At 63.2% G+C, this 51,898-nt stretch carries 46 protein-coding genes; 22 read left to right on the top strand and 24 right to left on the bottom strand.

Going from position 1 to position 51,898, the window contains the following annotated elements; translation table 11 throughout:
* The coding region (locus tag H618_RS23030; protein ID WP_211232371.1) for a hypothetical protein at positions 1 to 249 on the top strand (249 nt) is incomplete at its 5' end.
* Between the two features lie 37 nt (positions 250 to 286).
* Here the strand turns inward: H618_RS23030 and H618_RS21905 are convergent.
* The 12 genes from H618_RS21905 to tssB all read right to left on the bottom strand — a co-directional run bounded on the left by H618_RS21905 (position 287) and on the right by tssB (position 12,873).
* Positions 287 to 2,587, bottom strand: coding sequence for a T6SS effector BTH_I2691 family protein (locus tag H618_RS21905; protein ID WP_342663846.1), 2,301 nt, complete (start codon positions 2,585 to 2,587; stop codon positions 287 to 289).
* 12 nt (positions 2,588 to 2,599) lie between these two features.
* The gene (locus tag H618_RS23340) at positions 2,600 to 3,277 is read right to left on the bottom strand and encodes a toxin VasX (protein ID WP_342663845.1); all 678 of its coding nucleotides are present in this window, start codon (positions 3,275 to 3,277) and stop codon (positions 2,600 to 2,602) included.
* A 212-nt stretch (positions 3,278 to 3,489) separates the two neighbouring features.
* On the bottom strand, positions 3,490 to 4,014 hold the full coding sequence (locus H618_RS0118650; protein ID WP_028696508.1) for an Hcp family type VI secretion system effector: 525 nt from the start codon (positions 4,012 to 4,014) through the stop codon (positions 3,490 to 3,492).
* A 131-nt stretch (positions 4,015 to 4,145) separates the two neighbouring features.
* A complete protein-coding gene (gene icmH / locus H618_RS21900) occupies positions 4,146 to 4,982 on the bottom strand; it encodes a type IVB secretion system protein IcmH/DotU (protein WP_081673813.1) in 837 nt (278 codons plus the stop codon).
* A gap of 1 nt (position 4,983) precedes the next feature.
* Entirely contained in the window at positions 4,984 to 6,321 is a 1,338-nt protein-coding gene (gene tssK / locus H618_RS0118640; protein ID WP_028696506.1) for a type VI secretion system baseplate subunit TssK, read from the bottom strand.
* A gap of 42 nt (positions 6,322 to 6,363) precedes the next feature.
* Positions 6,364 to 7,152: a type VI secretion system lipoprotein TssJ gene (tssJ, locus tag H618_RS0118635; RefSeq protein ID WP_033727790.1), complete on the bottom strand. Its 789-nt coding sequence runs from the start codon at positions 7,150 to 7,152 to the stop codon at positions 6,364 to 6,366.
* Complete coding sequence (locus H618_RS0118630) at positions 7,149 to 7,709, bottom strand: FHA domain-containing protein (protein ID WP_028696504.1); 561 nt, start codon at positions 7,707 to 7,709, stop codon at positions 7,149 to 7,151. The genes tssJ and H618_RS0118630 overlap by 4 nt, the downstream gene beginning before the upstream one ends.
* The gene (tssG, locus tag H618_RS0118625; RefSeq protein ID WP_028696503.1) at positions 7,706 to 8,722 is read right to left on the bottom strand and encodes a type VI secretion system baseplate subunit TssG; all 1,017 of its coding nucleotides are present in this window, start codon (positions 8,720 to 8,722) and stop codon (positions 7,706 to 7,708) included. The genes H618_RS0118630 and tssG overlap by 4 nt, the downstream gene beginning before the upstream one ends.
* Complete coding sequence (gene tssF, locus H618_RS0118620; RefSeq protein WP_028696502.1) at positions 8,686 to 10,452, bottom strand: type VI secretion system baseplate subunit TssF; 1,767 nt, start codon at positions 10,450 to 10,452, stop codon at positions 8,686 to 8,688. The genes tssG and tssF overlap by 37 nt, the downstream gene beginning before the upstream one ends.
* A 3-nt stretch (positions 10,453 to 10,455) precedes the next feature.
* Complete coding sequence (gene tssE / locus H618_RS0118615) at positions 10,456 to 10,866, bottom strand: type VI secretion system baseplate subunit TssE (protein WP_028696501.1); 411 nt, start codon at positions 10,864 to 10,866, stop codon at positions 10,456 to 10,458.
* Positions 10,863 to 12,353, bottom strand: coding sequence for a type VI secretion system contractile sheath large subunit (gene tssC / locus H618_RS0118610; protein WP_028696500.1), 1,491 nt, complete (start codon positions 12,351 to 12,353; stop codon positions 10,863 to 10,865). The genes tssE and tssC overlap by 4 nt, the downstream gene beginning before the upstream one ends.
* Entirely contained in the window at positions 12,346 to 12,873 is a 528-nt protein-coding gene (gene tssB, locus H618_RS0118605; RefSeq protein WP_028696499.1) for a type VI secretion system contractile sheath small subunit, read from the bottom strand. The genes tssC and tssB overlap by 8 nt, the downstream gene beginning before the upstream one ends.
* A gap of 305 nt (positions 12,874 to 13,178) precedes the next feature.
* On the opposite strand from tssB, the gene vasI reads away from it, so the two are divergent.
* The 3 genes from vasI to tssM are packed head-to-tail and all read left to right on the top strand — an operon-like array spanning position 13,179 to position 18,858.
* Complete coding sequence (vasI, locus tag H618_RS21895) at positions 13,179 to 13,805, top strand: type VI secretion system-associated protein VasI (RefSeq protein ID WP_342663844.1); 627 nt, start codon at positions 13,179 to 13,181, stop codon at positions 13,803 to 13,805.
* Positions 13,793 to 15,253: a type VI secretion system protein TssA gene (gene tssA / locus H618_RS0118595; protein ID WP_028696497.1), complete on the top strand. Its 1,461-nt coding sequence runs from the start codon at positions 13,793 to 13,795 to the stop codon at positions 15,251 to 15,253. Before vasI ends, tssA begins: the two co-directional genes overlap by 13 nt.
* A complete protein-coding gene (gene tssM / locus H618_RS0118590) occupies positions 15,250 to 18,858 on the top strand; it encodes a type VI secretion system membrane subunit TssM (RefSeq protein WP_028696496.1) in 3,609 nt (1,202 codons plus the stop codon). The genes tssA and tssM overlap by 4 nt, the downstream gene beginning before the upstream one ends.
* 168 nt (positions 18,859 to 19,026) lie before the next feature.
* Here tssM and H618_RS23295 read toward each other — a convergent pair whose 3' ends face one another.
* Positions 19,027 to 19,161 (bottom strand): hypothetical protein, encoded by a 135-nt coding sequence (locus H618_RS23295; protein WP_281169485.1) that lies wholly within the window; start codon positions 19,159 to 19,161, stop codon positions 19,027 to 19,029.
* On the opposite strand from H618_RS23295, the gene H618_RS0118585 reads away from it, so the two are divergent.
* Entirely contained in the window at positions 19,160 to 20,062 is a 903-nt protein-coding gene (locus H618_RS0118585; RefSeq protein ID WP_050577355.1) for a DMT family transporter, read from the top strand. The two genes, H618_RS23295 and H618_RS0118585, sit on opposite strands and share 2 nt — an antisense overlap.
* Before the next feature lie 18 nt (positions 20,063 to 20,080).
* On the opposite strand, the gene H618_RS0118580 is transcribed toward H618_RS0118585, so the two are convergent.
* Positions 20,081 to 21,121 (bottom strand): GlxA family transcriptional regulator, encoded by a 1,041-nt coding sequence (locus tag H618_RS0118580; RefSeq protein ID WP_028696494.1) that lies wholly within the window; start codon positions 21,119 to 21,121, stop codon positions 20,081 to 20,083.
* Positions 21,122 to 21,626: 505 nt separating this feature from the next.
* Here H618_RS0118580 and H618_RS0118575 point away from each other — a divergent pair.
* The 4 genes from H618_RS0118575 (at position 21,627) to H618_RS0118560 (ending at position 26,933) form a co-directional block, all read left to right on the top strand.
* Positions 21,627 to 22,946, top strand: a complete 1,320-nt coding sequence (locus tag H618_RS0118575) for an NAD(P)/FAD-dependent oxidoreductase (RefSeq protein ID WP_028696493.1) — start codon at positions 21,627 to 21,629, stop codon at positions 22,944 to 22,946.
* A 193-nt stretch (positions 22,947 to 23,139) separates the two neighbouring features.
* Positions 23,140 to 24,468, top strand: a complete 1,329-nt coding sequence (locus H618_RS0118570; protein ID WP_028696492.1) for an MFS transporter — start codon at positions 23,140 to 23,142, stop codon at positions 24,466 to 24,468.
* Between the two features lie 68 nt (positions 24,469 to 24,536).
* Positions 24,537 to 25,430 (top strand): dihydrodipicolinate synthase family protein, encoded by an 894-nt coding sequence (locus tag H618_RS0118565; protein ID WP_028696491.1) that lies wholly within the window; start codon positions 24,537 to 24,539, stop codon positions 25,428 to 25,430.
* Positions 25,431 to 25,442: 12 nt separating this feature from the next.
* Positions 25,443 to 26,933 (top strand): aldehyde dehydrogenase, encoded by a 1,491-nt coding sequence (locus H618_RS0118560; RefSeq protein ID WP_028696490.1) that lies wholly within the window; start codon positions 25,443 to 25,445, stop codon positions 26,931 to 26,933.
* A 133-nt stretch (positions 26,934 to 27,066) separates the two neighbouring features.
* Here the strand turns inward: H618_RS0118560 and H618_RS0118555 are convergent, their stop codons facing one another.
* The 3 genes from H618_RS0118555 to choX all read right to left on the bottom strand — a co-directional run bounded on the left by H618_RS0118555 (position 27,067) and on the right by choX (position 30,293).
* Positions 27,067 to 28,449 (bottom strand): FAD-binding oxidoreductase, encoded by a 1,383-nt coding sequence (locus H618_RS0118555; protein WP_033727788.1) that lies wholly within the window; start codon positions 28,447 to 28,449, stop codon positions 27,067 to 27,069.
* Entirely contained in the window at positions 28,446 to 29,231 is a 786-nt protein-coding gene (locus H618_RS21890) for an HpcH/HpaI aldolase family protein (RefSeq protein ID WP_050577354.1), read from the bottom strand. The genes H618_RS0118555 and H618_RS21890 overlap by 4 nt, the downstream gene beginning before the upstream one ends.
* 111 nt (positions 29,232 to 29,342) lie before the next feature.
* Positions 29,343 to 30,293: a choline ABC transporter substrate-binding protein gene (gene choX, locus H618_RS0118545; protein ID WP_050577353.1), complete on the bottom strand. Its 951-nt coding sequence runs from the start codon at positions 30,291 to 30,293 to the stop codon at positions 29,343 to 29,345.
* A gap of 196 nt (positions 30,294 to 30,489) precedes the next feature.
* Between choX and H618_RS0118540 the strand changes: the two genes are divergently transcribed.
* Positions 30,490 to 31,452, top strand: coding sequence for a GlxA family transcriptional regulator (locus H618_RS0118540; RefSeq protein WP_028696487.1), 963 nt, complete (start codon positions 30,490 to 30,492; stop codon positions 31,450 to 31,452).
* A 21-nt stretch (positions 31,453 to 31,473) separates the two neighbouring features.
* Here the strand turns inward: H618_RS0118540 and H618_RS0118535 are convergent, their stop codons facing one another.
* The gene (locus H618_RS0118535; RefSeq protein WP_028696486.1) at positions 31,474 to 32,208 is read right to left on the bottom strand and encodes a GntR family transcriptional regulator; all 735 of its coding nucleotides are present in this window, start codon (positions 32,206 to 32,208) and stop codon (positions 31,474 to 31,476) included.
* 518 nt (positions 32,209 to 32,726) lie between these two features.
* On the opposite strand from H618_RS0118535, the gene H618_RS0118530 reads away from it, so the two are divergent.
* The 6 genes from H618_RS0118530 to H618_RS0118505 all read left to right on the top strand — a co-directional run bounded on the left by H618_RS0118530 (position 32,727) and on the right by H618_RS0118505 (position 39,805).
* Positions 32,727 to 33,578: a glycine betaine ABC transporter substrate-binding protein gene (locus H618_RS0118530; RefSeq protein WP_028696485.1), complete on the top strand. Its 852-nt coding sequence runs from the start codon at positions 32,727 to 32,729 to the stop codon at positions 33,576 to 33,578.
* Between the two features lie 112 nt (positions 33,579 to 33,690).
* Complete coding sequence (locus H618_RS0118525) at positions 33,691 to 34,803, top strand: quaternary amine ABC transporter ATP-binding protein (protein WP_028696484.1); 1,113 nt, start codon at positions 33,691 to 33,693, stop codon at positions 34,801 to 34,803.
* A complete protein-coding gene (locus tag H618_RS0118520; protein WP_028696483.1) occupies positions 34,800 to 35,660 on the top strand; it encodes an ABC transporter permease in 861 nt (286 codons plus the stop codon). The genes H618_RS0118525 and H618_RS0118520 overlap by 4 nt, the downstream gene beginning before the upstream one ends.
* Positions 35,647 to 36,495 (top strand): ABC transporter permease, encoded by an 849-nt coding sequence (locus H618_RS0118515; protein WP_028696482.1) that lies wholly within the window; start codon positions 35,647 to 35,649, stop codon positions 36,493 to 36,495. Before H618_RS0118520 ends, H618_RS0118515 begins: the two co-directional genes overlap by 14 nt.
* 10 nt (positions 36,496 to 36,505) lie before the next feature.
* Positions 36,506 to 37,504, top strand: a complete 999-nt coding sequence (locus H618_RS0118510; RefSeq protein WP_028696481.1) for a 4-hydroxyproline epimerase — start codon at positions 36,506 to 36,508, stop codon at positions 37,502 to 37,504.
* Between the two features lie 150 nt (positions 37,505 to 37,654).
* A complete protein-coding gene (locus H618_RS0118505) occupies positions 37,655 to 39,805 on the top strand; it encodes a TonB-dependent siderophore receptor (RefSeq protein ID WP_050577352.1) in 2,151 nt (716 codons plus the stop codon).
* Here H618_RS0118505 and H618_RS0118500 read toward each other — a convergent pair.
* Positions 39,799 to 40,671, bottom strand: coding sequence for a LysR family transcriptional regulator (locus H618_RS0118500; protein ID WP_028696509.1), 873 nt, complete (start codon positions 40,669 to 40,671; stop codon positions 39,799 to 39,801). The genes H618_RS0118505 and H618_RS0118500 overlap by 7 nt on opposite strands.
* Before the next feature lie 128 nt (positions 40,672 to 40,799).
* On the opposite strand from H618_RS0118500, the gene H618_RS0118490 reads away from it, so the two are divergent.
* The 6 genes from H618_RS0118490 (at position 40,800) to H618_RS0118465 (ending at position 46,971) form a co-directional block, all read left to right on the top strand.
* Positions 40,800 to 41,921, top strand: a complete 1,122-nt coding sequence (locus H618_RS0118490; RefSeq protein WP_028696479.1) for a muconate cycloisomerase family protein — start codon at positions 40,800 to 40,802, stop codon at positions 41,919 to 41,921.
* Positions 41,922 to 41,945: 24 nt separating this feature from the next.
* Positions 41,946 to 42,236, top strand: a complete 291-nt coding sequence (gene catC, locus H618_RS0118485; protein WP_028696478.1) for a muconolactone Delta-isomerase — start codon at positions 41,946 to 41,948, stop codon at positions 42,234 to 42,236.
* Between the two features lie 53 nt (positions 42,237 to 42,289).
* Positions 42,290 to 43,225: a catechol 1,2-dioxygenase gene (gene catA / locus H618_RS0118480; RefSeq protein WP_028696477.1), complete on the top strand. Its 936-nt coding sequence runs from the start codon at positions 42,290 to 42,292 to the stop codon at positions 43,223 to 43,225.
* 260 nt (positions 43,226 to 43,485) lie between these two features.
* The gene (locus tag H618_RS0118475; RefSeq protein ID WP_028696476.1) at positions 43,486 to 44,838 is read left to right on the top strand and encodes a spinster family MFS transporter; all 1,353 of its coding nucleotides are present in this window, start codon (positions 43,486 to 43,488) and stop codon (positions 44,836 to 44,838) included.
* 52 nt (positions 44,839 to 44,890) lie between these two features.
* The gene (locus H618_RS0118470; protein ID WP_028696475.1) at positions 44,891 to 45,997 is read left to right on the top strand and encodes an NAD/NADP-dependent octopine/nopaline dehydrogenase family protein; all 1,107 of its coding nucleotides are present in this window, start codon (positions 44,891 to 44,893) and stop codon (positions 45,995 to 45,997) included.
* The gene (locus H618_RS0118465) at positions 45,994 to 46,971 is read left to right on the top strand and encodes a 3-hydroxybutyryl-CoA dehydrogenase (protein WP_028696474.1); all 978 of its coding nucleotides are present in this window, start codon (positions 45,994 to 45,996) and stop codon (positions 46,969 to 46,971) included. Before H618_RS0118470 ends, H618_RS0118465 begins: the two co-directional genes overlap by 4 nt.
* Before the next feature lie 123 nt (positions 46,972 to 47,094).
* Here H618_RS0118465 and H618_RS0118460 read toward each other — a convergent pair whose 3' ends face one another.
* The 5 genes from H618_RS0118460 to H618_RS0118440 form a co-directional block, all read right to left on the bottom strand.
* Entirely contained in the window at positions 47,095 to 47,721 is a 627-nt protein-coding gene (locus H618_RS0118460; RefSeq protein ID WP_028696473.1) for an NIPSNAP family protein, read from the bottom strand.
* Between the two features lie 182 nt (positions 47,722 to 47,903).
* Positions 47,904 to 49,214 (bottom strand): MFS transporter, encoded by a 1,311-nt coding sequence (locus H618_RS0118455; RefSeq protein WP_028696472.1) that lies wholly within the window; start codon positions 49,212 to 49,214, stop codon positions 47,904 to 47,906.
* A gap of 18 nt (positions 49,215 to 49,232) precedes the next feature.
* A complete protein-coding gene (locus tag H618_RS0118450; RefSeq protein ID WP_028696471.1) occupies positions 49,233 to 50,477 on the bottom strand; it encodes an OprD family porin in 1,245 nt (414 codons plus the stop codon).
* 109 nt (positions 50,478 to 50,586) lie between these two features.
* Positions 50,587 to 51,546 carry a PDR/VanB family oxidoreductase gene (locus H618_RS0118445; RefSeq protein ID WP_028696470.1) on the bottom strand — a complete coding sequence of 320 codons (960 nt, stop codon included), beginning with the start codon at positions 51,544 to 51,546 and terminating at the stop codon, positions 50,587 to 50,589.
* A gap of 10 nt (positions 51,547 to 51,556) precedes the next feature.
* On the bottom strand, positions 51,557 to 51,898 hold a 342-nt coding region (locus H618_RS0118440), incomplete at its 5' end, for an aromatic-ring-hydroxylating dioxygenase subunit beta (protein ID WP_028696469.1).

Genomic DNA, 51,898 nt, shown 5'->3' with positions numbered 1-51,898 from the left:
TACATTAAAAACGGAAGGAAGATGAACGGCCCCAAAGTCATTCCAACTATTAGGAATAAATCAAATCGTTGTGGGGTCCAGTTTTCGACTGCAAAGATGAAAGGGTATAGTCCTGTCATTGTACTCATGATCATTGCGCAATATAGTTTTGCCATGAAAACTGAGTCAGTAACCCAAGGGTTGTGGAGGCTCAAGTTGAGGTGGGTTATGCTCGATGCCTGCCCATTTATCGCTGGTGTCTTTGTGTAGCTAGAATCTGATTTGAACATCCATACGGTTGACATATCTATCGCTCAAGACGGAAGTTTGATGTGATTTCGGTTTCAACGGCATAGCCATGATTTATTTGGTATTTAATGCCGAGGGAAGCGTATCGATAGTTTGATGCAATGCCTTTGAAGTTGAGTATCAGCCCTGCTGCTACCATATGCGTTGCAGGGGCAGTGGACGACATATCCAGTTCGTAACGCTCAAGCGGACTTGTCGATTCCACTGACCATTGACTGATACCCAGGGCAAAGGCAGGCAGTAGTACGGTAAGCTCAACTTCTGCATTGGATTTTGCGGTGCCGTAGGGCGTTATGGATTCCAAGATTGTATATGACCGATCGTTATCATCATGCCATTTGGTATCCATTGGCACTGCGCCAAGATGCCGAGCCTCGTCTGCAGACAGCAGCCTTGGCCTGTAGCTTTCGATATGCCAGGCCTTGGTCTCGGATTGCAGCGATGAAAAGCGTGGCAGTTTTCGGCTGCTGTTCAGGACAATGCCTGAACGAGACTCGCCATCATTTATCCGGTTGCCGAATATGCTTCGAGCTGCCCATAGTTCAATGGGTGTATGCAGGTACTCATTCGCTTTTGAATGCAAATACATACCACCCAAGATCACTGCCATGCCCACTGCTACCAATGCCGCAGCTGCCAATCCTGCGAATGGGACGAATACTGTAGGCCCTGCAATAGCGAGCGCGGCTTCTAGAGTGAGGACAGATCCAGCGGCTGTGGTCAAACCACCCGCTAATGTGTATCGGGCTGCGCTAGATGCGCCATTATCATGCTGACGTTTAATCTTCAATCCATCAGCGATGAGGCCAGATACAATTGCCGGGTATCCTGCTATCCGGGCAAACAGGTTGCTCCCCAAAAACTTAACAATTCCATTACCAAACGCCATGCCCGGCGCTGCCGGTCTAAACTTCAACACCACTAGTTTATGCGCAGCACGCGCACTCACAAGCGCTGCTGCTGTAGCACCGATCACCCCAAAGATCGATGCAGCAAAGCCCGCGCCTGTCTCCAGCGAACGATCGTTCTGCAAGTTTTTGTATGCAACGTTCAAAGAAATTAAGTTGAACCACAGCATTCCTGCATTCAGCGCACTACCCGCGACTGAGGTCAGCAGCGCAATGAACTTGGGCTTCACCCGTGTCGTCGTGGTAGTTTCCACGGCGACCTTTCTGCTCCCCGTTACCCGCACCTGTTTCAGCTCTTCAACCTCGGCCATACCCTTTTTCAGGAATTCCTCAACTTCCTGACTGAAGGCATCGGCTTTGATTGCCTGATCGGTGATGCGATAGCGCGCAGCCAGCAGCCCCATGATTTTTTCGGAGTTGGCTTCGGCAGCAGCGGCCAGCACCCGATTTTTCAACCCCTGGCTTTTGTCCCAGCGCGTCTTGCCCTTGAGGCGCTTGGAGATCACGGTATTGACTGCTTGTGCGGTGAGATCGGTGACTCCGGCATGGGCGGGGAAACGTCCGGCCAGGCTTGCGATCAGGCTGTCGGTCGCGCCCAGCAGGCTTCCCACGGCATCGGCCTTGTCCTTGAACGGGTTGAAGGGTGCGACGGCGGTGTACAGCGGGCTGTCGTGCTGGTCGAGCCACTGTTCCAGGCGCTTGAAGCGGCTGTCCTGCTCTTCGGTGCCGATGGCGGGTTGGCTCATGGGCAGGATCATCAGCGACAAGGTGATTTCCAGGCCCAGGGCCGAGCGCTGGTTGTCGCGGTCATAGCTGGCCAGCGCTGCTGCCAGGCTGTACGGGTTGTCGATGTAGCGTGGCTCGGCGGTGGTCAGCCACAGGTCGTGGTCACGACTGGCTTCCAGGGCCCGTGTGCGCAGGGCCGCTAACTGCGCCTCCAGTGCGTCGCGCTCATCGAGATAGGCCAGATATTTGGCCGTGTCGATGCGCAGCCCGAGGCGTGCGCCATCGGGTGAGCAGTCTTCATCGGTAAGGGCGCGGTAGCGTGCTGCGGCGGGGGAGTGCATGGGGTTGTCGTGGGTCGGTTTGAGTCTGCGGCTTGCCAGTTGCGGGGGTTGTGATTTGGGTGGGTAGAGGCTCTCCAGGGTTTTGTTGAGTAGCAGGGCGATGAGGTTTCGGTGGTGGAAGTCCTGGCTCTTTTGGCTGATGCGCTCCACATCTTGCCGATAGCACATCGGCACCTGCTCGTTCTCGGCGCTGCGCGCAGGCACGGTGTGTTCCAGCTGCTCGTTGGGTATCAGGTCGCGCAGTTGATGCTGGAAGGCTGATGCTGAGAGGCTCAGGTCCATTGCCATGCCTTCGGCATCGGTTAGTACCACTACGGCCGGCACCTTCGGGCGGGTCTAGGGGTAGGCCTTGGCCATGCCCATGAGGTTGCCGATGTGCAACGTATCGGCTGGCGCATGGCTGCTCCAGCTCAGCGGCATACGTTGATCGGCAGGTTTGAAGTCTTCCACCCAGCGCTGCAGGGTAGTGACTGGCAGCACGTGAGGCTGGCTGGAGTGATCCGGTTTGCCGTCGATCAGCTCGGCGATGTTCAACTGGCGCATGTGTCGTTTGCGCAGTGTCAGCGATTCGCTGATGCGGGCGGTGACTGCATTGGTCCACAGGTGTGGGCTGTAGCCGATCCACACCTCGCTGGCGATGTCCTTGTCGGTGTCGGCCCAGACCCAGCCCATGGCACGGCCGGGCAGGTAGCTGCTGCGCTGGTCGTAGTTTTCCAGGCCGCGGTAGCGCAATTCCTTGTAGTTGCCCTCACCGTCGTACTCGTGGACGAGCAGCTTGTTGCCTTCTGTGCCCTTCATGAAGACGTAGATGTAGCCATGGCGAAGGGCACGCAGGGTGTAGGCAGAATGCTTCAGGGATGGAAACTGTCGTTCGAGGGCAAAACCGGCCTCGGCGTAACGCACTGCGGGGGCATCGCCGCTGCGTGGAACGATGGCGTAGCGCACCGGAAGAATCGGCACGCGCACGCTGCAGGCGCGTTTGGAGGTTGCGCTGCTTACGCGGGCGTCAGTCATGTGCGAACCTTCCGTGGTGTGTGCACCGCACCGGGGTGCCCCGGCAGGCATGGGTGTTAGTCAATCCGCATCGACTGGGTACGGCCCGTACTGGCTGAAGTCCGAAGCTGTCGGGAAAATCAGATGGGGCTGGCATGAGCGCTCCTCATCGCCGGCTGAGGGTCAGGACAGACCGGACAGCTATGAATCTGCCCGGTCTGCACCTCGCTAGATCAGGCCGCAACCTCTTTGGGTTTGCGCCAGTCGTCGGCAGCTGCCGTACTCGCGACAATGTGCTCCCAATCGATGCGACGGTAGGCCAACGACACCCTGACGAATTGAGTGAAGTTCGCGTTGGCAGGGTTCTGAACGTGTGGTAGTTCCAGATCTATGCCAACGATCACGGCGTCAGTGAGCCTGGTTGTGAAGAAATGCTCCTGAATGCCCTCGATCGAGGTCCGGTACCAACTGAGCTCGACGTCATTGAGAACCTCCCCATGTGTAAGCGCGCTGTAGAGCAGGGGTACTGCCTTGTTCAACGTGCACGTGAAGGTCAGCGACTCGTGTACGCGTTGGCCGGCCGGCTGACCGCTCTGCGGGTCCGTTGGAACGGTGATCCGGTGTTTGATCTCCTGCACCAGAATCTGGTCCTCGTGCCCTTCCTGGTAGGAGTTGCCCACCGAGTCTGCGGTGAAGGCACCTTGGGTGATGTTGCCTTGGGTAGTGCCGTTGATCCTGATGTAAGCGGGTGTTGGCATGGCAGTTTCTCCTGCGTCCATGTGGATAAGCACGCGCACCGGAGGTGGCGTGGCCATCGGGAGCGATGGGCTTGTCAACGAGGCGATGGCCTCGCTAATCGGTTGAAGTCAGTCGTGGGGTGCTCGTCGCTTCACTGCAGCAAGATGCCGTTGAGCGAGCCCAGCACCTCGGTGGTGATCTGGTGCAAGCGGTGGCTGTAGCTGCCGTAGGCCAGTGCCATGACCAATGCGCAGATAACCAACGGGCTCCACCAGGGCCATCGTCGGTGCATGCGAAAGTTGCGCGGGGCAACGTTGGCATAGGGCGCACAGACCTCTTGTGGGGGCGGGCCACGACGTTCGCGAATGATCCCGTGCAGTTGGTGGATCAGGCTGTTCAGGGTTTCTTCACCCTTCGGGGCGATGGCGTACTTGCCCTTCAGGCCCAGACACAAAGCGAAGTAGGTGAACTCCAGTACGTCCTGGAAGCGCTCAGGCTCGTGCATCAGTCGGCCGAGCACGGTGAAGACCTTCTCCCCGCCCCAGGTCTCGTCGTGGAAGAGGCTCAGTAGAGGCTCCTGGCTCCAGCAACTGCTTCTGCCCCAGGGGCGCTCCATCACGGCCTCGTCGATGTGCAGGCACAGAACGTATGAGTACGCCACCAGTTGAGCAGGGTCGTAACCTTGCTGGCGCATCTCTTCGCGGATGTTGTTGATCTGCCCGATCACCTGCTGGTGTACGGCGCTGATGTTCGGCAGAGAGTCGAGGGTGCGCAGGCGCATCACCAGCCCCAGCAGGGGTAATGCGGCATCCAGCATCTTGTTGGCGTGGGTGCCTCTTAGCTGGAACTGCGGGTCGGCGGGGTAGCCGTCATCGACAGATTCGCGGGGCGATTTCTGGTCTGAACCGGTAAGGTCTATCGTGCCCCACTGAGTTTCCGTGGCTTGAGCTGTGTCTGAGGGTATCTGCGCACCGTTGCAGGCTTCCATTTCATTCACTCCTGATGGCCCAGAACTGCAGCTCAAGCCCCGGGAACTCCCCGGCGATGTGGATACCGAAGCCATTGGCCGACTTCATGCATGCCCACGACGGATCACGCCGGTTCAGTTCGAAGTAGCTGAAGCCCGCGTGGAAGGGCAGGTCGCGTGGGGCGACCGGCAGGGGCACCAGAGCGATGCCCGGCAGTTGCAGTGGCACCAGTTCGTTCAGCGATTCCAGGGAGGTGATCTTGGCTTTCTGCACGAACATCTGGCGCAAGGTGTGCGCAGGCAAGTGCGCGCGTACGGCGAGGATGAACTCCGCTTCGTCGATCAGCCGCCGGTCTTCCAGCGTGCTGGTCAGCACCCCATATTCCAGCGCCTGCAAGGGCAGCGATACGGCACGCGGTTGCAGAACCGTGCTCAGCGCTCTGCGCAGTGTGTCTTGGAGAGGTTTGAACGACTCGTGCAGGGCTGTGTGCAGATAGGCAGGGTATTCCTGCGGCAATCGGGTTTCATCGGTGAATGTCACAAGCTCACCGCAGGCCTGGCTCATGCACAGGTAGAGCTGTTCTGGATGGATCTGGGCTTGCCTGGACAGATGCAGGAAACAAGGCCACCAGCGATTCATGGCTTGCAACAGGTTGAAGTCGCGGATATCGGCGATGCCTGACTGTCCGCTAGCCCCGATGCGTGCGGCGAGGTTGCGCGCCCGCTCGCGCAGGGTGTTGGTGATTTCTTCAAGAAAACGCTGCAATGCCGGCACTGCCCGCACCGACACGCTGGCAGGATAGAACGCTTCGTCCAATCGTAGGCTGCCGTCGGGACGACGTTCGAGGATGCGTGTCAGCACCAGATGGGTGTAGGCGCTGCTGTCCTGGGCGGTGCGTTTGAGTTGCAGGTTGGGCACGGCCAGGTCGATCTTTACAAGGTCACCGTCGGCGCTGTGGGTGTCCTTGATTTCTTGCGCCTGAGCGCGATACCGGAAATTGGCCGCGTTGTCGGGCCAGCTCACTTCACGGCCGCCCTCGGTGCGCAGTGGCAGGCACAGGTAAACCGCGCTGTCCTTTGAACCGTCGTCGTGGATTTCCAGCGGTGGCGGAGGGGGCAGGTCAGCGGGAATGTCGAACACCGTTCCATCGGGCATGATGCCTCGCGCGCGAGTGATGGCAATCTTGCCGAGGCTCAGGTATTCGTCGTTCAACTGCAGTTCACTGAATCCATAGAAAGCGGCATTGAGGCTGGCGAGGCGTTGATGAAGTGCGGCCTCGCCAGACCTGAATGCATGCTGGAAGTGCTGCGGTTTGACGAACAGGCCTTCGGGCCAGAGAACAGGGTTACGAGAGCTCATGAGCGTTCCATGTCAGGGTGAGTAACGAGAGCAGCGGCACCATCAGTCTTCTTCCTTGAGCACGACTTGGGTGTCGTTGAGCAGCACCGAAAGCACGATCTGCCGACCGCGCGGCGGGATACGCAGCACCTGCTGCCAGGTGGCGTCGTCCTGATTGCGGTAATCGGCGATCACTGCGACGTAGCGTGTCTCGGCGTCGATCGCGACGAATGGGATGAACTTGAACTGGCCGGGGTGCAGCAGGTAGTCGTCATCGCGTACGTAGGTGCTGCGCAGCGTCTTGGCAGGGTCCTGGTCCAGTAGCTGATACAGGCTGTTGCGCAGCAGGGAGTCGTCGCGCAGTTGCAGGATCTTGATGGCGATCGGCGTGGCGACAGGTTGTGTGGCCACCTGGGGCGTATCCGGCAGGCTCAGCAGCACCTCGGGGTCGCCATAGCTGCCAGGCGTGCTTTCGTGCAGAGGTGAATGCGCCGGAGCATCCTCCTCAGGCAGGGGCACGGGGGACATTGCAGGGAACTGCTCCTGAAGGTACTCGAGCAGCTCCCCGACTTTCTCCGTCAGTGCGTAAGGGTCGCCGGCGGTGAGGCTGACGGCATAGGGGCTGGGCTCCAGGGCGTCGTTCGGTTCGGTCCACGACGCTGCGCTGTTCGGGTTGCCATTGAGGGTGGGGCTGGCATTGATACTGAAGGCGATTTGCGTGGGATGGTCCCCGGGCGGCCCTATGGGCAAGGAGGGGTTCATCGCCACCTGGCCCATTCTGCTCAGCGACGTGCAGGCCGAGAGAATCAGCGTCAGCGCAAACAGTGTGAGGATGGAGGCCTGCCGGTTCATGGATGCTCTCCGTCAAGCAGGCGCTCAAGGGCATCCACTGGCCAGACCTCTTGACCCTTGAGCCCATGCATAGCAGCGAGCGGGTCGCTGTCGGGGCCGGGCTCTAAGAATGCACGGAGGTCGCTGACCAGGCAGGCATGCTCTTGTGCCGGCTGGACGTGTTCAGGCCATCCGCCGATCAGCGTGTCGATGCCTCGCAGGTTAGGGTCGAACACATCGTCCAGTGCGAGCGCGGCGTTCGGCGAGCGCTGCACGCGGATTCGGTAGGCGCCGATGCGCAGTTGGTCACCCTCCGCCAAACGCATGGCCGACCAGCCATTCAGGGGGAGGGTGCTGTCGTTCAGATAGGTACGCTGGCAGCAGTCGATCACGCAGAAGCCGCCCTCGATCCAGCGAATTTCACAGTGCACAGGTGCAATGGTGTGTTCGCGATCGTCCAGCAGCCAGGTGGTGCCTGCGCTGCCGATGGTGCCGCCGATACGGCCGAAAGAGTGGCGGGCGATGGCAGTGGGCAGCAATTGATCGAGGTTGACGATGCTCAGGATCAAGTGGCTCATGAGCGCCCCCTGAATCGCACCACAGGGCGGACCGTGCCGTGCCTGTCGTCGACAAAGCTGGTCCAGCCTAGATAGGCGCTCTGGTTGCGGTGCAGGCAGAACGGCGACAGGGCGTTGTGCTTGAGGTGCAACTCCAGATCGTAGGCCAGCCCATCGCGTAGCAGAAAGTCGATCAGCGCCCGCAGGCGACCGAAATTGATACCGCTGGGCAGCAGCTCCCGCAGTTGGGTCTGGTCGAGTTCGCTGATGACGATGATGAATTTGCTGCTGCGAGTACGTGTGCGGCTGCCGATCGAGAAACTACGCCCAAGGGCACCGTTGGCCTGCCCCAGGCTTACCCGCTGCCGAGTGGCGATGGGCACCGCACGGGTTTCGAATTCGCGAATCCGCACCTGCTGCAAGTCGAAGCAATGGGCAATGATGCCGGCTACCGTGCCGGGTGCTCGGCTGCGGCTGGCGATCACACCGGCAAAGCTGAGCAGTCGACTCCAGGGCAGTTCGGTGGCGCCGCGCAGCTGTTGGTCGTTGAGTCCGAGCAGGGCAAAGATGTACTGGGAAAACCTGTCGCGGGCACCAGACTGGAAGCGGATGTAGTAGCGGTATTTACGCCAGATGCGGTGCAACAGGCTGAGCAGATAGTGGTTGAAAAAATCGAAGAAGGCCGGCCGCACGCCCAGGCCTTGGGCATGTTCATGGGCCACCTGCTCCAGATAGTAGGTGGGCAAGGGCGAATCGGTGCCGTGCAGGCCCATGAAGGTGGTGCACACGCGATAACGCTGGTGCTCACCGGGCATCGGTGCTGCCGTGTAGACATCGGTGACCGGGAAGCTCAGCCGCGGATCGCTGGCCAGGCGCACGCGCAGGCGTGTGGCGTGGTCTGGCCAGCGCGGCTCGAGGTCGTCACCGTGCAGCCCATGCAGTCGTTCCAACAACTGAAAGAAGTTGTACTGATGCGCATCGGCGAGCAGCTTGTCGGCTAGATCAGCGGTTGCTTGCCGGTCTGGAGAGGCCATGTGTAGTGCTCGTTGTTGGTGGTGTTGATCACTTCCAGTTGATGGAAGGAATTGATGCTGGCGTACAGGGCGAAGAAGTGCGCGAGCACACAGCTGAACAGGTACAGGTCGCCTTCGCAGAGGAAGGCGGATTGATCCAGCTTCAGTTGGCTGTGCAGTCCGCGAATCGGTTGCCCATTGATCAGCCAATCCAGCGGCGCTGTGTGCACGTCCTGAATACCGTCGAGGCGTTTGCGCGTGGTGCGCGCCTGTTGGATATCGTGCAGGGCGGCGAAGTCGTAGGTGCGGATGACCGCTTTGAGCGGCTCGGCTGCGAGCAGTGAGAGGTAGTTCAGCGACATGTTGGAGACCAGCGCCCACTGCAGTTGCCCGTCAAGCACCGGTCGGTAGGGGCGAGTGGGCGCGCACAGATTGGTGTAGGTCGCCAGAGGCGGTGTGGCTTCGGTGAGCTCGCTGATATCACCGATGCCCAACGCCAGGGGCAGGTCGCGGTTGCTGCAGGTGAGGTCGATGGAGGCTGTTTCCAGCTCACCGATATAGGTGTTGGCATCGCCCCGCACGAAGGCCATGCGGTGCGTGACACCCTCCTCGTTCAGCGATGCTTCGAGCATGTGTCGGTAGTAAAGGGCGGTGCGTCCCTGCACATGTTCGATCTCGTGGGCGAACGATTCGAAGGCGCGGAAGGTGCGCAGGTGTTCGCCGGTCTCGCCGTTGCCGGTGGTGCGAGTGCTGATGACCTGATCCACGCTGAAAATTTCGTAGGCCTTGCGCTGCGCGCCTTTGGGCTTGAGCTCCATCTGCGCTGCGCGCCCGGAGAGGTCGATGGGCTCGGCGCTGTGGGCGAACAGATTGACTGCCGGGGTGCAGAACAGGCTGAAATCGGCATTGCCGATTCGCAGGGTATCCGGCAACTGGCGACTGAAATGAAACTCGATGTCGAACTGGCTGGCGTGTGCGCTCGGCCAGACCTTGTCGAGTCCGGTCAGGGTGAAGAAGTGGAAGCGCTGCGGGAAAATGAAGTACTCCTGCAGAATCCTGTAGCCATCGAACACGTTCCGCGGGTAGGGCAGCAAGGCCTCATCAGGGGTGAAACCGGGGAAGGCAATGCTGCTGGCGGGCAGCCTGCGTACCTCGCCATCGATAGTGATGCTGACGTGTCTGAGGTATTGAGAAATCCACAGGTACAGTGTTCGGGCGGTACGGGTGTCGCCGCTCAGATGAAATTCCAGTGACGAGCATCCGAGGGTGTCCAGGGGTCGTTGGATCACGCTCGTCAGGGCGATGCCAACCATCGAGCTATCGAGCGTCTGGGTTGCGGTCACCGTGCTGATTTCGAACGGGTACAGATTCACCGGTGTACAGGTTCGGAACTCGCACGCCACGCCATCGACGGGCCTGGAGAACAGCCGCGAACCTTTGGCGATCTGCTGCGTTTGGCTAAGCGATTGCTGGCGTGGTGTGAAGCGGATGATCGTGGCGCTCGGCAGTGGCCGCAGGTAGTTGGGCCACAGCAGTTGCAACATCGGATGGGTCAGTTCCGGAAGGTCGTCTTCCAGTTTCAGCCGCAGCTTGGCGGTGAGAAAGGCGAAGGCCTCCATCAGCCGCTCCACGTCAGGGTCGCTGCCCTTGCTTCCGAGAAACCGTGCAAGCTGCGGGTTGTCTCGGGCGAAGTCATCGCCCAGTTCATGCAAATAGCGCAGCTCTTCGGCGAATCTTTCCTTGAGCGACATCCCTCACCTCACTCGGGTATGACGGCTATGGCCGTTGACCAGCAGATCCAGGTCGAGCTGCTCGGCTTGGTCGTTGACCTGAACCTGGCAGTCCAGCCTGAAATGCAGCTCCTGGGGCGCATGGCAATCGGGCACAGCCTTGAGCGCATTTACCTGAATGCGTGGCTCGAAGCGCTGGATCGTGCGGCGAATGTCGGCGCTGATCTGCTGCAGCAATTCGCCGCTGCTGCCGTCATGCCCGTTGAAGTCCTGCAGTCCCAGATCAGGGCTGCTCTGCGAGCACCCCTGGCGGGCATTGAGCAACGTTTCGAGATGGCGTTTGATAATGGCGAACTTGTGGCTGGCGTTTTCCTGCCGTGAGGCTTTCCGGCAGGCTGACTGATCTGCAGTCAGGCGATCGAACAATCCACTCATTGCGCGTCTAACCGCCCGACGAGAGAGATCTCGAAGTTGGCCCCCATGTACTTGAAGTGGGGACGAACGGTGAGCGACACCTGGTACCAACCTGGGTCACCGGCGACATCCGCTACCTCGACCCTGGCGGCGCGCAGTGGTCGTCGGCTGCGCACGTCGGCAGAGGGGTTTTCCTGGTCTGCAACGTACTGCTTGATCCATTTGTTGAGCTCTGACTCAAGATCGCGACGCTCCTTCCAGCTGCCGATCTGCTCGCGCTGGAGCACCTTGATGTAGTGGGCCAGGCGGTTGACGATGAAGAGGTAGGGCAGCTGTGTGCCGAGCTTGTAGTTGGTCTGCGCCTGAAAACCCTCAGGGGTCTTGGGAAAGTTTTTCGGCTTCTGTACCGAGTTGGCAGAGAAGAATGCGGCGTTGTCACTGTCCTTGCGCATGGTCAGCGCGATGAAGCCTTCTTCGGCCAGCTCGAATTCCTTGCGATCGGAAATCAACACCTCGGTGGGGATCTTGGCCTGCAACTGCCCCAGGGATTCATACAAATGCACCGGCAGGTCTTCGACGGCGCCGCCTGATTGCGGGCCGATGATGTTCGGGCACCAGCGATAGCGGGCAAAGCTGTCGTTGATGCAACTGGTCAGCAGGAAGGCCGAATTGCCCCACAGGTAGTTGTCGTGACGACCCGCGATGTCTTCCTGATAGTTGAAGCTGGTGACGGGCTGCTCCTGAGGGTGATAGGCCGAGCGCAGCATGAAACGCGGCCCGGTCAATGCCACGTGGCGTGCATCCTCGCTCTCACGGAAAGCGCGCCACTTGGCATGACGCGGCCCGGCGAAGATGTCTTTGATCTCCTTGAGGTTGGGCAGCTCTTCGAAGCTGCTCAGGTTGAAGAACTCGGGAGACGAGGCCGTCAGAAACGGCGCGTGGGACATGGCGCCTACCGACGCCATGTAGTTCAGCAGTTTGATGTCAGGCGACGAGGGGCCGAAGTCATAATTGCCCAGCATGGCGGCGACGGGTTCGCCACCGAACTGGCCATAGCCTGCGCTGTAAACATGCTTGTACATTCCGCTGCAGGTAATATCCGCAGCATTGTCGAAGTCGTCGAGAAGGTCCTCTTTGCTGACGTGCAGAAGTTCAAGCTTGATGTTTTCTCGAAAATCCGTGCGATCGACCAGAAGTTTGAGGCTGCGCCAGGAGCTCTCAAGGCGCTGAAACTCAGAATGATGCAAGATCGCATCCATTTGCTTGCCCAGCACGCGATCCACTTCGGCGATCATCTGATCGACACGATGTTTGTTTATCAGTTGATCTGGATCATCACTTTTGAGGATTTCCGAAATAAATGCCAGGACGCCCTGCCTGGCGACCTGGTATCCCTCTTGCGCCGGCACCAGTTTGGTTTCTGCCATGATTCGTTCGAGCAGGCTGGCATTGCCAATTGTGTCGATAGTGGTATCAACAGCCACGGGAATGGTGTTCTGTTCAGGCATGGGACTCTCCGTTGTCTTGATCTTCATTTGGCGCTTCTAGCGCCAGCTCCAGTTCTTCGGCGAGCTGCTTGCGCGCCTGCTCGTTGCTCAGCAGGTGCTGTAACTGTTTGCGAAAGGCGGGGGCGTTGCCCAGCGGGCCTTTGAGTGCGACCAAGGCTTCGCGCAGCTCCAGCAGCTTGTTCAGCTCGGGCACCTGACGGGCGATTCGATCGGGTCCGAAGTCGCTGATCGACCTGAATTGCAAGGCTACGGCCAGTTCCGCGCCTGGAGCGGGATTGAGCATCGAAGGCACCGACATGGCCAGACTGACCTCGGCATCGCTCAGCACGTTGTTGAACGTGTGTTTATCAATGCGCATCACCGGACGGTCTTCCAGCGCACGGTGGTCGTTGAGGCCGAAGTCGCCCAGCACCAATACCTTGTGTGGCAGCTCTATCTCGGCCTGCTCGTCGCCAGTGGCGGGTACGTATTTTATGTTTATACGTTCCTTGGGGGCGACTGAGCCTAGGTTCTTGGCCATCAAAAGTCTCTCCTTGAGCTGTAGGAAGTTTCCGCGGAAGTTATAAGTTTCCTACAATAATCTGTAGGAAATTTCTCTCGAAGTTTAGGTTCGCTAGTGTCGTCTGGTAGGGCGAATTTCTTTTTTAAAACTGCATTGGGAAGAGTTGGTTCGTCGAGAAAGAAAGTGCAACGAAATATTTATTTGTGGTCAGTTGTTTTGATGGTCTAGGATTTCGCCAGTTTGCAGGCAAGGGGTGCACTCAGTGAGGGGTGCGCAAGTCTGTGCATGGCTAAATAAGTGTAGGAAAAGGGAAGTAGTTTGCCGTGAACGCTCGGAATACATATGGCGCAGGTCTATTCCTGCTACTCAGTTGTCTGCCGCTATCCGCATACGCTGTTCAAGACTGTGCAAACATCGTGTCGAACCTTGAGCGTCTGGCATGTTTCGACAAGTCTGCCGGCACCCCGGCTCGCCTGGACCGAATGAAATGGTCCGCGCCAGAGCAGGACTCTCCTACCTGGCGTCGGGTGATGGCTCATGAGGCCCGTCGAAAGGCAGATGACCTCACCTTTCATCTCAGCGCCGAGCCAGAGGGCTTGCTGATATCCGCGCCCGCTATCGCAACGCCCTCTGCGTACCTGGTCATCAGCTGTGTGCAGAACATTTCCAGACTGCAGTTGGTCCTTGGTCAGCCCCTCGATGTCGGGCGGGTCGTGGTGCGCCTGCAGAGTGAGCGCCGGGCCACCCACCCAACGCCATGGCAGGTCATGGAGAACGGCCAGGTACTCGATGGCGGTCGCGGTTTGCCAGGTATCGAGCAAATCAGGCAACTGATCGGTGCTCACCGGATCCAGGTGGAGGGCGATCACCCCAGCGTCGAGGGCTTGGTGTTCGACGCACAAGGGCTTGACCCGCTCATCGACCAGGCGCGCAAGACATGTCGCTGGTAGCGCCGGGCGCAGGGGAGGAGCTGGTTCGATTGCTGGCGCCTGTCGATCCCCTGGCACCGGCTGGCCTGTTCGATGTAGAGGATGAGACCTACCAGGCGATCGACCAGGAGATGGTCAAGCTGGGCGGGTTGCAGGAAGCGTCGATCGACTGGGCCTACATCGAAGAAGCCTCCTGCCAGTACCTGGTTCATCAGTGCAAGCATCTGCGCATCGTCGCTCATTTGAGTGCTGCGTGGCTGCGTAGCGGCTGCTGGCAGCATTGGGGGCTCACACTGGCGTTGCTTGCCGGTGTCGTCGAGCGCTATTGGGAAACGGCGTATCCAAAACCGGGCCCTACCGGTTTTCTGGGCAAGCGCAAACTGGTCGGCATGGTGCTCACCCGTTTGATCGACGCGATGCCACGGCTGGACCGCTTCACCTACAACGTCACCCACCTCGCCACGGCTCAGGATGGGCTGAGGTGCCTGCAGTCCCAGCAAGACACCGCTCAGTTGAATGCAACGGTTCTGGCCGACCTGGAGCGTCTGCTGGGTCAGCATTCGGCGCTTGTCAGCGGCGCCGTTGAACCTGCCCCTTCCAGCCTTCGTGCCCCAACCAGCAAGCCGACTGCACCGCTCGAGACGATTGCCGCCCCGATGCCGCAGATTTCCCTGGGCAACGAACGAGAAACCCGTCGCGCCGTACTGGGCATGGCTGAATTCATCAATCGACAAGACCCCTACGACCCAACGGGCTACCAGCTCCGTCGCTTTGGGCTGTGGGCACATATTCAGACGGCCCCACAAGCCAGGCAGGACAGCCGAACCGAACTGATGGCCGTGCCGCAGGACATTGTCGGTGACTACGAAGAGGCTATCGCCGGTACGACGGTCGACGCAGCATTGCTGCTGCGCATCGAAAAAAGCGTCACCGCCTGCCCGTATTGGATTCGCGGCAACTATCTTGCTGCCGCTGCCGCAACGCGGCTGGCAATGGGCGAGGTGGCTGAGGCCATCCGCTGCGCGACGGGCAGGTTCGTATTGCGCGTACCGGCACTGCAAGCGCTGTGTTTCAGCGACGGCAGCGTGTTCGTGGATGACCAGTGTCTGGCCTGGCTAAAGGCATCACAGACGGCGTGCGAGCAGGACCCAGGTACCCAGGAATTCGCAAGCCTGCGCGAGGAGATGGTCGCTCAGCTGGAAAGCGCTGGCGTCGAGCCGGTGCTGCTCAAACTACAAGGCTTGCAGAGCGAGCTTCGAACGCCCCGAGAGCGCTGCCACACCACGCTGATTGCCGCCGACCTGCTGGCTGCGCGCGGCGTGTCGTGGCTGGCTCAGGATCTGTTCGCAAACGTCGCACACCTCATGCAGCACACCACTGCCAGTGCCTGGGAACCTGAAGTATTCCGGCGGCTTCAGCAGTCTGCCACCCCCCTAATGCTGGCCGATCGGCACAAGGAGTCTCGATGAATCAACTGTGGAAGCCACTCAAACGCTGGGGCCTGCCGCTGCTCACGCGTATCGGTCTGGCGATGCCGCTTCTGCTCGTGCTCGGCGCTTTGCTGATGCTCGTCGCCATCTGGTGGCTCGGCCCGCTGTGGACCTGGCGCGGGCAGCAACCGTTGGCCAGCATGGCCCATCGCAGCCTGGCGAGTCTGTTGCTGATACTGGTGCCTCTGCTGGGCTGGCTGGTAGTGCTCGGCACGCGCTTTCGCCGGTTGCAGGCGCAGAGCCAGCAGGCGAGCGCCGCTGAGCTTGACCAGGCGCTGCCCCTGATCGACGCGCAACAGACAGCGCTCGATCAGGGGTTGGCACATTACCTGGACAACGCCGGAGGTCGCCGCGCGTTGTACCGGTTGCCCTGGTATTTGTTGGTCGGTGACGAGGGCGCCGGAAAAAGCATGTTCATCGATCACAGCGATCAGAACTTTTCCTTGACGCGCATCGACAAGGCCCAAAAACGGGGTAAGCACGCCCAGGCGCTGCCCTATCCAGTGGGCTGGTGGATCAGCGATAACGCAGTGATTATCGATCCGCCCGGTGCCTTCATTCGTCAGGAGGGGCTCGTCGAGCAGCGCGGCGCAGAGGAGTCGACGCTACCGCCAACGACCACGGCAAGATTGTGGCAGCACCTGTTGGGCTGGTTGCTGAGCAACCGTAGCCAGCGTGCGCTCAATGGCCTGTTGCTGACCATCGACCTACCGGCACTGCTGCATGGCGGTCCTGAGCAACGGGTGGCACTGGCGCACGTCCTGCGCGCGCGGCTGCATGAGGTCAGTAGCCGGTTGGGTTCGCGCCTGCCGCTGTATGTGGTGTTGACCAAGTTCGACCTTCTGGAGGGTTTCGACCAGTTGTACGGCAGTCTTACGCCAGCCAGGCGAGAGGACATGCTGGGTTTCACCTTCAAGCTCGACGCAGGCGGCAGCTTCGACGCCTGGCTGGACGAGTATGACGCTCACTACGAGCGGTTGATCAGCCAATTGTTCGAGCAGGTGCTGGACCGAATCGACGCACTTGGCAGTGCAGCGGCGCGCACGCGCCTGTTCTCGTTGCACGCCCAACTGGCCGGTCTGCGTCCCATATTGAAGGGCTTTCTGGGTGAAACGCTGGCCAGCGACCGTTTCACCACGCCCGCCCTGGTGCGTGGCGTGTACTGGTCCTCGGTGGCACAGCAGGGCGATGTGCTCAATGCGTTCGTTCGCGAGGCCGCGCAGCCCTACAAGACCAAACGCCCCCTGCGCGAAGGCAAGGCTTCGGCCAAGCCACTGGCCTATTTCATCCAGCATGCCTTCAGACGCGTCATTCTCCAGGAAGCCGGCCTGGCGGGAGACAACGTCAAGGTCGCCCGGCGCAAGCGCCAGTTGCTCTGGCTCAGCGCGGGTGTCGGCGGGCTGGCGGTCTGCGTGGTCATCGCCAGCTGGCAGCACTACTTTGCTATCAATGCGGCCAAGGCCGCCAGCGTGCTCGCCAAGAGCCGTGAGTACAGCCACTACCAGGTCGACCAGAAGATCGACCCCACCGGACGCAACCTGCTCGAGCCACTGGATCAGATCCGCGATGCCGTCGCAGTGTTCGGTGATTACCGTGCCGCCTGGCCGGCCGTCGCTGATCTGGGCCTGTACCAGGGCCACGCCATCGGCCCGCGTGTCGATGAGGCCTATCTGAGTCTGCTCTCGCGGCGGTTTCTACCGGCCTTGGCCAGCGGCGTGATCGACGCCATGAATGCCGCACCGCCGGGTAGTGAGCAGCAGATGGCGGCGTTGAGGGTCTACCGGATGCTGGAGGATCGGCGCAACCGGCGCCCCGAGTGGGTCCAGGACTGGATGGCCCGCCAGTGGCAGCAGGCGTTTCCCGGCCAGGGTCAGCTGCAGCGCGATCTCATGCAGCACCTGCAATATGCCTTGGCCTACGCCGATACCGACCTGTCGCACTACCGCGAACGGGTCGTGCAGGTGCAGCAGGCGTTGCGCCAGGTGCCGCTGCCTCAACGGGTCTACGCAGGCCTCAAGCAACAGGCCCAGGAGCAACTGCAAAGGGGCCTGGACCTGCGTCAGCAAGTCGGGCCGGCATTCGATGTGGTGTACCAGCCGGCTTCTCCATCAGTGCGGATGGAGGAGGGTGTCCTACTCGCCCCAATGCTCACGGCCAAAGGTTTCAGGGAGTATTTCGAGCCGCGCAGCCGACAGTTCGCGGAGATGGCCATGGTCGATCAGTGGGCGTTGGGTGAGCGCGCGCAACTGGATTACTCAACGGCTGACCGCCAGGCGCTCAGCGAACGGCTGCGTAGCCTGTACAGTGCCGACTACATCGACAGCTGGCGGCGGGGCTTGAACGCGTTCGCCATCGCTGATTTTCACGACCTTGACCAGGCTGTGGCGATTCTCCAGCAACTGACCGGGCCGGCGGCGCCGTTGCAACGTTTGCTGGAGACAGTGCAGGAAAACACTTCGCTGTCGGCGCCCGCACCGGCACTGGCGGGCGCGACCGAGAGGCAGCCGGCCAGCGGTGACGTCGAGCAGCAACTGGCGTCGACGATTGAGCGCGCGTTTGCAGGGCTCAGTGGGTTGTTGCAATCATCCGCTGAAAAGCCGAGCTACTACGATGAGACGGTCGGTGCCATCAGCGCCGTTCACGACTACGCCAAGGCCGTGCAGACCAGTCCCGACCGCGGCAAGGCAGCGCTGCAGGCGGTGCATCAGCGCTTTTCGATGACCGGCAGCGATCCGCTCAGCACGTTGCAGCGAGTGGCGACAGGGCTGCCTGAACCTATCAACCATCAGGTCAGGAAAGTCGCCGAGCAAACTGCGCGCGTACTGAATGTCGAAGCCCTGCGCGAGCTCGAGCGGCGTTGGGACAGCGAGGTGTACAGCTTCTTCCAGCAGCGCCTGGCCGAGCGCTATCCCTTCACGGCCAGGGCGCCCGATGCCTCGCTGGATGACTTCGAAGCGTTCTTCGGGCCCAAAGGCCGGCTGCAGCAGTTCCATCAGCAGTATTTGAAGCTCTTCCTCGAGGACAACCTGGAAGCGTTGCAGTCCGGGCAGCAGGGGCAGTCGCTGATCCGCAGCGATGTCATAGAACAGTTGGCGCTGGCCGAACGCATCCGCGAAACCTTCTTCGATCAGCGCGGCAACCTGAGCGTGCAGTTGAGTATCGAGCCGTTGGGCTTGAGCGCGAATCAGCGCACCAGCCTGCTCGACCTGGATGGCCAGCTGATTGCCTACACCCACGGGCCTGGGCAGATTACCGGTATCGTCTGGCCCAATACGCTGGGCCAACAGGTGCGCAGCAACCTCACGCTGCTCAGGCAGAACGGCAACAGCAGTAGCCTTGAATACCGCGGTCCGTGGTCAATGTTTCGCCTGCTCAGTCGTGGTTCGCTCAATGGGAGGACCGCGACCAGCGTGGACTTGAGCTTCAAGACCGGGGATGGGGTCATGCGCTACCGGGTCAACGCGCAAAAGGCTTTCAACCCAATCACTCAACAGCCGTTCAAGCACTTCCGCTTGCCGAGGGGGCTGTTGCAACTCAGCGCGGATGTGGCTCAGGCCTCAGGTGCGGGCAGTTCAGCGCTGTAGGCGAGGGGAGTGGAGGGTGCGCTGAGCAAGGCCTGCGCACGTCCACTTTGAGCAAAGCCACGTCTTGCTCGAACGATCGGGTGCGTCGGTGACCGTCGATAATTCTCCCGACGGTTCATCGCGCGCCCTGGCGAGCCGTCACTTGCTTCGCGAGTCAGCAGCCTCGTCTCACAATTCCAACGCTGCGGCGCCCCAGCACCGGTAATCCGGTCGCACCCCCAAAACCAGAAAACGCCATTCAAAGCCATTGCCGCGCTGCGCCTGCGCGGCCTGCGCTCGCACCTTCTTTGAGACGACTGCCATGCTCGCCACTTCTGTTTCTTCTGCCGGAGTCTGTTCCGGTCAGCGTAATGCCTTGTTCGCCGCGCACTTCGCTGCGCTGCTGTTCGGCGTCACCGGCCTGCTCGGTGCGCTGATCCTGGCCGATGCCAGCATCATCACCTTTGGGCGAGCGACGTTCGCGTTCATTGCCCTGGGTTTCGTTGCCGGTCTCAAGGGCACGCGTCTGCTGGATGCCTTGAGCTGGCGCAACGCGCCGGTGCTGGCGCTGACGGGCACCTTGTTGGCGGTGCATTGGGTGACCTTCTTCATCGCCGTCAAAGTCGGTGGAGTGGCGGTGGCGACCTTGGGCTTTGCCAGCTTTCCCGCGTTCATCGCGCTGATCGACAGGCTCTGTTTCGCAGAACGCATCGGCGGTGGCGAGATACTTCTGTTGCTGTTGGTGAGCACCGGCCTGGTGTTGGTGGTGCCTTCGTTCGATACGCTCGATGACGGCACGCTGGGGCTGCTCTGGGGATTGGCCTCAGGTCTGGCGTTTGCCCTGCTGGCGGTGGTCAATCGCCGTCACACGCAGAGCATGAAGGCCCTGCAAACGGCGTTCTGGCAGAACGTGGTGGTGGCGATGCTGATGGCGCCGTTCGCCTTCAGCCATCTGCCGAGCACCCAGTTGGGGACCACAGACTGGACCAGCCTGGCGCTGTTGGGCATTTTCTGCACGGGGCTGGCACAGGTGATGTTCGTCAAAAGCCTGGACGGTCTACCGGCGCGTTCGGCCGGGATGATCATCGCGCTCGAGCCGGTGTACGCCATCATCGGCGCCTGGTGGTTGTTCGCTGAGCAGCCGTCACTGCGTATGGCGGCCGGCGCGGCGTTGGTGGTGGCCGCATCGGTGCTCAGCGCGCGGCGCAAGGTCGCCGTGCACTAGCGCCGGCGGGTTGTGGCCTCAGCGCGGCTTGCGCGCCAGGCTCTTGATGCAGCCAAAGCGCTTTTCCTTCGATGGGCTGTAGCCGAAGAACGATGCGTAGCATTTGCTGAAGTGGCTGGCGGAAACGAACCCGCAGGCCACGGCCACACCCAGCAGGGGCAGGTCGGAGTACTGCAGCAGGCGCCGGCTTTCGGTGATGCGCAACTCCATGTAGTAGCGCACCGGTGTGGTACCCAACTGGTGTTGAAACAGTCGGCCGATCTGGCGCTTGGATCGGCCGACACAGGCTGCCAACTGATCCTGATCCAGCGGCTCTTCGAGGTTGACGCTCATCAAATTGATGGCTTCGCGCAGCGGTTCGCTGATGTTGCTCTGAAGTGCAGGGGTGGTGCGCCGGTAGCGTGAGGCCTCGAAGGCCAGAATGGCGGTGATGCCATCGGTAAGCTCGGTACCACGCTGTGCACCCAACCATTCCAGCAGCATGTTGAACGCGCCCGCCGGACTGGCTGCGCTCAGACGATCTCTGTCGACCACGAAGCTTTCGCTACTGACATGACTGGTCTGGGCGATTTCCGCCACGGCGCCACGGTGTTCGGGATGCACGCTGCAGCGGTAGCCGTCGAGCAGTCCGGCCTGGCTGAGGAACCATGTGCCATTCCACAGCCCGGCCAACGCCACCCCCTTGCGCGCCAGCGCCTGCAGCCAGCCACTCAGTTCGCTCGAGGCCACCAGCGGCGTACGCAGGCCGCCACAGATCACCAGCAGATCAAGGCTGTGGGCAAGGCTTGTGCTCATCAGGGCGGCAGGGCTGATGACGATGCCCAGGTCGCTGGTCACCGATCCTTCATGCAATCCATAGGTGGTGCTCAGGCAACTGTCTGACTCGATCAGATTGGCCGTCACCAAGGTGTCCAGTGCCTGGGTAAACGCAGGCAGGGAGAAGTGTTCCAGCAAAAGAAAACCCACGCGTGTCTGCTGCCGGGTGGGCCCACCGCCAAGACGGGTGAAGCGTGAGTTGTGCCCATTCAGAGCACTGCTGAAGCTGCGAGTTGGTTGCACGGCTGGTTTCTCGAGGGTCGGGCAAAGGAAAGAACAGCAGGGTCGTTGCGGCAGGTTGGTCAGCATCAGAAAGGACGAAGCCACGCTGCGAAGATCAATGTATACATTATGTATACATAAATCCATGGGTGTGCTGCCGCGGCTGAGGACAAGTCCATCGGCATGCACAAGCCGCCTTTGAGGGGCGCTTCAAGTCGCTTACAGGCATGCGTTCGTCGCTCTCAGAACGCTCTTAGCGCCGGGCTGGAACTGGGCCGCACGCGGCCTGAAAAATCTGTAGACACACTGTCTAACGATACCTATATTCATTATACAAACTGTAGACAGAGGTCGTTTGCATCGAGTGGGTGGGCTGTCGGCGAGGCTGACGACGCACACCGCTCGACTCGCTGCAATCGGGGCCTCGCCAGGTACGCTCACCGCGCTGCCATGACCCGCCCACAGGCGCGGTGAAGCAGGGCGTGATGAGCAACAGATGCTAACAACAACACCTCTGGTTCCTGACATGACAAAGATGACTTCGCTGCCCGCTGACGACAGCACCTGCGGCTGGTATCACCTGAGCAAGGGGCGGCAGATCAAAGCGCCGCATAGTGGCCACAGCAGTGCCCGCTGGGTGGTAGTCGGAGCAGGTTTCACCGGTCTTGCGGCCGCGCGGCAACTGGCAGAGCATTTTCCCGACGATCAGATCGTGCTGATCGAAGCGCAGGAAGTGGGCTTTGGCTCGTCCGGGCGCAATGCCGGTTTTGCCATCGATCTGCCCCATGACATTGGCGCGGAAGACTACATCGGCGACATCGCCATCGCCCGCTCCACCCTCAAGCTCAACCTCAGTGGCCAGGCGCTGCTCAAACAGTTGGTCGAGCGCTACCAGATCGATTGTCAGATGAAGCACTGCGGCAAGTACCAGGCGGCGGTCGAGCCGCGTGGCATCGCCGTGCTCGAAGCCTATCGGCGCGGTCTGGACAAGCTCGATCAGCCTTACCAGATGATCGACGCCGAGGCGTTGCCCGAGCACATCGGCACCCACTTTTACCGCAAAGCGCTGTTCACCCCGGGGACTTCGCTGGTGCAGCCCTCGGCGCTGGTCAAGGGACTGGCCGACAATCTGCCGGCCAACGTCACCCTGTACGAGCGCACGCCCATCAGCGAGGTCGTCTACGGCGCCAAGTCGGTGCTCAAGCACGCCCATGGCTCGATCACCGCCGACAATCTAGTACTGACCACCAACGCCTTCGGCATGAGCTTCGGCTTCCTTAAAGGCCGGATGCTGCCGGTGTTCACCTACGCCAGCCTGACCCGGCCGATGACCGAGCAGGAGCAGGCGCGGCTTGGCGGCAAGCCCTACTGGGGGCTGATTCCCGCCGACCCGTTCGGCACCACGGTGCGGCGCACGCCAGACAACCGTTTGCTGATTCGCAACAGCTTCAGCTTCAACCCCGATGGCCGCGCCAACCGCAAGTACCTGGAGCGCTTCGCCGTGCGCCATCGCGAGGCGTTTCAACGGCGCTTCCCCATGCTTCCCGATTTGCCGTTCGAATACACCTGGGGCGGCGCGCTGGCGATGTCGCGCAACCACATGGGCTATTTCGGTGAACTGGCGCCACACGTCTATGGCGCGCTGTGCTGCAACGGGCTGGGCGTTACCCGCGGTACGGCCACCGGTACGTTGCTGGCCGACTGGCTCGCGGGCGAGCGCAGCGAGCTGATCGACTTCGTCCGCCAGACCCCAGGGCCGTGCGCGAATCCGCCGGCGCCGCTGATGGCGTTGGGTCTGAACATGAACCTGAGATGGGGGCAGTACCGCGCCGGCAAGGAAAGCTGAGCCTGGTGCTGAGCGAAGCGCCGAATCGCTTCGACCCACGAACAACCCATGAGAGTCGCCGAGTGATCGCCTGTCTCGTCTGCACGGTTTGCCCGCGGGCTGCGTGCGGTCGGGAGCAACGAAGGTGATGCACTGCGCTCAGCGCGACTCTCGCGTCTGGAACCTGGCAGTACGGTGGTAGCAGGAGAAAATAATGACAAACTCTAATGTATCGATCGAAGACGTCCCGATTAACCGCTTTCATCAGTTGCTCACGGTCCGCTCCGGCGGTGGCTCGTTCGTTGATGGCTATGTGCTGAGCATCGTCGGTGTGGCCATGGCGCAGATGTCCGTTGGCCTTGGCCTGACCAGCTTCTGGCAGGGCATGATCGCCGCCTCGGCACTGATCGGCATCTTTTTTGGCGGCTTCTGCGGCGGTTGGCTGACCGACCGCTTCGGTCGCAAACGGGTGTTCTTCGTCGGCCCGACCCTGTTCATTCTCGCCTCCCTGGCGCAGCTATGGGTCGACTCGGCCCTGGCGCTGTTCCTGTTGCGCTTTTCTATCGGCATCGCGGTCGGCATCGAGTACCCGGTGGCCACCTCGTTGCTGGTGGAGTTCCTGCCGAAGAAAAGCCGCGGCCCGCGCCTGGCCACCTTGACCGTGCTGTGGTTCGCCGGCGCGGCCACTGCCTACATGATCGGCGAGGCGATTCTGCACCACGGCGGCGATGACGCCTGGCGCCTGGTACTGGCCAGTGCTGCAGTGGTCGGCGCGCTGTTGTTCGCCTTGCGCCTGGGCACTCCGGAATCGCCGCGCTGGCTGCTCAGCAAGGGCCGCAAGCAAGAGGCCGAACAGGTCATTGCCCAGGTGTATGGCGCGGGCTTCTCGCTGGCCAACCTGCCGGAAGAACCCAAGACCCGCAGGCTGTCGTTCCTCAGCCTGCTGCATTCCGGCTATGGCAAGCGCATGTTGTTCGTGACCATGTTCTGGACCTGCTCGGTGATTCCGGTGTTCGCCGTGTACGCCTTCGCGCCGAAGGTGCTGGGCGCGCTGAACCTCAAGGGCGAGTGGGCGTCGATCGGCTCGGTGGCCATCACCAGCCTGTTCGTGGTCGGCTGCATCATCGCCACGCGCCTGCTCAACACCCTCGGCCGGCGCACGACGCTTTTGCACAGCTTCTTCTGGTCGGGGCTGGCCTTGCTTGGCCTGGGCCTGTTCAGCGGCGCGTCGGAGCTGGTGATTCTTCTGTTGTTCGGCGCCTACGCGCTGCTCATCGGCGGTGCCCAGGTGCTGCAACTGGTGTACCCCAACGAGCTGTTCCCTACCGAAATTCGCGCAGGCGCGGTGGGCGTGGGCACTTCACTGTCGCGGGTCGGTGCTGCCGTCGGCACCTGGCTGGTGCCGATCGGCCTGGACACCTATGGCATTGGCGCAACCATGTACGCCGCCGCCGCAGTCACCTTCGTCGGCCTTGCGTTCTCTTACCTGCTGGCCCCGGAAACCCGTTCGCTGAACCTGCAACAGGCGGCCTCGCTGGCCTGATCTGGCTGACCCTGCGCGACGTCGCGGCGTCGCGCGCTTTCCCACGTTCAATAGTCTGGAGATCCAACGTGAAATTCGAAGGCATCTATACCCCGGCAATCACCCCCCTGGCCGCCGATGGCAGCATCGACACGGCGGCCTTCGCCAACGTCCTCGAGTACCTGGTCGAATCCGGGGTCCACGGCATCATCATCGGTGGCTCCACCGGTGAGTATTACGCCCACACCAGCCAGGAGCGCATCGACCTGGCCGCGCAGGCCAAGGACGTGCTCAACGGTCGTCTGCCGCTGATCGTCGGCACTGGCGGCATTCGCACCGAAGATGCTGTTGCGTTCGCTCAGCACGCCAAGGAAATCAAGGCCGATGCCCTGCTGGTCGGTACCCCGCCGTATGCGCTGCCGACCCAGCAGGAAATCGCTGATCACGTCAAAGCGGTCAACGCTGCCGCTGGCCTGCCGATCATGCTCTACAACTACCCAGGGCGCATGAGCGTGAGCATGGGCGAGGCGTTCTTCGACGCCGTTGCCGACGTCAAGAATGTGGTCGCCATCAAGGAAAGTTCGGGGGATATGGCCCAGCTGCACCGCCTGGCGATCCATCGCCCGAACATCCAGCTGTCGTGCGGCTGGGACGACCAGGCCCTGGAATTCTTCGCCTGGGGCGCGAAAAGCTGGGTCTGCGCCGGTTCCAACTTCATTCCACGCGAACACGTCGCACTGTATGAAGCCTGCGTGATCGAGAAGGACTTCGATAAAGGCCGCAAGATCATGGCCGCGATGATGCCGCTGATGGATTTCCTCGAAGGTGGCAAGTTCGTCCAGGCGATCAAGAACGGTGTGGCCCTCAACGGCCTGAAGACCGGTGGCGTACGCAAGCCACTGTCCGACCTCACCGAGGGCGAGAAACAGGCACTCAAGCAGGTCGTCAGTGAGCTCAAGGCCACCATCGCACAGATCAAATAAGGAGCCCGAACCATGGCTGAATTGCTGAGCAAGGCTCAATACGCGGCCATCGCCGCCGACCTGCAACTGCGTCACCAGGCGTTCATCGACGGTGAATTTCGCGATGCCATTTCTGGCCGCACCTTCGTCACCACCAACCCGGCGACCGGCAAGCAGCTGGCTGAAGTCGCTGCGTGCGACGTCGACGACGTCAATGTGGCGGTCGCCGCAGCCAAGCGCGTGTTCGAGCAGGGCGCCTGGTCGAAACTGCAGCCCGGCGAGCGCAAGCAGGTACTGCTGAAGTTCGCCCAACTGCTGGAAGACCACGCCCACGAGCTGGCCGTGCTGGAAAGCCTGGACAGCGGCAAGCCGGTCAGCGAGTGCCAGAACGTCGATGTGCCGGAAACCATCCACACCATTCGCTGGCACGCCGAGCTGATCGACAAGATCTACGATGCCACCGCGCCGACCGGCAATGCGGCGGTGACCATGGTGGTGCGTGAAGCCATCGGTGTGGTCGGCCTGGTCCTGCCGTGGAACTTCCCGCTGCTGATGCTGGCCTGGAAGATCGCGCCGTCACTGGCCGCCGGCTGTTCGATCGTGGTCAAGCCCGCCAAGGAAACCACGCTGAGCGCGCTGCGTGTGGCCGAGCTGGCGCACCAGGCCGGGGTTCCGGCTGGCGTGTTCAACCTGGTCCCCGGTGGCGGGCGGGAAGTGGGCGAGGCCATCGGCCGGCACATGGACATCCCCATGGTCAGCTTCACCGGTTCCACCGACACCGGCCGCCTGTTCCTCAAGTACGCCGCCGAGTCCAACCTCAAGCGCATCGTGCTCGAGCTGGGCGGGAAGAACCCTGCGGTGGTCATGAACGATTGCGAAGACCTCGACGAAGTGGCGCAGTTCGTCACCGCAGGCGCGTTCTGGAACATGGGCGAGAACTGCTCGGCGTCGTCGCGCTTGATCGTGCATGAAGACGTCAAGGACCCGTTGCTGGCGCTGATCGGCAAGCACCTGAAGGATTGGCAACTGGGTGACCCGCTAGACCCCGACAACCGCCTTGGCGCGATGGTCAGCACGTCGCACTTCGAGAAGGTCAAGTCGTATCTGGACCACGCTGCCGAGCAGAAACTGAGCATCGTACAGGGCGGGCAAACCGAGCACGGGGTGTACGTGCAGCCGACCATCGTCGATGGCGTCGCGCGCGACGACAAACTGTTCGTCGAAGAGATTTTCGGCCCGGTGCTGAGCGTGACCAGCTTCACCACCTTGGATGAAGCCATCGAGCTTGCCAACGACACGGTCTACGGCCTGGCCGCATCGGCCTACACCGGCAGCCTGCGTAACGCGCTGCGCTTGTCCCGTGAGATTCGTGCGGGGGTGGTGACGGTCAACTGCTTCGGCGAGGGCGATGCCTCGACGCCGTTCGGTGGCTACAAGGAGTCAGGTTTTGGCGGGCGCGACAAGTCGATCTGGGCCCACGATCAATACACGGAGCTCAAGACCATCTGGATCAACGCTTCGTGAGCCGAGCGGTAACGGTGCTGTTCTGACGGAGTTCGGCACCGCGCTGACCACTGCCTCGCGAGGGGCAGTGGTTTTTTTGTCTGAGCGGCCAGCGCGGCTGCACATCGCGCACGCTTGCCTGCGGCCAAGGCCGTCAACGGCTTTCGATCACCTTGCCCGGATTGAGAATGTTGTGCGGGTCCAGCGCCCCCTTGAGGGTGCGCATCAGCGCCAGTTCGCCTGGGCTGCGCGAGTAGTGCAGGTAGGCTTTCTTGGCCAGGCCGATGCCGTGCTCGGCGGAAATCGAGCCACCAAGCTCGGCGATGATGCGGTACACGCAGCGCTTGAGGTCGTCCTTGCGCGCCGCGCTCGGCAGGCCTGTGGTGACGTGCACGTTGCCATCGCCCAAATGCGCCAGCACGTGCAGGCCGAGGTTTTCCGGAAACTGCAGGGCCAAGGCTTCACGCACCTGATCGGCGAAGTGCTCGATGCGCGGTAGCGGCAGCGACACGTCGAAATCGATCAGCGTGCTGAACAGCTGAATTTCATCTTCGAATTCTTCACGAATGCGCCACAGCTCGGCGCGCTGGCGCTCGGAATTGGCGATCACCGCATCGACCACACTGCCGCTGTCGAACAGGTCGCTGATCAGGGTCTGGAAGTGCTCGCCGTCGTGCTCGCCGGTGAACCCTTCGACCTCGCACAGCGCGTAGTACGGATAGCTGGCGTCCAGCGGCGCGCGGCCTTGCAGTAACGCGTCGACGTTGAACTGAAAAAACTCCTGCCACATCAACTCGAACGCTGACAGCGTACCGTTGAGCGAGCGGCGCAGGGCAGTCAGGGTGGCGATGACCTGTTCGAAGCTGGCGAAGGCGAGCAGGGCGGTGTTGCAGGAGGTGGGCTTGGGCTGCAGCTTGAGCACCGCCTTGGTGATCACCCCCAAGGTGCCTTCCGAACCGATGAACAGGTGCTTGAGGTCGTAGCCGGTGTTGTCCTTGGCGTAGCTGCTCAGGTGGCTGAGCACGGTGCCGTCGGCCAGCACGCATTCCAGGCCCAGCACCTGGTCGCGGGCTACCCCGTAGCGCAGTGCCTGAAAGCCTCCGGCGTTGGTCGACAACGCGCCGCCGATGCTGGCGCTGCCACGGGCGCCGAAGTCCAGCCCCAGGCGCAGGTCGGCCGCCGCGCACACTTGTTGCACGTGCTCCAGGACCGCCCCGGCACCGACCTCCAGGGTCATGGCGCCGGCATCAGGCCTGCCAATGGCGTTGAGGCGTTCCAGCGACACCAGCAGCGTCTGCGCATCGCCCAGGGTGGCGCTGACCAGGTTGGTACGTCCGCCTTCGATGATCAGCGGCTGGCGCGCCTCGTTGCACAGCGCCAACAGCGCCGACAGCGCCTCGGTGCTGGCCGGGCGCGCCAGGCCCAGGGCCAGGGTCGGTGTGGCGTTCCAGAAGTCCACCGGCCGCTGGCGCAGCTCGGCGGCGTCGATCCAGCCGTTGGCGCCGACGATGGCTTTGATGCGTTCGCAGAGGTTCATGGGCAGGGTGCTCCTGATGGCAGTTCGGCCAGTTGGCGGGCCTGTGCCTGGCCAGCCTGGGTGATGAAGCCGATGTCCGAACCGAGGGTGAACAGGCTAAAGCCCATGGCTTGCAGTGCCGGCAGCTCGGCCGCCGAAGGCACATCGATGCCCAGCGTCTTGCCGGCCGCCCGGCCCACGGCGCAGACCCGCTGCAAGGCCGCCAGCAGCGCCGGGCGAAAGGGCCCTGGCGCCAGGCCTAACGACTGCGCCAGGTCGCTAGGGCCGACGTAGAGCACATCGATGCTGGGCACCGCGGCAATCGCCTCGAGGTTGTCCAGGCCCAGGCGGCTTTCGATTTGCACGATCAGCAGCGTGCGGGCATTGGCCTGTTGCAGGTAGTCGGTGAAGTGCTGGTAGTAGCCCGACGCGCGCCACGGGCCGATGCCGCGGGTACCGAGCGGGGCGTAACGGCTGGCGTCGACGATGGCGGCGGCCTGTGCGGCGGTCTCGACCATCGGCAGCATCAGCCCGGCGACGCCGGCATCCAGCGCCTGCTTGATGTGCTCCGGGGCATGCGAGGGCACGCGGTACAGCACCGGCTTGTGATAGCGCTCGGCACACGGCAGCAGGCCGCGCAGGGCGGTGGGCGGAATCGGCGTGTGTTCACCGTCGAGCAGCAGGAAGTCGTTGTCCAGGGCGGCCATCAGCTCGACCACCGTGGGGTCGGGGATGCCCACCCACGGGCCGATCAGGCGCGCGCCGTCGGCCAGCGCAGCGGGGAGGTGCGGTGCAGGGTTCATGCGCTCGTTCTCGTGTCGGGGCCACGCGCAGGCGTTGCGTGCCAGTGCACGCAAGCGGCGGCGGGGCGCAGTTGCATCAACAGGGGGGAGCCGCCGCGGCGGCCCGGGCGACTAGCGCAGCGGCGTGCCGTCGACGCGGGTCACCCCTTGCAGCCAGGTGTCGCGGCGCTGCGGATGCTTGGCCAGCCACTGCGCGGCCACCTGCTCGGCCGGGGCGCGGTCCATGATGGGGATCATCATTTCGCTCTCTTCCTCGGCGGTGAAGGTGAGGTTTTCCAGCAGGCGCTGAACGTTCGGGCACTGCGCCTTGTAGTCGGGCGCGGTCAGGGTGCTGACGGTGGCCTTGCCGTCGTTGGGGGCGAACACGTCGTCGCTGCCGCTGAGGAACGAGATATCGAAGTTGACGTTCATCGGGTGCGGGGTCCAGCCGAAGAACACCACGTCGTCCTTGCGCGCCACGGCGCGCTTGAGGGTCGAGACGATGCCGATCTCACCCGATTCGATCAGGCGGAAATCCTTCAGCCCGAACTTATCGTCGGCGATCATCTGCTTGATGATCTGGTTGGAGCCGACACCCGCCTCCAGCCCGTAGATCTTGCCGCCCAGGCTCTTCTGGAAACGGGCGATGTCGCTGAAGCTCTTCAGGCCCTTGTCGTACAGGTAGGTCGGCACCGCCAGGGTGGTGCGTGCATCGCGCAGGCTCGGTTGCGGCAGCTGGGTGGCCTGGCCTGCGTCGAGGAACGGCTGCACCACTGGGGTCATCAACGGCTGCCAGTAACCCAGGTAGATATCCAGGCGCTTGTCACGGATGCCGGCCATGATGATCTGCTGCGAGGCGGTGGTTTGCTTGACCTCGTAGCCGAGCTCTTCGAGCAAGTGCTTGGCGATGGCGCTGGTGGCGATCACGTCGGTCCAGCTCACCAGGCCCATGCGCACGGTCTTGCAGCTCTCGGCCTCGGCCGCCTGAAGCGAGGCCAGCGGCGTGGCGGCGAGGGCGCCCAGCAGTAGCCAGCGGCCCAGCGAACGGGCTGACGTCGATGATGGGAATCGGGGTGTCTTCATGCTCTTGTCATCCTGCGCACGTGATGAAATCCATAAGCCGGTCGGGCAGGCGTCACTGCCTGCTGGTGGATGCAAAGCTACGGCAGTGGGCGTAGCAAGGAGCGGACTTTTCCGACGTATTCAGGTACTTTTCCGACTTCTTTACTTGCCACTTGCCATCAGCGAGCCGGGCGCTGGGCGGGTCATGGAGGGTGTTATGCCACGGGATTTCCGCTTCCTGCTGTTGCCGGGCTTTCCGCCCTCGGCCTTCGTCAACGCGGTGGAAGTGCTGCGCATCGCCAACCGCTTTCAGCCAGACTACTACCGTTGGCGCATCCTCAGCCTCGATGGCGCAGCGGTGCAGTCGTGCAGCGGCATGAGCATCGCTGCCGACCAGGCCCTGGGGCCGGTGCCGCTCGACTGCATGGTGATCGTGGTGGCCGGCTACGAGCCGCTTGCCTGCTACAGCGACGCGCTGCAAGCCTGGCTGCGCCAGCTGGCCGCGGCGCGGGTGGCGCTGGGCGCGGTGGATACCGGGGTGTTTCCGCTGGCCCGCGCCGGGGTGCTCAACGGTTACAAGGTGACCGTGCACTGGGAAGCGCTGGAGGCATTTCGCGAGTCGTTTCCGGGCATTCCCACCAGCCTGGAATCGTTCGAGATCGACCGCGATCGCATCAGCTGTGCCGGCGGCGCCGCGACCCTCGACATGATGCTGCACCTGATCAGCCTGCAGCATGGCTCGCAACTGGCGGTGCGGGTGTCCGAACAACTGGTGATGGGCTCGGTGAGACTGGCGCAGTTTCCCCAGCGTACGCACATCGTCGGCCGCTATGGCACCAGCAACAAGAAGCTGGTCAACGTGATTCGGCTGATGAACGAGCGCATGGAGCATCCACTGAGCACCGAGGCGCTGGCGAGCATGGTGTCGATCACCGCGCGGCAACTGGAACGGCTGTTTCGTCTGCACCTGAGCAGTACACCGAAACGTTTCTACCTCGACCTGCGCCTGGACAAGGCCCGTCAGTTGCTACGCCAGACCGAACTGAGCATCACCGAGGTGAGTCTTGCCTGCGGCTTCGAGTCGGCCTCGTATCTGGCCCGGCGCTACAGCGCGCGGTTCGCCTGCACGCCGCGCCAGGACCGCGCATTTCCCACCCAGGTCAACACTCACCTGCACTGAGCGCCGGGCCTGCGCGGCAGCTCAGTACGCCAGCGCCACCTCGACGCCGCTGGGCGCGGTGTACTCGGCCATGCGCCGGCGCGACAGTTCCCAGTGCGCCTGGACGATTTCGGTGGCGCCCTGGGGGTCGCGCCGCTCGATGGCGGCGATCATCTGGTCGTGCTGGTCGCAGGCCAGCTCCAGGTCGCGCTGCATGTCGTCGGTGGTGGGGTGGCGATAGAAGATACGTCCCAGTCGGGCGTGGTCGATGAGCAGGCGGCGCAGGCTCGGCATGAGGTAGTCGTTGTGCGCCATCTTGCCGATTTCCAGGTGGAAGGCATCGTTGTGGATGACGCGGTTCTCCACGTCCTTGTCTTCGATGGCCTGGCGAAACTGCGCCTGGATGCGCTTGAGCTGTTCGATTTCGCTGGGGCTGGCATGTAGCGCGGCCAGTTGCGTGGTGGCGATGTAGATCAGCGGCGCGGCGAGGAAGAAACTGCGCAGCGAGTCGTGGTTCATCGCCGCCACCCGCGGTGCGCGGTTGGTTTCAAGCTCGATGTAGCCTTCGGCGGCGACCTGGCGAAGCAGCTCGCGCACCGGTGGCCGCGACAGGCCGAACTCGTTGCCCAGGGCAATTTCGTCGACCACCGCGCCCGGTGCCAGCTCCATGCTCAGGATGCGCCGGCGCAGGGCATCGCCCAGCACCACCTTGCGGTCGATGGGAATGGCCGTGCCGGTCTCGGTGGGCGCCGCTGCGGGGGATTTCTTGCTGGGCATGGATGGGGTCTACCGTTGCCTAATGACTATGAAATCCAGGTAGACAACAGGTCTACAGACTTTCATCGAGGAATGTGTGGGCCGTAGTGTACCGCGATGGTGCAGCGAAACAATCCGTCCTTCCGAGCCCATCGCGCCACCGGTCCCAGACCTGCAACGACGCGTTTGCCAGGGCCCGGTGCCTGCTCACCGAGCACCCCTGCAAGGCCAGCGCTAACACGCATGTTCAGCCGTAACGCTGTTCCATTGACGACAAAACCCTGCCCGATAGCGACGCATATTTCCTTGACCGACCCCATAGCTAATCGCCTGCAGCTCAGGCGCAGTAACGCTTTGCGCCCTGAAACTATGAATTCTTTATGTATACATACTGAATTCAATGAGTATTGACCCGCATTTTCGGCCATGCGAGTCTCGCCCCAGGCGCCACGGCTTCACCACCGGCGGGCAACCCTGCGGCATGGCGCCCAACAGCTCAGGGGCGGCACTGATAACTCCACAAAAAAAGGTACGAGCCAATGCATTACATGAAGAAGGCGCTCTGTGCGCTGGCGATGGTGGGCGCAGCGGTATTCAACGTTCAGGCAGAAGAAAAAGTCATCCAGATGGGCACGTTGTCGTGGGAGGACCTCACGCCCATCACCGGTATCACCAAGAAAGTCCTGGAAGACTCCGGCTACACGGTCAAGGTCACTTCGTTCTCGGAATGGGGCATCACCTACGCCGCGCTGAGCAAAGGCGACATCCAGATACTCGCCTCGCAGATCGATTACGTGGCCCAGGACTACTGGAACCGCAACAAGAACCGTCTGGAAAAACTCTCGCCGGTTTCCCACGGCCTGTACCAGGGCATCGCCGTGCCTAAGTACGTCGACATCGACTCGCTCGAGCAACTCAACGATCAGGCGGCCAAGTTCAACAACAAGATCATCGGCATCGAGCCAGGTTCGGGGCTGATGAGCGATGCGGCCAAGGCAGTCAGCGAGTACGGCATCAAGCTCAACCTGCTCGAAGGCAGCTCCGCCGCCATGACCGCAGCGCTGAAGTCGGCGATCGACCGCAAGGAGTGGGTGGCGGTCACCATCTGGGAACCGTCGTGGATGACGCAGAAATACGACCTCAAGTTCCTCAAGGACCCGAAGGGGGTGTTCCCGCCGCCACAAGGCTACTACTGGATCGGCCAGAAGGGCTTCTCGGAAAAGAACCCGCATGCGCGTGAAGTGCTGGCCGGCGTTTACGTCCCGCTCAGCGATATCACCGCCATCAACGGCGAAGTCAAGGACGGCAAGACCATGGACCAGGCCGTTGCCGACTGGACCGGCCGCAACGCCGAACTGATCAAACGCTGGGAAAACATCAAGAAGCCTTGATCTGCAGTGCGGCTGTGCCCATTGGCGCAGCCGCCAAGTTACGAGCTAGCAACAACACTGCCGTACTGATTCAAACAATAAAACCAGAGTTTTTTAGGTCGACGGGTGTGAGATGAATAGTTCAGTTGCTTGCGCTGATGAAGTGCTGGTCAGTTGCCGTGGTGTGTGGAAAGTCTTTGGCAAACACGTGGACGAAGCCATCGAGGCCAGTCGTGATCGGGGTGTTTCGAAGAAACAGATATTGCACGACCACGGCTGTGTCATCGGCGTTTCCGATGTCAGCCTGGAGGTCAAACGGGGCGAAATCTTCTGCATCATGGGCCTGTCCGGCAGCGGTAAGTCGACGCTGATACGCCTGCTCAACAAATTGATCGTGCCCAGCGCCGGACAGGTGCTGGTCAAGGGCCAGGATCTTGCCACGCTCGATGGCGCGGCGCTGCGCAAGGTACGTTCGCAGCATATCGGCATGGTGTTCCAGAGCGTCGCGCTGCTGCCGCATCGCTCGGTGCTGGAGAACGTCGCCTTTGGCCTGGAAGTGCAGGGTGTGAGCAAGCACGAACGGCACGCCGCAGCGCAGCAGTCACTGGAAAAGGTCGGGCTGAGCGACTGGGCCACGCGTTTTCCCGGCGAGCTCTCCGGTGGCATGCAGCAACGTGTCGGCCTGGCCCGGGTGCTGACCTGCGACCCCGAGATCATCCTCATGGATGAACCGTTCAGCGCCCTCGACCCGCTGATTCGCCGGCAACTGCAGGATGAATTCCGCGGCCTGACCAAGTCCCTTGGCAAGTCAGCGGTGTTCATCACCCATGACCTGGAAGAGGCCATTCGTCTCGGCGATCGTATCGCGATCATGAAGGACGGGGTGATCATCCAGGTCGGCAGCGCCGAGGACATCGTGCTCAAGCCAGCCGACGCCTATGTCGCGGACTTCGTTGCGGGAATCTCGCGCCTGCATCTGGTCAGGGCGCACTCGGTGATGTCGCAACACGCCCAATGGGCTGCCCGCCATCCCCACATCGACCTTGCAGCGCTGCCAGTGGCAGGGCCGCAGGCCGACCTCGACGAGTTGATCAACCTGCTGATTCAGTCGGGAGCCGAGGCGCTGCTGATCGTCGAGGGTGGCCAGCCTGTGGGCGTGGTCACGCCGACCGACCTGCTGCGTGGCGTGCAGGGCAGCGAGTCGGAGGAGGGCGCAGCGGTGGTCGCGCCTGAGGTGCAGGCATGAATCCGAGCACCTTTCCCAGCGACTTCGATGCAGCGGTGGACGCGGGCCTGGAATGGCTCACCGACAGCAGCGCACACGTGTTCGACTTCATCAACGAGGTGCTCACGGGTCTGGTCCAGGCACTGAACTGGTTGCTGAACCTGGCGCCGTTCTATGTCGTCGCCGTGCTCATCGGCGCCCTGGCCTGGCGGCTGTCCGGGCACTGGCGCTCGGCGCTGCTGACCATCACGGGCCTCTTGGTGTGCGCCTACATCGGCTTGTGGAGCGAAACCATGAGCACCCTGGCGCTGGTGCTTGCCGCAACCACGCTGGCGCTGCTGGTGGGCATTCCCTGCGGTGTGCTCGGCGGGCTCTGGCCAAAACTCGATGGGGTCGTACAGCCTGTGCTCGACCTGTTGCAGACCCTGCCGCCCTACATCTACCTGCTACCGGCCATTGCCCTGCTCGGTTACGGCTCGGCCACAGCGCTGGTGGCAACGTTCATCGTCGCCATCCCGCCCGTGCTGCGGCTCACCGCACTGGGTATTCGCATGACCCCACGCTCGTTCATCGAACTGGGTGAGGCCAGCGGCACCAGCCCTGCGCAGTTGTTCTTCAAGATCCGCCTGCCGTTCGCCATGCCGAGCATCATGACGGGCATAAACCAGAGCCTGATGATGGCCTTCGGCATGGTGGTGATCGCCGGTATCGTTGGTTCTGGCGGCCTGGGTGAAGCCATCTATGGCGCCATTCGCACGCTGGACATCGCGCGTTCGATCGATGCCGCCCTGGCGATCGTCATTCTGACGCTGATCCTCGACCGACTGGCGCAGAACGCCACCCCTTCGCAGCGCGAGGCTCAGCATGAATCCCACTGAAATGCGCGTTTCTCCTGGCGCCTGGCTGGCACCTGCGATCGACTGGCTCAATGCCAATTTCCACCCGCTGTTCGCGTTCATCAGCCGCGTGGTCGACACCGTGCTGGGCGCCTTCGAAACGGTGCTGCTGGCCTTGCCGGGCTGGGGCGTGATTGCCCTGGTGACGCTTCTTGCACTGTTGCTGATCAATCTGCGGACCGCGGTGCTGGCGGCGGCGATGCTCGGTTTCTGCTGGCTGTCGGGACTCTGGACGGCGTCGATGCAGACCCTCGCGCTGGTGTCGGTGTCGGTGCTGCTGTCGGTGCTGATCGCTTTCCCGCTGGGCATTCTCGCCGCACGGGTCAAGCGCTTCGAGCAGATGTCCAGCCCGGTGCTGAACATCATGCAAACCGTACCCCCGTGGGTCTACCTGATTCCGGCGGTGATGATCTTCAGCCTCGGCAAGGTGCCGGCGATCATGGCAACGGTCATCTACGGCGTCGCGCCGATGATGCGCCTGACCACCCTGGCGTTCCGCCAGGTACCGCGCAACCTGCTGGAGCTGGGCCAGGCCTTGGGCGCTACGCCTCGGGTGATTCTGCTGAAGATCGAAATTCCCGCGGCCGTGCCAACGCTGCTGGTTGGCCTCAACCAATGCATCCTGCTGTCACTGGCGATGGTCGTGCTGGCGGGTCTGGTCGGTGCCGGCGGTCTGGGTGCCGAGGTGACGCGCGGTCTGACGCGTATGGAAATGGGCCTGGGCCTGCGCGCGGGGCTGGCCATCGTGGCGGTGGCCTTGTTGCTCGATCGCCTGTCGCGGGGCTTGTTGCAACGCAAACCGATCCAACAATCCTAGGGAGCCGGGCATGAACAAGACATTCTTCTGCATCGACGCACACGCCTGTGGCAATCCGGTTCGAGTGGTTGCCGGCGGGGCACCGCTGCTGCCCCACGTGGGCATGGCCGAGCGCCGCGCGCTGTTCGTGCGCGATCACGACTGGATGCGCCGGGCGCTGATGTTCGAGCCGCGTGGTCACGATGTGATGTCCGGGGCGATGATCTACCCCAGCGTGCGTGACGACTGCGATTTCGCGGTGTTGTTCATCGAAGTCAGCGGCTGCCTGCCGATGTGCGGCGCCGGCACCATCGGCTTGAGCACGGTGGTCATCGAGCATGGCTTGGTCAGCCCGCGCACGCCTGGGCGGCTGGCCATCGAAACGCCGGCCGGCAAGGTCGAGGTCGCCTACACCCTGGAGGCGGGCAAGGTCAGCGCGGTGCGCCTGATCAACGTGCCGAGCTACCTGCACCAGGCCGACCTCGAGGTGCAGGTGCCAGGCCTGGGCAGCCTGCGGGTCGACATTGCCTATGGTGGCAACTTTTACGCCGTGGTCGAGCCGCAGCCGAATTGGGCTGGCCTTGATGGCCTATCGGCAGCGCAGATCGTCGAGCACAGTCGCCAGTTGCGCACCGCGCTGGCGCCGCTGTGCGACCCGCAGCATCCCGAGCACGCCGACATTCGCGGTGTGCACCATGTGATCTGGTGCGATGCGCCGCGCGATCCGCAGGCTGACGGGCGTGGGGTGGTGTTCTACGGTGACAGCGCGCTGGACCGCTCGCCCGGTGGCACCGGCACCTCGGCGCGGCTGGCTCAGTTGTACGGCAAGGGCCGGCTCAAGGTCGGTGAGGCGTACCGCAGTGAAAGCCTGATCGGCACTACGTATCTGGGCGTGGTCGAGTCTGCGTGTCGGGTGGGTGAGTACCCAGGTATCGTGCCCAGCGTTAGCGGCTGGGCACAGGTGACCGGGCTGAACACGATCTTCGTCGACGAGCGCGATCCGCTGGCGAACGGTTTCCAAGTGGTGTGAGCTGTCAATGCCTTAGCAAATGCAAATCGTTTGTATTGATTACGCTGCCGCTGTATTGTCGCGCCGTTTGAAAAACCGGTGCGCCGCCCATTCGCTGGGCGTGGCGTGAACCCGCCTGCCAAGGGCAGGCAACGAACGATTGGGACATTCATGAAGGCTGTCAGCAAAGCCCGCAATGGTTTGGTGTCGCCCGCCCTGTGCGTGGCGTTAGCGACAACGGCGAGTATTTCCTGGGCGGCCACGCCGCCTGTTTCCGATGACCCCCAGGCCGCGGGCTCGCTGGTATTGCCCAGCAGCACCATCGAGGGCGTGAGCGACGCCAGTAGCGACAGCGAAACCTTTAGCGGCGCGCCGCCGCAGGTCGGCAAGAGCAACCTGCCGCTCGCCGAAACGCCCCGCAGCGTCAAGGTGGTGTCACGGGCGGTGATGGACAGCCAGCAGTCGCAGAGCCTGGCCGACGTGCTCGGCAACGTTCCCGGGGTGACCGCCGGGCAGTATGGCCGACGCGGCTGGGACGACCTGATCATCCGCGGCCAGGTCGCTTCCGATTCGCTGTTCCTCGACGGCCTGCGCACCAGCGCCTCGAACCGGGTGGCCGAGCAGATCTTCGGCCTCGAGCAGGTCGAAGTGCTCAAGGGCCCGGCCTCGATGGAATACGGCTTGGTCATGCCCGGTGGCGTGGTCAACATGGTCAGCAAGCGGCCCAAGGCCGATCCGTTCGCCACCGTCGGCCTGAGCTACGGCACCGATGATTTTCGCCAGGGCACCTTCGATGTCGGCACGCCGTTGTCGGAAAACGGCAAGGCGGCGCTGCGGGTCAACGGCTTGCTTTCGGACAGCAACGACGCCACCAACCATGTCGGCTTTCGCAACAACTATCTCGCGCCGTCGCTGAGCCTGGACCTGGGCCCGGACACCGACCTGACCCTGCTCGCCAGCCATCAGGACCGCCAATATACCCGCCAGCAGGGCCTGCCGTTGTCTGGCTCGATCAACGCCAACCCCAACGGCGACATTCCCCGTCATCGCTTCACCGGCGAGCCGGGGCAAGACCCTTACCACGGTGTCGCCAACCGCGTCGGCTACAGCCTCACTCACCGTTTCGGCAACGACTGGACCTTCAACCAGAACCTGCGCTGGCAGACCTTCCGCCTCGATGGCCAGTTGATCTCCAGCGGCAACATGGGTGCCGACAACCGCACCCTGGCCCGCAGTGCGCAACAGCAGCATTTCGATGGCGATACCCTGAGCCTGGACAACAACCTCCAGCACCTGTTCGACACCCCCTACGGCAGTCACGACCTGACGGTGGGTGTCGACTACCTGCGCTCGCGGGAAAGCACCCGGCATTACGCCTGTCGAGTGGCGGCTCTGGATGTCTACCAGCCGGTGTACGGCGCCAGCATCAACTGCCCGGACACCCCGCGTGAATGGCAGGACAGCACCGTGCGCATGATCGGCGCCTACGTGCGCGACAACTACCGCATCACCGACCGCTGGCTGGTCACCGCCGGCCTGCGCCATGACATCAGCGATACCTACGGCACCGACAAGCTCACCGGCGCGCGCAACGCAAGCCCGGCCGACAAGACCACCGGCGCCGTGGCGGTGATGTATGAACTGCTGCCCAACGTGCGGCCCTACCTGAGCTATGCCACCTCGTTCTACCCCAACACCGGCATGGACTTCGACGGCAATACCTTCAAGCCCGAAGAGGGCGAGCAGTGGGAAGCAGGGGTGAAATTCGACCTGGTGCCGGGGCGCACTTTGCTCAGCATGGCGCTGTTCGACCTGCGCCGGCAGAACGTGCTGCAGCAGGACCCGCGCAACAACGGCTCACAGATCGCCATCGGCGAGCAGCGCAGCCAGGGCGCGGAGATCGACCTGACCGCCGACATTTCCGACCGCCTCAGCGTCAACGCCGGCTACGCCTACACCTGGGCCACGGTCACCGACGATGGCGGGCAGACCGCAGCCACCGCCATCAGCGTCGGTGATCGTCTGAACAACGTGCCGCGCCACACCGCCAATGTGTTCGCCCGCTACCGCTTCAACGGCAGCCCACGCGGCTGGGAAGTCAATGGCGGGCTCAACGCCATGAGCGAGCGCTACACCAGCGGCTATTACCTGCCAGGCTATGCCGTGGCCAACGTTGGCGTGGCCTATGGCGCCGAACACTGGCGCGCGGCGCTGAACGTCAACAACCTGTTCGACCGCCAGTACTACGCCGGCGGCCTGCGCCAGGCGGTGGCACTGGGCAACGACCGTACCGCGATCATGTCGGTCAGCTACAGCTACTGAGCCGACTGCGCCAGCCAGGTGATGCAGCGTTGCACCAGCGGGCTGACATCACCGCTGCGCACACTGATGACGATGGGGCTCACCGCGCTGTCGTCGAGCAGTTCGGCGTAGTCGACGTCGGTGCGGTGCTGCTGCTGCACCGAGGCCGGCACCAGGGTCACGCCCAGCCCCGCGGCGACCAGGCCGATGGCAGTCTGCATTTCGTTGGCCCACTGGCTGACCTTGAGGCTGATGCCCTGGGCGGCGAACAGCCCCAGCACATGATCGGCATAGCTCGGCCGGGGTTGCGCCGGATACAGCACGAACGGCTCGCTGCCCAGTTGCTCCAGGCGCAGCGGCTGTCCGGCCAGCGGGTGGCCGCTGGGCAGCGCGGCGACCAGGCGATCCTGGCTCAGCACGCGCTGGACGATGGCCGAGTCCTCCACCTGCAAACGTCCGAAGGCGATGTCGATGCGCCCGCTCTTGAGCGCCTCGATCTGCTCCAGGGTGGTCATTTCCCGCAGCCCCAGTTCCAGCTCGCTGTCGCCGCGCAGGCTGCGGATCAGGTCGGGCAGGGCGCCGTAAAGCGTCGAGGGGGCGAAGCCGATGCCCAGCCAGCGCCGTTGCCCTTGGCCGATGCGCCGGGTGTTGTCGCTGATGCCCTCCAGCTGCTCGAGCAGCACGCACACCTGTTTATGGAAATAGTGCCCGGCCTCGGTCAGGCGCAGCGGGCGGTCGCGCAGCACCAGCTGGGTGCCGAGCTGCTCTTCGAGCTGGATGATCTGCCGGCTCAGCGGCGGCTGGGCGATGTGCAGCAGCTGCGCAGCCTTGGTGAAATTCAGGGTTTCAGCCAGGACCTTGAAGTAGCGCAGGTGACGAAGCTCCATCAGACCTCCAGGGTATGGTCGCAGATGCAATCGGTATTGGACGCCCCAAGCGTGTCGCGCAATGCTTGAACAATCAAGTAAATCCTCCGGCCCGGACCCCCGTGCTGGCGCGACGAGAAGCCCTGGCAATGAGCAATCCTGTAATCCAACGCATCGACACCCTGATCGTCGATCTGCCGACCATCCGCCCGCACAAGCTGGCGATGCACACGATGCAGCAACAGACCCTGGTGATCATCCGCCTGCACTGCAGCGATGGCGTCGAGGGCATCGGCGAGGCCACCACCATCGGCGGCCTGGCCTACGGCTATGAAAGCCCGGAAGGGATCAAGGCCAACATCGACCGCTACCTGGCCCCGGCCCTGATCGGTTTGCCGGCAGGCAACATCAACGCCGCCATGCTGCGCCTGGACCTCATCGCCAAGGGTAATACCTTCGCCAAGTCGGGCCTGGAAAGCGCCTTGCTCGATGCCCAGGGCAAGCGCCTGGGCCTGGCGGTCAGTGAGCTGCTCGGCGGGCGCGTGCGCGACAGCCTGGAAGTGGCCTGGACGCTCGCCAGCGGCGATACCGCACGGGACATCGCCGAAGCCGAGCACATGCTCGAGATTCGCCGTCACCGCCTGTTCAAGCTCAAGATCGGCGCCAACCCGCTGCAACAGGACCTCGACCACGTCATCGCCATCAAGCGCGAACTGGGCGATCGCGCCAGCGTGCGCGTCGACGTCAACCAGTACTGGGACGAGTCGCAGGCGATCCGTGCCTGCCAGGTGCTGGGTGACCACGGCGTCGACCTGATCGAACAGCCGATTTCACGCATCAACCGCGCAGGCCAGGTGCGCCTGAACCAGCGCAGCCCGGCGCCGATCATGGCCGATGAGTCGATCGAAAGCGTCGACGACGCCTTGCAACTGGCGGCCACCGGTGCTGCCAGCGTGTTCGCCCTGAAGATCGCCAAGAACGGTGGGCCGCGGGCCGTGCTGCGCACCGCGCAGATCGCCGAAGCGGCAGGCATCGCGCTGTACGGCGGCACTATGCTGGAAGGCTCGGTCGGCACCCTGGCCTCTGCCCATGCGTTCTTGACCCTGCGCCAGCTGACCTGGGGCACCGAGCTGTTCGGGCCGCTGCTGCTCACCGAAGAAATCGTCAACGAGGCGCCGCAGTACCGCGATTTCGCCCTCCACGTGCCCGCCACCCCAGGCCTGGGGCTGACCCTCGATGAAACCCGCCTGGCGCGCTTCGCCCGCCGTTAGGCTGTTTGCCACAAGGAGATTGCCATGCTGTTCCACGTGAAGATGACCGTGAAGCTGCCGCTCGACATGGACCCGGCCAAGGCCGCCCAGCTCAAGGCCGAGGAAAAGGCCCTGGCCCAGCGCCTGCAACAGGAGGGCACCTGGCGCCACCTGTGGCGCATCGCCGGGCACTACGCCAACTACAGCGTGTTCGATGTCGCCGACGTCGAAACCCTGCACGACACCCTGATGCAACTGCCGCTGTTCCCGTACATGGAGATCGACATCGACGGCCTCTGTCGTCACCCCTCATCGATCCATGCCGACGACCGCTGAGCGCCACCCGCCACCCCTGTATGCCTGACAAGAACAATTCGAGGTAACGAGCCATGACCGTGAAAATCTCCCACACCGCCGAGGTGCAAGCCTTCTTCGAAACCGTCGCCGGCCTTGGCAACGAGCAGGGCAGCCCGCGCTTCAAGCAGATCATGCTGCGCCTGCTGCAAGACGTCGCGCGGCTGATCGAAGACCTGGAGATCACTGACAACGAATTCTGGAAGGCGGTGGACTACCTCAACCGCCTGGGCGGGCAGAACGAGGCCGGGCTGGCCGCAGCGGGCTTGGGTATCGAGCACTTCCTCGACCTGCTGCAGGACGCCAAGGACCAGCAGGCCGGCCTCACCGGCGGTACCCCGCGCACCATCGAAGGCCCGCTGTACGTGGCCGGGGCGCCGCTGTCCGAAGGTGAAGCGCGCATGGACGATGGCCAGGACCCAGGCACGGTGCTGTTCATCCACGGCCAGGTGTTCGACCCAGCAGGCCAGCCGCTGGCCGGTGCCGTGGTCGATCTGTGGCACGCCAACACCCAGGGCACCTATTCCTATTTCGACAGCCGTCAGTCGGACTACAACCTGCGCCGGCGCATCGTCACCGACGCCCAAGGCCGCTACCGCGCCCGCAGCATCGTGCCGTCCGGCTACGGCTGCAACCCGCAGGGCCCGACCCAGGAATGCCTGAATCTGCTCGGTCGCCACGGCCAGCGCCCGGCGCACGTGCACTTCTTCATTTCCGCACCGGGCTGCCGCCACCTGACCACGCAGATCAACTTCGAGGGCGACCAGTACCTGTGGGACGACTTCGCCTACGCCACCCGCGACGGCCTGATCGGTGCGCTGCAGTTCGTCACCGATCCGGCCGAGGCCCGCGACCGTGGCGTCGAGGGCGACACCTTCGCCGACCTTGCCTTCGACTTCCACCTGCAAGCCGCCCACGCGCCCGCCGCAGAAGAACGCAGCGAGCGTCCGCGGGCCTTGCAGGACGCCTGAACCCAGGCAGCGCATCGTTTTACCCCGGCGATCACCGGCAGGTGATCGCCGCACCCCAAGCCCTTGCACCCGACGCTTCGCCATTCCTATAACAACAAAGGCTTCGCCATGACCCCGCATACCCCCGCCAGACCTTCGCCGTCTGCCTGTTACTGACAGGTTTCTGCCTTTAGCACACCTCTGCTTGCCGCCGGCTGGCCTTTGCCGGCTGCGCGCCAGGCAGAGCAACCCGGGCTGTCCTCACTCAGGAATTCAGACAGATGAACACCCCCGCCAACGCTTCGCCCACCGGGCAGCGCCATAAACGCTACGTCTACGAATGGTACGTAGTGGTGCTGTGCATGATCGCCTACATCTTCTCGTTCGTTGACCGGCAGATCCTGGCGCTGATGATCGAGCCGATCAAAGCCGACCTCAACCTCAGCGACACCCAGTTCAGCCTGCTCCACGGCCTGGCCTTCTCCTTGTTCTACGCCTTCATGGGCATGCCCATCGCCTATCTGGCCGACCGCTTCTCGCGGCCGAAGATCATCGCCCTGGGCGTGGTGTTCTGGAGCCTGGCCACCGCCGCCTGCGGGCTGAGCAAGAACTTCCTGCAGATGTTCCTCGCCCGTATTGGCGTCGGTGTGGGCGAGGCGGCGTTGTCGCCGTCGGCCTACTCGATGTTCAGCGACCTGTTCCCCAAGGACAAACTCGGCCGCGCGGTGGGCATCTATTCCATCGGCTCGTTCGTCGGTGGCGGCGTGGCGTTTCTGGTCGGTGCCTACGTCATCGCCTTGCTGAAGAACGCCGACACCATTGAGGTGGCGGTGCTTGGCGCGATGAAGGCCTGGCAACTGGCGTTCATTCTGGTTGGCCTGCCGGGGGTGGTGGTGGGGCTGTTGATCTGGCTGACCGTGCGCGACCCGCAGCGCAAGGGCGCGCAGCTCGATGAGCATGGCCAACCGCGCAAGCTCAGGCTCACCGACGGCCTGCGCTTCATCGGCCGCCACCGCGCCACCTTCAGTTGCCACTACCTGGGTTTCTCGTTCTACGCCATGGCGCTGTTCTGCATGATGAGCTGGACGCCGGCACTGTACATCCGCAAGTTCGGCATGAGCCCGCAGGACGCCGGCTTCATGCTCGGCACCATCCTCCTGCTGGCCAACACCAGTGGGGTGTTCTTCGGCGGCTGGCTGACCGACTACCTGAGCAAGCGCGGCTACAGCGACGGCGCCATGCGCACCGGGGTGATCGGCGCGCTGGGCATGCTGGTGCCGGCAACCCTGTATTCGCAGGTCGACAGCCTGTGGCTGTCGGTGACCCTGCTGGTGCCGGCGATGTTTTTCGCCTCGTTCCCGATGCCGGCCTCCACCGCAGCGATGCAGATTCTTTCGCCCAACCAGGTGCGCGCCCAGGTTTCGGCGGTGTTCCTGCTGATCAGCAACCTGCTGGCGCTGGGCCTGGGCACCACCCTGGTGGCGCTGCTCACCGACCGCTATTTCGGCTCGCCGCTGGCGGTCGGGCAGTCGATGGCAATCGTCAGCTGCATCGCCTCGCTGCTGGCCATCGCGCTGCTGTACCTGGGCTGCCGACACTTCCGCCGCAGCTTGCAACGTGAATACCCGCAGTGAACCCGACCTACGCCGCCGACGCTGCTCGGCGGCCGCACCCAGGAGAACGCCGATGATCGTGACAGTGCTGGGCGGTGGCCATGGCTGCTATGCCGCCGCCGTAGAAATGGCCGAACGTGGCCACACCACCCGTTTATGGCGCCGCGACGGCGCCGCGTTGCAGGCGCTGGCCGCTTGCGGCCACCTGCAGGTGACCGACTACCGCGGCAGCCGCCAGGTCAGCGTCGGCGGCGAACACGCCCAGGTGCAATTGCACAACGACCTCGCCCAGGCGGTGCACGGCGCCGAGCTGATCCTGATACCGCTGCCGGCGACCAGTCATGAGGCGCTGGCGGCTCAGCTTGCGCCCTTGCTGGAAGACGGCCAGGTGGTCTTCCTGCCGCCTGGCACCTTTGGCAGTTACTTGTTCGCCAACGCCCTGCGCGACAGCGCCAACCCGGCCGAGGTGGCCTTCGCCGAGACCGGCACACTGCCGTACCTGGTGCGCAAGCACGGCGTCAATCAGTTGGTGATCAGCGCCTACGCCACGCGCCTGCCCACGGGCGTGCTGCCGGCCAGGCTGGCGCCGCAGGCCATGCAGGTGCTCAAGCAGGCGTATCCCAGCGTCGAGCTTTGCGCCGATGCCTTGAGCGCTGCGCTGATGAACGCAGGGCCGATCATTCACCCGCCGCTGATCCTGATGAACGCCGGGCCGCTCGAACACTTCGAGGCCTGGGACATTCACCATGAAGGTACGCAGCCAGCGATCCGCCGCGTCACCAGCGCCCTGGATGCCGAACGCATGGCGCTGCGCGAGGCGCTGGGCTATGGCGCGCCGCACTTTCCCCTGGCCGACCACTACAGCGAGCAGGGCGAGCCGTGGATGTATGGCCATGGCGCCCACGGCAAGCTGACCGACAGCGGTGACTGGCGCGAGAAGATCGACCTGCACAACCACCGCTACATGCTTGAGGACACCCGCCTGGGGCTGTCGCTGCTGGTCTCGCTCGGGCGCTGGATCGGCCTGCCGACGCCGCTGGCCTCAGGCTTGCTGGCGCTGGCCAGTGCCGTCACCGGCACCGACCTCTACGCCCAGGGCCGCACCCTGGAACGCCTCGGCCTGGACGCGCTCGACCGCGAGCAGATGCAGGCGCTGCTTACCCAGGGGCCACGGCCGTGAGCCGCGCAGAGGTGATTGCCGTCGCCGGCGCCGGGCGCATGGGAGAGGGCATTGCCCTGGCCTTCGCCCTGGCCGGGCACGCGGTGGCGTTGCTTGACCTCAAACCCCGCGACACGCAGGCCCAGGCGGCGTTGTGGCAACAGGCGCGCCGCAGCTTGGCCGAGCAACTGAGTTGTCTTGAGGCTGCGCAGTTGCTGGATGCCGAGCAGTCTCGGGCGGTGCTCGAGCGCATCGAGCAGGTTGCCTATCAGCACAGCGGCGCAGCGCTGGCGGCCAGCAGCGTGGTGTTCGAGGCGGTGCCGGAAGTCATTCAAATCAAGCACCAGGCGCTGGGCTGGATCAGCCAGCATGCCCCCGCTGAGGCGATCATCGCCTCGACGACCTCGACCTTTCTGCTCAGCGAACTGATGCCCATGGTCAGCGCGCCGCAGCGGCTGCTCAACGCCCACTGGCTCAATCCGGCGCATCTCATGCCGCTGGTGGAAATCAGCCATGATCCGCTGGTCGATCCGGCGCTGTTGCAGCGCTTCGAACGACTGCTGCAGGCGCTGGGCAAGGTCCCGGTGCGCTGCGCCATCGTCCCGGGGTATATCGTTCCGCGCTTGCAAGCGCTGGTAATGAACGAGGCCGCGCGCATGGTCGCCGAAGGTGTGGCAAGTGCCCAGGCCATCGACACCGCCGTGCGCACCGGCCTGGGCCTGCGCTTCTCGGTGCTGGGCCCGCTGGAGTTCATTGACTGGGGCGGCAACGACACCTTGGTGCACGCCTCGCGTTACCTCACCGAGCACCTGGGCGAACGCTTCGCCGCCGCCCCCCAGGTGCTCAGCAACGCCGCCCACAAGCGCGACGGCCTGCGCGATGGCGTGGGTTTCTACGACTACCGCGAGCAAGACATCAGCGCCTACCGCGCACAGCGCATGCAGCACTTCATCGAGCGTTTGAGGCAGGGTGGGTTGTTGCCGCGGATTGGGTGATCTACACGTTTCATCACGGGGGTGAACGAAGGTAGCCCCGGTGGGGCGACGTCCATGGTTCCTACTCAAGGTCTGTTAGCGAATTTCCCTCCAGGCATCTCGTCACCGCTCTCCTGGCACCGTCTACTGCAACGGCGAAAACCCCGCCGGCAGATACACCACCGAATTCATCTTCTGCAATTGCGGCGCGGAGTTTTCCGGGGGCCAGACGCCGTCGTGGACGGCGCGGGTGCGCACCTCGAGGCGTTGTTCGAGGGTTGCGTAGGGCCAGATGTGCAGGTAACGCGGCACCCGGCCGCTGGTGGCGTAGAAGGCGGCGAACACCGCGGAGTAGCCGGGGGCGGTGCGTGGGCCGACCGCCTTGCGCCAGCCGGCCAGGGTCGGCGCAAGGCCCGAGGGCACCAGGTCGTACTCGCGCAGTTCGTAGAACGGGCCGTGTGCGCCGGGGGCCAGCGGTTCGAGGAAGGGGAACAGGCGGTAGTCGTCGATGTGCTGCTCGAGAATCCACTCGCCAATGCCGAAGGCATCTGCCGCTTCCAGCACCCGGCTGCGCTCGGCAGCCTTGATGGCCGGGCTGGCGAAGCGGCGCAGCAGCGCCACAGTGTTCTGCGGGCCGATCTCCGAGAGCCAGCAACCGATCAGCTCGACGCCTTGCCGTGCCTCGGCCAGGGCCTGTTGCAGCCGGGGCAAGGCCTGCGCCGGGGTGCGCACGCGCAGGGTGAAGCGGATCAGTTCGTAGTCGTGTGACATGCTCAGGGTTTCCTTGATGGGCGATTTCTTTCGAGCGGTTTCTTCTATAGGAGCGGCGGCTTTAGCCGCGATGGGCCGCAAAGCGGCCCCAATCCCACGTATGCACTATCCCGGTGTCTACGCGCTCTCTGAATTGGGCCTGCTGCGCAGGCCATCGCGGCTAAAGCCGTTCCCACAGTCGATCAGGACAGGTGCTCACCCGGCTTGATGGTCAGCAGGGTGAGGGTGGTGATGGCGCCCATGACGATCAGCATCACCGCCACCGGCCAGGCATCCTGGTACAGGCTGAACAGCGCGGTGGCAGCCAGTGGCGCGAGGCCGCCGGAGAAGATCGAGGCCACCTCATGCCCCATAGCCATGCCGGTGTAGCGCACCTTGGCCGGGAACAGCTCGCCCATCAGCGCCGGCTGGGTGCCGATCATCGCGCCATGACAGAACGCCATGCCCAGCAGCGCCGCCAAGTACACCCAGAAGGTCGAATGGGTATCGAGCATCCAGAAGAACGGGAAGGCCAGCAGCATCAACCCCACCGAACCGATGGCATACACCGTGCGCCGGCCGATGCGATCGGACAGCCAGCCCCAGAAGACGATGGTGAACGCCTCGACGATCATCGCCAGCATCACGCTGGCCAGCACCAGTTGCGTGTCCAGCCCGGTGAACTTGGCGTAGGCGATGGTGAAGGCCAGGAACAGGTACGCACTGCCGTTCTCGGCGATACGAATGCCCATGGCTTGCAGCACTGCCTTGGGATGCTCACGCAATACCTGCATGGCCGGCAGGTGCTTGGGGGCATCCTGCTGCGCCTGCTCCTGGACGAAGGCCTTGCTCTCGGGCAACTGCCGGCGGATGTACACGCCGACGCCGAAGATCAGGATGCTGGCCAGGAACGGAATGCGCCAACCCCAGCTCATCATGTCTTCGTGGGGCAGCATCTGCACCAGGTAGAACGCGGCTGCCGACAGCACGAAACCGCCGGACACACCCAACTGGCTCCAGGCGGCGAAAAAGCCGACCCGGCCCTTGGGCGCGTTTTCGCTGAGCATCAGCACGCCGCCACCCCATTCACCGCCCGAGGCCACCCCTTGGAGGATGCGCAGCAGTACCAGGCAGATCGGCGCCAGGTAGCCGGCCTGTTCGAAGGTCGGCAGCAGGCCCATGGCGAAGGTCGCCGCGCCCATGATGCCCAGGGTCATCACCAGGGCGGTCTTGCGTCCGGCCTTGTCGCCGATGTGGCCGAAGATCAGCCCACCCAGCGGGCGGGCCAGAAAGCCTACGGCGAACCCTGCGAAGGCGGCCATGGTGCCGAGCACCGGGTCGGTGCCGGCGGGGAAGAACAGCGGGCCGAAGATCAGCGCCGCCGCCGTGCCATACAGGAAGAAGTCGTACCACTCCAGGGCGTTGCCCAGTACCGAGGCGACGACGATGCGGCGCAGGGTGCTTGGGTCGGTATCGGTGCTGTCGGTGCTGATGTTGGTCTGTAGATTGGACATGATTGCGCTCCGCGGCCGTTACCAGAATTTCCAGGTGTAGGAGGTGATGAATCGGTACTCGTCGTAGTCGTTGCCATAGCGCGTCTGTGTGCGCAGGTTTTTCAACTCCAGGCCCAGATCCTTGAAAGGGCCGCTTTGCACCACGTACGAGAGCATGATGTCGCGCTCGTTTTCCTGGTCGCGGGACAGCCCGGCGCCGCGGTCGATATCGGTGCCTTTGATGTAGCGGGTGAACAGCTTGAGCCCGGGAATGCCGACAGCGGCGAAGTTGTAGCCGTAGCGCACCGACCAGCTGCGCTCGTCCGGGCGAATGAACGGCAGGCCTGCCCAGTTCGGCAGGTAGAACTGCGGCACGTAGCCGTTGATGGTCGGGAACACCGTGTCGCCGGTCATGCGCTGGTAGCTGGCGCCAACCATATGGCCGTTGTTTTCCAAGGTGACCAGGCCGTAGTAGGCGCGGTTGTCCACCGCGCCACCGCGTGCGGCGCCGTCCTCGCGGTTGTTGAAGTAGCCGACGTCGGTTTTCAGCAGGTAGTCGTCGGCGAAGGTCAGGCTGTGCTTGAGGCCGCCGTAGTCCTGGCGATAGATGTCGTTGAGCACGCCATGGAAGTAGCTGGCTTGCAGGCCTGGGGTCAGCGCGTAGGTGGCGCCGACGAAGTCCAGGCCATCGCTGTCCTGGCGGTCGCTGGTGCCGAAGCGGTACAGCCGCTCGTGGTTCGACGACTCACGGGTAACGATCGACCAGAAGCGCCCGCCGACCAGAGTCAGCCGGTCGATGTCGCGTGATTCGATCACCGCGCCCTGGTAGATCGTGTCGAGCTGGCGGCTGGGGTCGTTGGAGGCGATTGGGTAATTGGGCTTCTGATCGCCGATCTTCACCAAGGTCTTGGCGTATTTGAGTTTCAGCGTGGCACCGGCGCGGCCATAGTCGTCGGCAGCTTTTTGCCGCGAGCGACTGAACGGCAGCGAGCCGTCATTGCCGCTGGAGTCAAGGCGCAGGGCGTACTGACCATTGAGGTCCAGACCCACCGCGAGCGGCGTGTCGGTGTAGCCGGATTCAAATTGCAGGTCGAAGCCTTGCGACCAGTTGCCGACCTTCGACACCGGGGCGTCGGACTGGGTGAAGTTGCGGTTCAGGTACAGGTTTCTGAAGTTGAGCGACAGGTGGCTGTCGTCCACAAGATCCGCCCAGGCGCTCAGCGGGAGCAGGGCGCCGACACTCAGGCACAGGGTTTTCGCACGTAACGGCCGTTTCGCTTGCATGGGGTAGTCCTGGAAATGTGATCGGTACAGGGCATGGGCAGGGGTTCACCGGCAGCAAAGGCGTGCAGGTCTGCGCCTGCCTGTCCGTCACGTATTGTTTTTGTTGTTTTCAGATATCCAGCACCAGGCGCGCACTGCGCGCCCGGGAACAGCACACGACGATCTGTTCGTTGCTCTGTTTCTCCTCATCGGTCAGGTAGTGGTCACGGTGGTCGGGTTCGCCCTCCAGCACATCGCACAGGCAGGTGCCGCACACGCCTTGCTCGCATGACACCTCCACGGCGATGCCGGCCTCGCGCAGCGCCGCCAGCAGCGACTGCTCGGGCGCCACTTGAAGCGTCTTGCCGCTGCGTACGGCCTGCACTTCAAAACCGGCGCCAGCGCTGTCGACCTCGACCTGGAAATATTCGTGGTGGATCTGCTCGGCGCTGAAACCCTGCGCGCGGGCACCGGCAATCACCCAGTCCATGAACCCGGCCGGGCCACAGGTGTACAGGTGCGTGCCGGGGGCGGGGTCGCCCAGCACCTGGGCCAGATCCAGGCGCTGGGCGTTGTCCTCGTCGCTGAAGTGGGTGAACACGCTGGCGGCGAACGGCGCGGCCAGCAGTTCGTCGACGAACGCGCAGCGGCTGCGCGAGCGTGCCCGGTAATGCAGCTCGAAGGCCTCGCCGCGGGCGTGCAGGGTATGGGCCATGGCGATCAGCGGGGTGATGCCGATGCCGCCGCCCAGAAGGATGCTGCGCTGCGCGTCGGCCACCAGCGGGAACAGATTGCGCGGCGCGCTGATGCGCGTGAGGGAGCCAGCCTGCAACTGCGCATGCACCGCCGCCGAGCCGCCGCGCGATTGCGCCTCACGCAATACGCCAAGCCGGTAGACATTGGCCTGCGCCGGGTCGCCGCACAGCGAGTACTGGCGCACTACACCGGGGGCCAGGTGCACATCGACGTGGGCGCCTGCGGCGAAGCGCGGCAGCGCCTGGCCGTCGAGCGCCGCCAGTTCCAGCACGGCGACATCGGCGCCCTGGACCTCGCGGGTCTGGACGATGACATCGAGCAAGGCGTCGTTCATCGTCGGCTCCTCAAAGGATGTAGCCAATGCCGGCCAGGGCATCGTCGCTGTTGATCAGGCTGATGACCTTGCGCTGAATCTTCAGCCCGCTTTCGCTGCGCAGCAGCGTGTAGGTCAGGTCGGCGCTGTAGTGCTTGAGGCTTTCCTTGCGGAACTCGCGTACGTTCTGCGCGCAGCGCACGGTGAGGGTCTGGCCGTCTTCACCGAGGATGCGAAAGCGCGACAGCGTGCGCACGGTGCGCGGCTGCGGGCTGGTGGAAATCGACTCGCCGCCGATCAGCCGCTGCACGCGCAGCTCGCGCATGTGGTGGTCGTCGTAGGCGTAGTTGAGGGTGTTCTCGTAGTCGGTTTC

Source organism: Pseudomonas cremoricolorata DSM 17059 = NBRC 16634, assembly GCF_000425745.1.
GTDB classification, from domain to species: Bacteria; Pseudomonadota; Gammaproteobacteria; order Pseudomonadales; family Pseudomonadaceae; genus Aquipseudomonas; species Aquipseudomonas cremoricolorata.
The sequence above is the reverse complement of the archived record's forward strand: the minus strand, read 5'-3'. Positions and strand labels throughout refer to the sequence as shown.

Coding starts and splice junctions, on each gene's coding strand:
- H618_RS23340 (WP_342663845.1), bottom strand. CDS start 3,277: ATGACTGACGCCCGCGTAAGCAGCGCAACCTCCAAACGCGCCTGCAGC.
- H618_RS0118650 (WP_028696508.1), bottom strand. CDS start 4,014: ATGCCAACACCCGCTTACATCAGGATCAACGGCACTACCCAAGGCAAC.
- icmH (WP_081673813.1), bottom strand. CDS start 4,982: ATGGAAGCCTGCAACGGTGCGCAGATACCCTCAGACACAGCTCAAGCC.
- tssK (WP_028696506.1), bottom strand. CDS start 6,321: ATGAGCTCTCGTAACCCTGTTCTCTGGCCCGAAGGCCTGTTCGTCAAA.
- tssJ (WP_033727790.1), bottom strand. CDS start 7,152: ATGAACCGGCAGGCCTCCATCCTCACACTGTTTGCGCTGACGCTGATT.
- H618_RS0118630 (WP_028696504.1), bottom strand. CDS start 7,709: ATGAGCCACTTGATCCTGAGCATCGTCAACCTCGATCAATTGCTGCCC.
- tssG (WP_028696503.1), bottom strand. CDS start 8,722: ATGGCCTCTCCAGACCGGCAAGCAACCGCTGATCTAGCCGACAAGCTG.
- tssF (WP_028696502.1), bottom strand. CDS start 10,452: ATGTCGCTCAAGGAAAGATTCGCCGAAGAGCTGCGCTATTTGCATGAA.
- tssE (WP_028696501.1), bottom strand. CDS start 10,866: ATGAGTGGATTGTTCGATCGCCTGACTGCAGATCAGTCAGCCTGCCGG.
- tssC (WP_028696500.1), bottom strand. CDS start 12,353: ATGCCTGAACAGAACACCATTCCCGTGGCTGTTGATACCACTATCGAC.
- tssB (WP_028696499.1), bottom strand. CDS start 12,873: ATGGCCAAGAACCTAGGCTCAGTCGCCCCCAAGGAACGTATAAACATA.
- tssA (WP_028696497.1), top strand. CDS start 13,793: ATGTCGCTGGTAGCGCCGGGCGCAGGGGAGGAGCTGGTTCGATTGCTG.
- tssM (WP_028696496.1), top strand. CDS start 15,250: ATGAATCAACTGTGGAAGCCACTCAAACGCTGGGGCCTGCCGCTGCTC.
- H618_RS0118585 (WP_050577355.1), top strand. CDS start 19,160: ATGCTCGCCACTTCTGTTTCTTCTGCCGGAGTCTGTTCCGGTCAGCGT.
- H618_RS23295 (WP_281169485.1), bottom strand. CDS start 19,161: ATGGCAGTCGTCTCAAAGAAGGTGCGAGCGCAGGCCGCGCAGGCGCAG.
- H618_RS0118575 (WP_028696493.1), top strand. CDS start 21,627: ATGACAAAGATGACTTCGCTGCCCGCTGACGACAGCACCTGCGGCTGG.
- H618_RS0118570 (WP_028696492.1), top strand. CDS start 23,140: ATGACAAACTCTAATGTATCGATCGAAGACGTCCCGATTAACCGCTTT.
- H618_RS0118560 (WP_028696490.1), top strand. CDS start 25,443: ATGGCTGAATTGCTGAGCAAGGCTCAATACGCGGCCATCGCCGCCGAC.
- H618_RS0118555 (WP_033727788.1), bottom strand. CDS start 28,449: ATGAACCTCTGCGAACGCATCAAAGCCATCGTCGGCGCCAACGGCTGG.
- H618_RS21890 (WP_050577354.1), bottom strand. CDS start 29,231: ATGAACCCTGCACCGCACCTCCCCGCTGCGCTGGCCGACGGCGCGCGC.
- choX (WP_050577353.1), bottom strand. CDS start 30,293: ATGAAGACACCCCGATTCCCATCATCGACGTCAGCCCGTTCGCTGGGC.
- H618_RS0118540 (WP_028696487.1), top strand. CDS start 30,490: ATGCCACGGGATTTCCGCTTCCTGCTGTTGCCGGGCTTTCCGCCCTCG.
- H618_RS0118535 (WP_028696486.1), bottom strand. CDS start 32,208: ATGCCCAGCAAGAAATCCCCCGCAGCGGCGCCCACCGAGACCGGCACG.
- H618_RS0118530 (WP_028696485.1), top strand. CDS start 32,727: ATGCATTACATGAAGAAGGCGCTCTGTGCGCTGGCGATGGTGGGCGCA.
- H618_RS0118525 (WP_028696484.1), top strand. CDS start 33,691: ATGAATAGTTCAGTTGCTTGCGCTGATGAAGTGCTGGTCAGTTGCCGT.
- H618_RS0118520 (WP_028696483.1), top strand. CDS start 34,800: ATGAATCCGAGCACCTTTCCCAGCGACTTCGATGCAGCGGTGGACGCG.
- H618_RS0118515 (WP_028696482.1), top strand. CDS start 35,647: ATGAATCCCACTGAAATGCGCGTTTCTCCTGGCGCCTGGCTGGCACCT.
- H618_RS0118510 (WP_028696481.1), top strand. CDS start 36,506: ATGAACAAGACATTCTTCTGCATCGACGCACACGCCTGTGGCAATCCG.
- H618_RS0118505 (WP_050577352.1), top strand. CDS start 37,655: ATGAAGGCTGTCAGCAAAGCCCGCAATGGTTTGGTGTCGCCCGCCCTG.
- H618_RS0118500 (WP_028696509.1), bottom strand. CDS start 40,671: ATGGAGCTTCGTCACCTGCGCTACTTCAAGGTCCTGGCTGAAACCCTG.
- H618_RS0118490 (WP_028696479.1), top strand. CDS start 40,800: ATGAGCAATCCTGTAATCCAACGCATCGACACCCTGATCGTCGATCTG.
- catC (WP_028696478.1), top strand. CDS start 41,946: ATGCTGTTCCACGTGAAGATGACCGTGAAGCTGCCGCTCGACATGGAC.
- catA (WP_028696477.1), top strand. CDS start 42,290: ATGACCGTGAAAATCTCCCACACCGCCGAGGTGCAAGCCTTCTTCGAA.
- H618_RS0118475 (WP_028696476.1), top strand. CDS start 43,486: ATGAACACCCCCGCCAACGCTTCGCCCACCGGGCAGCGCCATAAACGC.
- H618_RS0118470 (WP_028696475.1), top strand. CDS start 44,891: ATGATCGTGACAGTGCTGGGCGGTGGCCATGGCTGCTATGCCGCCGCC.
- H618_RS0118460 (WP_028696473.1), bottom strand. CDS start 47,721: ATGTCACACGACTACGAACTGATCCGCTTCACCCTGCGCGTGCGCACC.
- H618_RS0118455 (WP_028696472.1), bottom strand. CDS start 49,214: ATGTCCAATCTACAGACCAACATCAGCACCGACAGCACCGATACCGAC.
- H618_RS0118450 (WP_028696471.1), bottom strand. CDS start 50,477: ATGCAAGCGAAACGGCCGTTACGTGCGAAAACCCTGTGCCTGAGTGTC.
- H618_RS0118445 (WP_028696470.1), bottom strand. CDS start 51,546: ATGAACGACGCCTTGCTCGATGTCATCGTCCAGACCCGCGAGGTCCAG.